26 protein-coding genes are annotated in these 57,671 nt (G+C 48.7%); 16 read left to right on the forward strand and 10 right to left on the reverse strand.

Annotated elements, in window-relative coordinates; translation table 11 throughout:
* Window positions 1-270: 270 nt before the first annotated feature.
* Window positions 271-1,569, forward strand: a complete 1,299-nt coding sequence (gene hemL / locus QUA07_RS04320; RefSeq protein ID WP_333035451.1) for a glutamate-1-semialdehyde 2,1-aminomutase — start codon at window positions 271-273, stop codon at window positions 1,567-1,569.
* Window positions 1,570-1,936: 367 nt separating this feature from the next.
* Here the strand turns inward: hemL and QUA07_RS04325 are convergent, their stop codons facing one another.
* Complete coding sequence (locus QUA07_RS04325) at window positions 1,937-2,338, reverse strand: biopolymer transporter ExbD (protein ID WP_333322881.1); 402 nt, start codon at window positions 2,336-2,338, stop codon at window positions 1,937-1,939.
* Complete coding sequence (locus tag QUA07_RS04330; protein WP_333082117.1) at window positions 2,322-2,981, reverse strand: MotA/TolQ/ExbB proton channel family protein; 660 nt, start codon at window positions 2,979-2,981, stop codon at window positions 2,322-2,324. The genes QUA07_RS04325 and QUA07_RS04330 overlap by 17 nt, the downstream gene beginning before the upstream one ends.
* A gap of 62 nt (window positions 2,982-3,043) precedes the next feature.
* Here QUA07_RS04330 and QUA07_RS04335 point away from each other — a divergent pair, with 62 nt between their 5' ends.
* The 4 genes from QUA07_RS04335 to QUA07_RS04350 all read left to right on the forward strand — a co-directional run bounded on the left by QUA07_RS04335 (window position 3,044) and on the right by QUA07_RS04350 (window position 8,948).
* Window positions 3,044-3,262: a hypothetical protein gene (locus QUA07_RS04335; protein ID WP_333322883.1), complete on the forward strand. Its 219-nt coding sequence runs from the start codon at window positions 3,044-3,046 to the stop codon at window positions 3,260-3,262.
* A gap of 487 nt (window positions 3,263-3,749) precedes the next feature.
* A complete protein-coding gene (locus QUA07_RS04340) occupies window positions 3,750-5,216 on the forward strand; it encodes an energy transducer TonB (protein ID WP_333322885.1) in 1,467 nt (488 codons plus the stop codon).
* A gap of 90 nt (window positions 5,217-5,306) precedes the next feature.
* A complete protein-coding gene (locus QUA07_RS04345) occupies window positions 5,307-6,392 on the forward strand; it encodes a hypothetical protein (RefSeq protein WP_333322886.1) in 1,086 nt (361 codons plus the stop codon).
* 468 nt (window positions 6,393-6,860) lie between these two features.
* Window positions 6,861-8,948 (forward strand): acylase, encoded by a 2,088-nt coding sequence (locus tag QUA07_RS04350; RefSeq protein ID WP_333322888.1) that lies wholly within the window; start codon window positions 6,861-6,863, stop codon window positions 8,946-8,948.
* 227 nt (window positions 8,949-9,175) lie between these two features.
* On the opposite strand, the gene QUA07_RS04355 is transcribed toward QUA07_RS04350, so the two are convergent.
* The 3 genes from QUA07_RS04355 to QUA07_RS04365 all read right to left on the reverse strand — a co-directional run bounded on the left by QUA07_RS04355 (window position 9,176) and on the right by QUA07_RS04365 (window position 14,808).
* Entirely contained in the window at window positions 9,176-10,462 is a 1,287-nt protein-coding gene (locus QUA07_RS04355) for an MFS transporter (protein ID WP_333322889.1), read from the reverse strand.
* Window positions 10,463-10,552: 90 nt separating this feature from the next.
* Entirely contained in the window at window positions 10,553-11,734 is a 1,182-nt protein-coding gene (locus QUA07_RS04360) for a PepSY-associated TM helix domain-containing protein (protein ID WP_333322891.1), read from the reverse strand.
* Between the two features lie 263 nt (window positions 11,735-11,997).
* A complete protein-coding gene (locus QUA07_RS04365; RefSeq protein WP_333322893.1) occupies window positions 11,998-14,808 on the reverse strand; it encodes a TonB-dependent receptor domain-containing protein in 2,811 nt (936 codons plus the stop codon).
* 126 nt (window positions 14,809-14,934) lie between these two features.
* Between QUA07_RS04365 and QUA07_RS04370 the strand changes: the two genes are divergently transcribed.
* From QUA07_RS04370 to QUA07_RS04420, 11 genes are all read left to right on the forward strand, one after another.
* Window positions 14,935-15,075 carry a hypothetical protein gene (locus tag QUA07_RS04370; RefSeq protein WP_333322894.1) on the forward strand — a complete coding sequence of 47 codons (141 nt, stop codon included), beginning with the start codon at window positions 14,935-14,937 and terminating at the stop codon, window positions 15,073-15,075.
* Window positions 15,076-15,613: 538 nt separating this feature from the next.
* Window positions 15,614-24,217, forward strand: coding sequence for an amino acid adenylation domain-containing protein (locus QUA07_RS04375; RefSeq protein ID WP_333322896.1), 8,604 nt, complete (start codon window positions 15,614-15,616; stop codon window positions 24,215-24,217).
* 34 nt (window positions 24,218-24,251) lie between these two features.
* Window positions 24,252-28,991: an amino acid adenylation domain-containing protein gene (locus QUA07_RS04380; RefSeq protein WP_333322897.1), complete on the forward strand. Its 4,740-nt coding sequence runs from the start codon at window positions 24,252-24,254 to the stop codon at window positions 28,989-28,991.
* Between the two features lies 1 nt (window position 28,992).
* Window positions 28,993-32,283 carry an amino acid adenylation domain-containing protein gene (locus tag QUA07_RS04385; RefSeq protein WP_333322898.1) on the forward strand — a complete coding sequence of 1,097 codons (3,291 nt, stop codon included), beginning with the start codon at window positions 28,993-28,995 and terminating at the stop codon, window positions 32,281-32,283.
* Window positions 32,284-32,366: 83 nt separating this feature from the next.
* Window positions 32,367-34,055 carry a pyridoxal-dependent aspartate 1-decarboxylase PanP gene (gene panP, locus QUA07_RS04390; protein ID WP_333322900.1) on the forward strand — a complete coding sequence of 563 codons (1,689 nt, stop codon included), beginning with the start codon at window positions 32,367-32,369 and terminating at the stop codon, window positions 34,053-34,055.
* Window positions 34,045-35,586 (forward strand): condensation domain-containing protein, encoded by a 1,542-nt coding sequence (locus QUA07_RS04395; RefSeq protein ID WP_333322901.1) that lies wholly within the window; start codon window positions 34,045-34,047, stop codon window positions 35,584-35,586. The genes panP and QUA07_RS04395 overlap by 11 nt, the downstream gene beginning before the upstream one ends.
* 296 nt (window positions 35,587-35,882) lie before the next feature.
* The gene (locus QUA07_RS04400) at window positions 35,883-36,932 is read left to right on the forward strand and encodes a TauD/TfdA family dioxygenase (RefSeq protein ID WP_333322903.1); all 1,050 of its coding nucleotides are present in this window, start codon (window positions 35,883-35,885) and stop codon (window positions 36,930-36,932) included.
* Between the two features lie 22 nt (window positions 36,933-36,954).
* Complete coding sequence (locus QUA07_RS04405) at window positions 36,955-40,188, forward strand: amino acid adenylation domain-containing protein (RefSeq protein ID WP_333322905.1); 3,234 nt, start codon at window positions 36,955-36,957, stop codon at window positions 40,186-40,188.
* Window positions 40,185-45,941 (forward strand): amino acid adenylation domain-containing protein, encoded by a 5,757-nt coding sequence (locus tag QUA07_RS04410; protein WP_333322907.1) that lies wholly within the window; start codon window positions 40,185-40,187, stop codon window positions 45,939-45,941. The genes QUA07_RS04405 and QUA07_RS04410 overlap by 4 nt, the downstream gene beginning before the upstream one ends.
* A 177-nt stretch (window positions 45,942-46,118) precedes the next feature.
* A complete protein-coding gene (locus QUA07_RS04415; RefSeq protein WP_333322909.1) occupies window positions 46,119-50,459 on the forward strand; it encodes an amino acid adenylation domain-containing protein in 4,341 nt (1,446 codons plus the stop codon).
* A 59-nt stretch (window positions 50,460-50,518) separates the two neighbouring features.
* Window positions 50,519-51,874, forward strand: a complete 1,356-nt coding sequence (locus tag QUA07_RS04420; RefSeq protein WP_333322911.1) for an aspartate aminotransferase family protein — start codon at window positions 50,519-50,521, stop codon at window positions 51,872-51,874.
* A gap of 287 nt (window positions 51,875-52,161) precedes the next feature.
* Here QUA07_RS04420 and QUA07_RS04425 read toward each other — a convergent pair whose 3' ends face one another.
* The 5 genes from QUA07_RS04425 to QUA07_RS04445 all read right to left on the reverse strand — a co-directional run bounded on the left by QUA07_RS04425 (window position 52,162) and on the right by QUA07_RS04445 (window position 57,660).
* On the reverse strand, window positions 52,162-53,202 hold the full coding sequence (locus tag QUA07_RS04425; RefSeq protein WP_333085237.1) for a tetratricopeptide repeat protein: 1,041 nt from the start codon (window positions 53,200-53,202) through the stop codon (window positions 52,162-52,164).
* A gap of 450 nt (window positions 53,203-53,652) precedes the next feature.
* Window positions 53,653-54,426, reverse strand: coding sequence for a BMC domain-containing protein (locus QUA07_RS04430; protein WP_333147423.1), 774 nt, complete (start codon window positions 54,424-54,426; stop codon window positions 53,653-53,655).
* A 205-nt stretch (window positions 54,427-54,631) separates the two neighbouring features.
* Window positions 54,632-55,309 carry a carbon dioxide concentrating mechanism protein gene (locus QUA07_RS04435; protein ID WP_333085235.1) on the reverse strand — a complete coding sequence of 226 codons (678 nt, stop codon included), beginning with the start codon at window positions 55,307-55,309 and terminating at the stop codon, window positions 54,632-54,634.
* Window positions 55,310-55,598: 289 nt separating this feature from the next.
* Window positions 55,599-57,236, reverse strand: coding sequence for a ribulose bisphosphate carboxylase small subunit (locus QUA07_RS04440; protein WP_333322913.1), 1,638 nt, complete (start codon window positions 57,234-57,236; stop codon window positions 55,599-55,601).
* A gap of 118 nt (window positions 57,237-57,354) precedes the next feature.
* Entirely contained in the window at window positions 57,355-57,660 is a 306-nt protein-coding gene (locus tag QUA07_RS04445; RefSeq protein ID WP_006635057.1) for a EutN/CcmL family microcompartment protein, read from the reverse strand.
* Window positions 57,661-57,671 lie beyond the last annotated feature (11 nt).

The following is a 57,671-nucleotide window of genomic DNA, read 5'->3' on the forward strand; positions in this document are numbered from 1 at the left end:
AGGCAGAGGAAGAGAGAAGATTAACCAAGTGATGGCTAAATTGTCAAGAACTATTTTACAAAAAATTACATTTTAGGGCGATTCCCTACGGGATAGCTTCGCTTCACGGTGCGGGTGCTACAAAGCTTGAAAAACCCAAGCTAGTATTGCTACTCCTTGGTTTGTACCCTAAAATCTACTAGAATAGTTTCCTTGAATCGACCTAACCTTTATGTTGAACTGGCTATAAAATTATTCTACCAACAGCAGACGTTCACTAAGGAGAAAACATTGGTTTCCACAACCTTGAAAACGACCAAATCAGAAGAAATTTTCGCAGCAGCCCAGAAGTTGATGCCAGGTGGCGTCAGTTCCCCCGTGCGCGCCTTCAAATCCGTAGGCGGACAGCCCATCGTCTTTGACAGGGTAAAAGGAGCCTACATTTGGGATGTGGACGAAAACCAATACATTGACTATGTAGGCACTTGGGGCCCAGCCATCTGTGGCCACGCCCACCCGGAAGTCATCAAAGCCCTGCACGAATCTTTAGAAAAAGGTACGAGTTTCGGCGCACCATCGCTGTTGGAAAACGTACTCGCCGAAATGGTCATCGATGCCGTTCCCAGCATTGAAATGGTGCGGTTTGTCAACTCCGGCACCGAAGCCTGTATGGCCGTTTTGCGCCTGATGCGAGCTTTCACCGGACGCGATAAACTGATTAAATTTGAAGGCTGCTATCACGGACACGCCGATATGTTCTTGGTAAAAGCCGGTTCCGGCGTCGCAACTCTGGGCCTTCCCGACTCTCCGGGCGTCCCGAAATCCACTACTGCCAATACCCTCAACGCTCCCTACAATGACTTAGAAGCAGTCAAAGCTTTATTTGCCGAAAATCCCGGCGAGATAGCAGGCGTAATTCTCGAACCAGTGGTGGGGAATGCCGGTTTTATTACCCCGGATGCTGGTTTTCTCGAAGGTTTGCGGGAAATTACTAAGGATAACGGCGCTTTGTTAGTTTTTGATGAAGTAATGACCGGTTTCCGCATCGCCTACGGCGGAGCTCAGGAAAGATTCGGTGTCACCCCGGATTTGACTACTTTGGGTAAAGTTATCGGTGGCGGTTTGCCGGTGGGAGCTTACGGCGGACGGCGTGATATTATGGGGATGGTGGCTCCTGCTGGCCCTATGTATCAAGCGGGTACCCTTTCGGGAAATCCTTTGGCGATGACTGCTGGGATTAAGACTTTGGAATTGCTGCAAAAACCCGGCACTTACGAACAGTTGGATAAGATTACCAAAAAACTCTCTGACGGATTGCTAAAAATTGCTAAGGAAGCCGGACACGCGGTTTGGGGCGGGCAAATTAGCGGGATGTTTGGTTTGTTTTTTGCGGCTGGCCCGGTTCACAATTACGAGGATGCGAAGAAGTCGGATTTGACAAAGTTCAGTCGCTTTCACCGGGGAATGTTGGAGCACGGTATTTATCTTGCTCCTTCCCAGTTTGAGGCGGGATTTACTTCTTTGGCTCATACTGAGGAAGATATCGATCGAACTTTGGCTGCAGCGCGTGAAGTGATGGCAAGTATTTAACGTGTGTAGTAAGGATGTTTGTCCGTAAAACTCAGGAATAAATAATTAAAGTCCTTGCTGTTTGTTGGCAGTAAGGACTTTAATTTTTAAGTGCTTTATCAAATAATATCATTTCCGGTTACACTCATACATGATGTTGACTGTTGACGGTTGACTGTTGACGCCGTGAACAGTGAACCGTCAACAGTCAACAGTGAACTCGAATTTACTATTCCGATGCTAACGGATTTGATATAAAGTCCTGAATCATACAGACTATGCAGGACTAGCTTTTAATTAGGCTTACAGGCTTTTTTCGTAAATTTTCACGGGGTAATTCCTGTTTAAGGGTGTGAGGACAATCAAAATTAGTAATTATAGGAACTCTCTACTTTGCGGTAGCAATCCCTAACTTAGCTCCCTTAATTCGGCGTAATCGATCCATAACTTCCACCACATTTCCGTGATTGACGCTTTTATCCGCATTCAGCACAATTAATGAGTTCTGATTTGACCCCATCGTCTGCCGCACCGTACTCTCAATCTGGTCTAAGTTGACTGACTTTTTATCAACCCTTAATTTTCCATTAGGATCAATGGTGACGGTAATTTTAGAAGGCGAGTCCTGAACTTGAGAGGTTGCTGCTTTCGGTAAATTTACGGGCAGACCTTCGGATTTGGATAAAGACAAAGAGGAAACAATGAAAAACGTCAATATGGCGAAGGTTACATCAATCAGTGGCACGATGTTAATCTGGGCAATACTCTCAGGTTCATCGGGTAGGCGCATAATTAGATTCTCTTGGTAGTTTTTCGTAGTGGTGACGGTACAATAGCTCTAGCTGGCCTCCGGCTTCCTGAATAAAAGCAATCTGCTGTAAGTAAAACCCGCGAAACATATTGGCAAATAAGAGTGTAAAGATTGCCACCACTAACCCCATTGCCGTAGAAACGAGGGCTTCGCTAATCCCCCCGGTAACGCCCGCGGCATTGGTGCCTGCAGCATCTCCCAGTTTGAGGGAGTCAAAGGTGGTAATTAAGCCCAAAACTGTTCCGAGCAACCCAAATAGCGGGGAGAGGGTGATAATGGTGTCAAATATTGTATTGAATCGCTTCAAAACGGGGATTTCTGCCTGAGCTGCACTCTCTAAAACCAAACAAAATTCTTCGATGTTGGGCGAGTCTAATTCTAATGCTTCCAAAAAAATTCGGGCTAAGGGCAAATCAGCGTTTACTTGTAACTTTTTGATGGCGGAATCCGGGTTTTGAGTGTAAAGTTTTAGCACTTCCCGGACGACCCGCCGCTGTCGCCGATTCACTTTAAACCAAAAGACAAGACGCTCTAAAATCAGTGCGACTGCTGCGATTGACGAGGCAAGCAGCGGCCAAGAAACAATGCCCCCAGCGCGAAAAATGTAAATGAAATTATCCATTAGTTTGTATTCTCGTTAGCTGTGTTGAGTGATCGCAAGCTGCCTAATGGTGCAATTAGCCCGTGAGAAGGCTGGTAGAGTTTCTGCGTCAAGTCGGCACAAGTGATTCAGGCTGCGAATTGTTTCACTCAAGCGCGATCGCGATCGCGATCGCACAAACGCACTACCTGTATGTGACTATCTTCGTCTGTACCCAAAATGCTCCTAATGTGATCCCGACCGAGATCGCGACAGATTGTTCTGCCAGTGCTTCTTTGCTAAATATTTGCGTTAGGACTTGACAATAATCTTCAATAATTTAAAAGATTCTCAACTAGGTTTCCACAAAATTCAGGGTTTGTCAAGTCATGACCCACGTTTATACATAAAAATAACCTATCGATAAAGAAAACAAAATCAATTTTAGTTATTTAGAAAATACATGAAAATCTTGAGAATGTGGAAATTTGTTGGTAGATTACGGGCTAGAGTATTGTATTTAAGGCATTTGTGAACCTTCCCCTAGCAGAATCAGAATATTGACAGCGCCCATAAGAGCAAGGTAGACGCCCCCAAAGGAAATGCTGATTGGTAGCGTCTAGTCGCTATCTCAAAATTAAATAATGAAAATTAATTGCAAGAGTCTTGAAGAGGGTGACAGTCTTCTTATAGGATGGGTAGGTTCATCAGTGATAGCAAGCTCAACCCGCAGTTGGTAGCTTGTTTCGGGTTATGTCGGGGAGCCAGCGAGGACGTTGCCAACCCATCCATCAAGGAGAGTCATAAGGCATGAGTTTTTCAAATATTTCGGCGACGCAAAGACAACAACAAGAAGAAGCTCTCAAAAAAGTTCTGGCGATCAGTCTGTTAGCCTCAAGCTTCCTGCACGGTGTCGCGCTGCCGTTGAGCCTCAACTTGGTTAAACCTGCTGAATTTGCAGAGGAACCCATTGAAGTTGTTGTGCTTGATGAGCCCAAAGTAGAGGAAACCCAGCCAGAGCCGACTATTCCAGAAAAGGTATCTCCCCCACCTGAGACGTTCAAACCAGAACCGCCAGCAGAGCCAACTCCCCCAGAGGAGTCACCCGTAGCCGCAACGCCACCGCCGATTCCAGAGGAGTCACCCGTAGCGGTAACGCCACCGCCGATTCCAGAGGAGCCACCCGTAGCGGTAACGCCACCGCCGATTCCAGAGGAGCCACCCGTAGCGGTAACTCCACCGCCGATTCCAGAGGAGCCACCCGTAGCGGTAACGCCACCGCCAACTCCTATCGAGCCTTCCCCCGCACCTCAACAGGATTTAAAGTCCCCAGAAACTCCTAAAACCCCGATCGCCCAGGAACCCGAAACCCCTTCGCCCGATCCTCCAAAAAGCGAACCACCCGTTAGCGACTCCCGCCCCAAGGGTGCTGCGAGTCTCCCAGACTTTACAAAAGATGCTGGAAATCCCAACTCCTCCGACAGCCCTGAAAAAAATAACCCACTCTCGTCATCTGCTTCGGCGGGTAGCGGGGAGCCTTCCTCAGAGCCATTAAATCCTTCTTCCGGGCCCATTCAGCGATCGCCCGGGGCTGGGTCGCCAGTCACAACTACTAGACCAGGAGGCGGTGGCAATTCTGGAAATGCGCTCGGAGGTTTAGGAAACCTTGCCTCTGGTGGCCCCGGAGGCGGAAGCCCTGGAGGCGGAAGCCCTGGAGGAAGTGCGTCGAACTCACCATCTGGCGCCAGCGAAAATGGCGACCTACCTTCCTCAGAGCCATTTGGGGATGGTTCGGGGCGATTGGGAAGATCGGCGACGGCTGGCTTACCAGGCCCTGGAGGCGGAGGCCCTGGAGGCGGAGGCCCTGGAAGCGGAGGCCCTGGAGGCGGAGGCCCTGGAGGCGGAGGTTCTGGAGGCGGAGGTCGTGGAGGCGGAGGCTCTGGAAGCGGTTCGGGGTCAGGGCAAAAACCGACAAATCCAGGAAGAGGGGGGAGTCCTTCGCGCGCTCCCGGCACGCCTGGGGGCACTTGCATTAGTGGCTGCGGTAAACCTAACTATCCGAGCGCAGCCAGAGAAGAAGGGCGCCAAGGCCAAGTGGAACTCATTTGTGACATTGACCCCAACGGTAAGACAGTCAACATCAAGATCTTGACTCCTAGCAAATACAACGACTTGAATCGCGCAGCGATGAAAACAGTAGAAGAAAGGAAATATGCCCCATCAGAGAGTGGCCTTCAAGGAGAAAGAATAGTCATTATCTTCCAGCTCACTGACTAGGGATTTTTTTGAGACTCTAGCAATTTGGCTGGGAATTCTATAGCACCGTCCAAGAAATAGCAAAGTTAAAAATTGAATTTTTTGTGAATTATGAATTTGGGAATGTCGTCAGCAATATTAAGTAAACTTCAGCGAGTGGGACTCGCTCTATTACTTGGTTCCAACTTGGGAATGACTTTGTTGTTTGCCAACCCTCACAGCGCAATGGCAGGAGTAATTACTTTACCCGATGGCGGACGTTGCGAGGGAGAATTGAGTGAGGGAAAACTCAGCGGGCCCGGCAGTTGTCAATATGCCAACGGCGATCGCTACGAAGGCCAATTTCTCAACGGCAAACCTCACGGTCAAGGCATCTATACCTTTAAAGAAGAAGGTCGATACCAAGGAGAATTTGGGGATGGGGAATTCAACGGTAAAGGTGTCCGCGAATTTGCTAACGGCAACCGCTACGAAGGCACTTTTAAAAACGGTGAGTTCGACGGTACAGGCACTTTTACCTCAACTAACGGCATTCGTTACGAAGGCTCATTTACCAATGGTTCTCCCAGCGGTCCCGGGGCTTTTACGTTTAGTAATGGCACTCGTTGCGAAGGAGATATTAAAGAAGGAAAAATTAACGGCAAAGGCGTCTGTCAATATGCTAATAAGAACCGCTACGAAGGAGAGTTGCTGAATAATGTGCCTAACGGGCAGGGAATTTATACCTTTGCTGAAGGAGGTCGTTATGAGGGGCAATTTAGTGAAGGGCAGTTTCACGGTAAAGGGGTTCGCGAATATCAGAACGGCAACCGCTATGAAGGAGAGTTTGTGAAGGGCAACATTCAAGGTCAGGGGCTGTTTACTTTTAAAGAAGGGGGACGTTATCAAGGGCCGTTTGACAATGGAGAATTTAGTGGTGAAGGTGTCCGTGAGTTCGCCAATGGAGATAGCTATAAAGGCACTTTTGTCAAGGGTAAGATGAGCGGGAAAGGAGTTTACGTTTTTAAGAATGGCGATCGCTGCGAAGGCGAATTTACCGATGGTCAGTTCAACGGCAAAGGTACTTGCATTTACGCCAATGGCGATCGCTATCAAGGTGAATTCCTCAACGGTCAGAAACACGGGCAAGGTTCCTACATTTATGCAGATGGAACGAAAGTAGAAGGAAATTGGCAACAAGGTCAAATTAAAAAATAACCTTATAACCTATCTCGCCCTACTTGTTTCCCCCCCTCCTCACCAATGAAATTAATGCGCTTTAGGGCCGACACACAGGCGTTTTATAGCGCTTTTCAATTTGGTGAGGTTAGGGGAGGGCTTTTAATTTCACATCCTATTTACACAGGGTGTTTTTTCGGATTTTATGGAACTCTCGAAGAGGTGGTATTTTTTTAACCGCAGATGGACGCAGAGGGACGCAGATAGGTTACGTTTTTGGGCATCGGATTGGGTATATAGCAATTCTAAATGAGTCGTAAAATTTTGACCCCGCCCCAACCCTCCCCTTATCAAGGGGAGGGAGTAAGAAATTCACAAATGATTTAGGATTTCTATAGTTTTCTCCCTTGTGCTCCATAAAAGGAATTTAAATCCTCGGCGTTTTGTTCATGCAGCTTGTTGAAAAGGCTGCAATGTCTCAGTTTAACCCTAGCCAATTAATTTCCAGTGTTTCTACAACTAAAAAAACAATGCCTGCGGATTGTCTCGTTATTGATGAGTTTTATTTTAGTTTTGCTTCTAAATAATGGGGTTCAATCCTCGCCTCAAACCGGCACTCAAATTCTTTGGGATACCTATGGAATTCCACATATTTACGGAGAAAATAGTAAAAGCCTTTTCTACGCTTTTGGGTGGGCGCAGATGCAAAGTCACGGTAATCTGATTTTGCGTCTTTATGGACAAGCTCGCGGGCAAGCTGCCGAGTTTTGGGGCGAAGATTATCTGGAATCCGATCGCTGGGTGCAAACTATGGGAATTCCTAATCGCGCTAATGCGTGGTATGAATCACAAAATCCCATTTTTCGCAACTATCTCGATGCTTTTGTTGGCGGAATGAATGCCTATGCAAAAGAACACCCAGAGGCGCTCACCCAAGAATTAAAGATAGCATTGCCTCTCAAACCGGTAGATGTATTGGCACACGCGCAACGTGTCATCAATTTTACTTTTATAGTCGAGCCAGAGTACCTTGAAGAACTCGCTGAAAATGACACCCCCAAAGGCTCTAATGGTTGGGCGATCGCTCCTTCGCGCTCTGAAAGTGGCAATGCTATGCTATTGGCAAATCCTCACCTTCCTTGGTCGGATTTATATTTATGGTACGAAGCGCAACTGATTGGCCCAGAAATTAACGCTTACGGAGCGACTCTCGTCGGATTTCCTGTATTAACGATCGCCTTTAATGACAACTTGGGATGGACTCATACTGTCAACACTCACGATGGCTGGGATGCCTATGAATTGCCTCTCGCTAACGATGGTTATCGCTTCGATGGCGAAGTCCGAAAATTTGACAGAGAAGAGAAGGTTTTAAAAGTCAAAGAAAAGAATGGAAATTTGCGATCGGAATCTCTAGTCGTGCGGCGTTCTGTTCACGGGCCGATTATCACAGAAAAACAGGGCAAAGCGATCGCCCTGCGCGTTGTCGGACTCGATAAATCCGCAGCCCTTCAGCAGTGGTGGGATATGGCACGAGCCAAGAATTTTTCTGAATTTGAAGCGGCTTTAAAGCGCTTGGAAATTCCCATGTTTACCGTCATGTATGCCGATCGTCAGGGGCATATCATGCACTTGTTTAACGGTCAAGTCCCTATACGCAAAAAAGGAGATTTTAAATACTGGTCAGGCACGATCGCAGGCAATACCTCAGAGACTTTGTGGAGTAAAAATCATCCCTATGCGGATTTGCCGCGCGTTGTCGATCCGCCCAGCGGTTGGTTGCAAAATACCAACGATCCGCCTTGGACAACGACGTTTCCCAGCGCGATCGCACCGGATAATTATCCCGCCTACATGGCACCGCGCGGCCCGATGGATTTGCGATCGCAGCGATCGGCAAAAATGCTCTTAGAAGATGACAAAATCTCTTTCGATGAATTGATGCAATACAAACATTCTACTCAGGTAGAACTGGCCGATCGCCTCCTCGATGATTTAATTCCCGTCGCACGCCAAGGCAGCGAAAAAGCGCGCCGCGCTGCGGAAGTTCTCGCCACTTGGAATCGCAAAGTCGATGCTGACAGTCGCGGTGCGGTGCTGTTTGCCTTTTGGAAAAAAGCGATGGATGCCGATAAGTTATTCGCTAAACCTTGGAGCGAAGATGCGTCGCTAACGACGCCAGACGGGTTGGCAAATCCTGCGGAGGCGTTGCGGGTGCTGGAAGCGGCAGCAACCAAAGTTGAGGTAACTTATGGCGCGTTAGATGTGGCATGGGGGGAAGTCTTCCGATTGCCTGGGGTGGCGAATCTGCCTGCAAATGGAGCTGACGGTGCTTTGGGTGTATTTCGCTCAGTATGGTTCGCTCCTGGGAAGGACGATCGCTTTCAAGCGGTTGCCGGCGATTCTTTTGTCGCTGCGATTGAGTTCTCCAATCCGGTGAAAGCGATGGCGCTAAACAGTTACGGCAACGCCACTCAACCTGGTTCACCCCACGTCGGCGATCAGTTGCAGCTTTTTGCTCGCAAGGAATTGCGCCCTGTATGGCGATCGCGATCGGAAATTGAAGCTCACCTGAGTTCGCGCCAGAAACTATAGCAGAAGGAAGTTCGGCAACGGATTCTGTAACGGATGTAACGGATGTAATATCAATTCCGGTTGCACCGTCCGTGATTGTTGACTGTTGACTGTTGACTGTTGACGGGCGGGTCGAAAAACTGAATGGTTGAGTGTTAACTGTTGACTCGATTTTATGATTTCGATGCAACCGGAAACGATATAACGGATGTCAGGAAGAAGGAAGAAGACCTCTTTCCGTTTCCCCTTTACGCATCGCGCAGCAGCCGGCAAGCATACCCACCGACTGCAACGAGGAATAAGCCTAGCGCGGAGATAGCGTATAACAAAGCCATGCCAGCACCGGCACCTGTCCCCAGAATTCCGCCAAAAATAGCTGCTAAAAAACCTCCCGGTTGCATGGCGGGTTCAAAGACGCGATCGGCAAGTGGGCCTGCGATCAATAGACCGATCGCTGACGCCAATTGCACAATAACTGCTCTGGTAGCAAAAACACGCCCCTGTAATTCTGATGGGACTTTCGCCAGCCAGATTGCCTCGTTGGAACTGCCGAGGATGGGGAAATTGAAAGACGAACAAAATTGAGCGGGAATCCAGATGGAAAGCGCCTGACCAAAAGCAAAGACTATTTTACTCAAGCCCGCGCCTGCCATGCCGAGCAGAAAGCCCCGGATTCGGCGTTTGGGGCCTCCCCAAATACTGACGATTGATGCTCCTAAAACGCCGCCGGCGCCGGCGGCTGAAAGGATAGTACCGAGGATTCTGGCATTGTTGCCGGTGCGTGCCAGAATCATCGGTGAGTAGAGGGCCGCGCCGATGTCGTGAGCGAACCAGAATAGCGAAACGGACACCAGCAAGGCAAGCAGGCTGGGACGCTGGACGATGTAGCGGAATCCGAAGCTGAGTTCTTGCAACAGGTGGGGGCGAGTCGGCTGAGGATTCGAGGCGATATTGCTCCGCAACGCTGGCGCGATCGCGGGCTGTGGTATTTTGACACATACTAGCGTGCCGATCGCGATTGTAAAAGTTGCCAGGTCGATCGTAAAAATCCCGCTCAACCCGATCGCAGAATAGAGAATCCCCGCCAGCGTCGGAGCAATAATACTTGCGCCGTAATTTGCCAAAAAACTTAAACTGCTAGCGCGGCTGTAATGCTTTTCGGGCATCATTGTGGCGATCGCTGCTGAGTAAGCTAACTGCTGAAGTTGGTCAAAAATTCCGTTAATCGCAGCCGCTACATATATATGCCATATTTGCAGGTTTTGGCTGATATAAAGTAATAGGATAGTGAGCGTTAACAAAGCTGAAACCGCATCACCGATCCCCATCAAAAATTTTCGATTCCAGCGATCGACGAGAATGCCAGCAACCGGAGCAAGCAAGATGCGCGGCAATTGAGTAAAAAACATCAACAAAGCCAAAGCCGTCGCTTGACTGGTGGACTCCCAAATCCAAATAGTCAGCGCAAACGCGGACATAGCGCTGCCAATCATCGAAGCAGTTTGTCCCAGCCAGAGTTGAATAAATTTTTGCATTAAATAGGCGATTGATAGAATTTAAAATTCAGAGAATCGGGGCTTTTAGGCAGGAGAATGACACCCGCATCCAACCGCACGCCGCTCTCCTTAAAACCAAGGCCATTGCTGGCTAACTGGAGATAATTCTTCATATTGCTGTCTCGCCTCCTTGCGGTAAAATTTTGCCAAGTGCCGCTGCCGCCACATTAGTACGCCCGTAACAAACAGTACAATCGCTGCTAATCCTGTGATCGCGTGTACAAGTCGCAAGTAAATTCCGCCATAGCTGCCAATATGTAGCGGATAAAGCGAGTTGAGAATTCGATTTGCTACAGAAGCTGAATTTACACTGTCAGCCTGCAATATTTTGCCACTATATTGGTCGAGATAAATGGTGCTAATCCCGTTTGGGTGCGGCTCATTGGGAAATTTTTTCCGTACTTTAAAAATGGCTTCAGGCTTCAAAGGCAGAGAAATAAAAGTGGTTGTAGCTTCCGGCCAAACGGTATTAACTTGGTGTAAGATTTCGTCAAGGTTTTGCCTCGAACTGCTAGAGTGGGGATGAGAAGTCAATGCTGGCTGTGGCTTTTCATTCGTTAGCCAATACAGAGCCGATTCAACCGGCGTGTAAAAAATTATCGCTGTCCCTGTAGCAGAGATTAGTATGAGAAAAGCAACCGATACAATGCCCGAAACGTTATGTAAATCAAATACAGTCCGCTGCCAGTGAGCTTGCCAATTAATAGAAAATCCGCGAGCCAAATTGCGCCAACCCGTCCACAATACCAAGCCACTAAAAGTTAGTCCTAGCATTACTAGACCGCAAATACCGACCACAAGATGACCGAATTCTCCTCCAGCTAATTCCGCGTGTAACTTAAAAATAAAACCTGTAAAAGTTTCTTCCCAAAGGCGCCCACCCGTAATTTTTCCGCTGTAAGGATTGACATAAACGCTAACTATTTCCTCACTCTTAGACAGCATTGAAACTTGGCAAATATCCTTCGCTGAGCGTGGCAGCAAGATACTAAGAGCTTGATTTTGCGGATAAGCTTTTTCGACAATTTGCAGGACATTTTCCAGCGGTATCCGTTCGCCTTGAGGAATTACTTGCAGGAGTTGGGGATTGAAGAACCGCTCGATTTCGGGCCCGAAAACCAGCAAGCTACCCGTTAAAGCAATTACTGCTAGAAATATTCCTACCACTAACCCCAAATACAAGTGCAGTTTGAATGCGAGTTTGCGGAACTTCATCTCGAAATTTTTCTCAAAGCCGTTAACTGTTCTCATTAAGGTAAAACCGATAGTCCGACAGGGAATGAAATCCCTGTCTCAAAGCTAAAGTCCTCACTATGAGGACTGAGAAAAACACTTCTCAACTCATTAATCCTCTTGAGAGGACTTTAGCTATTAGACAGGGGTTTCAACCCCTGGCGGACTAGCGTGTGGGCGCGAGGACTAGCGGACTAACAGCTTAAATTGACACCAATGGGTTCTTGGAGTGTCCCTACGGGGATATTGAATCTACCTCATAAACCTGCAATCTGCTGTAATTACCAGTTAAGGCGGTAATTAACACTGAGAGTCAAACCTCTGCCTGCATAATTAGAGCTGTCCGATTCAAATCCAGCGGAGTATTGCGAGATCACGGGAAAATATTGATTATTCAATAAATTCTCGACTTTGACTTCTAGCAGCCCAGAGCCAATTTTAACCGCGCTGATGTAATCCAGTGTGAGATAGCTGCTAATCGGGCCGCCATCCGAGCCGTCTTTGAATGCCCGATCACGATTTCCAGAATATAATAACTGTAACCGATTGTTCCATCCCGGCAAAGTTTCGTTTTGAACATAAGCTGTTAGCTTGAGTGGTGGAATTCGGCTGCTATCGAGGGCGAGGTAACTGTTTTCGTCCTCATATTCGCCTTGAATATAAGTAGCAGTCCCGCCGAGCGACCATGCTTGTGCAGGTTGCCAATCCACAGTTCCTTCTAAGCCATAAATGCGTTCTGGGGAGCGCTGTAGTTCCAGGCGGCCTGTGTTACCAACTGGTGTAAAACGGACTCCTAGATCGGAGGTATTGTAAAAAGCGGCAAGCGACATTTGCACGGATTGCCACCCTCCTCGAATGCCAATTTCGTAGCTGTTGACTTTTTGCGGTTGAGTTACTTCTAACGAAGATTCAATTCCGACAAAATCGTCGGGGGGTTGGCGGAGGATGCGGCCGAAATCTGGAACTGAGAAACCTTGAGAAAAGTTGCCAAATATGTTGAAGTTGTCAGTAATTTTATAGACAGCCCCTGTATTAAATAGGGTGGCGTTAAATTTGCGATCGCCTCCTTCGATCTGGCGCTCATTAAAAGTGGTATAATCATTGACGTTTAACCCGAGGCGTTCGTGACGTATCCCACCACTTAGAATGAGGATATCGTCAATATTCCATTCCATTTGACCGAAAAAGCCAAGGCTGTTGAAAGTGTAAGGAGGGACGAAAGGACGCTCGGAGATTTTCCGGTAAACCCGGCCGCCACTTGCGTCAAATCTCTCCGGGTCGTACAGGTCGAAACGCTGTCTGCTATCTTCAGTAACATAGTCAGATCCCCAAGTTAATCGAAGATTTTCGGCACGCGATAAAGGAGTGTTGATCGCAAGCCTTCCTCCTATTTGTTCGGTGTTGGTGCGCGAACGAGTAACGCCGACAAACGGCCCAAAGAAATCGGACGTGCGGTAATCTGAAGGAACACCTACATTGGAATGCGTTCGATAGTAAATTTGACTTTGAAGGCTGCTGCCAAAAAGGTTTTGGTTGGTGTAACTTAAGTTGAGCTGTGTATTCCTATTTCCCGGTGTTACCCCGTCAATATCCAAATTTCCGGTTCGGATGGCGCGGGCTTTTTGCCGTCCTTCCTGTTCGTCAACACTAAAGTCGGGAATTACATTGGGATCTTGAGTTTCCCGATAGTGATTGACAGTTAGTTGCAGCCGCTGTTGGGTGTCCAAATCTACCCCGACTTTGCCCATCACGTTGAAGAGGGTGCTGCTATCTCCGCCGAGTTCAAAAAAGGGAATACGATCGCCTTTGGCATCGTAAAAAGCTCCACTTCTGGCGAGCGACACAGTGCCCGTCATATCGAAATTGCCACTTCGGCCAGAAATTGTCTGCTGAGCGTTAAAGCCTAAAGCATCTCTTGTGTTTGTTAAAGCGCTACTGACGCCCACTTCAGTAACACCAGTTAGCCTTTCCTCAGTTGGCCGACGAGTAATAATATTAACCACGCCACCTGTAGCCTGAGCGCCGTAGATTGCGGTAGACCCCCGCACTACTTCAATACGTTCGATCGCACTGGGATCGATGTTTCTAAAATCCCTGACAAAAGATTGAAGATTGGTCGTTTGCGGCACGCCGTCAATCAGAACGGAAACGTTGCGACCCCGCAAAGTTTGACCATAAGTGCTCGTAGTTTGAGTCGGCGGCGCGAAACCGGGAACCTGATTTGCCAGAGCTTCCCCGACATTTCTCGATGCCCCTGTGTCCCGCTGAAGTTCTTCTGAGTCTATCACCGTTATAGAGCGCGGCACGTTTGACACTCTTTCTGAGGTTCGTGTTGCAGTGACGACGATTTCAATCGGGTCTCTCCCCGGCTGTGGTGTCCCAGGTGGCTGCGCTGTCGGCGGCAAGGGTTCTCCGGGTGTCCCAGGTGGCTGCGCTGTAGGCGGTAAGGGTTCTCCGGGCGTTCCTGGCGGCTGCGCTGTAGGCGGTAAGGGTTCTCCGGGTGTCCCAGGTGGCTGCGCTGTAGGCGGTAAGGGTTCTCCGGGTGTCCCAGGTGGCTGCGCTGTAGGCGGTAAGGGTTCTCCGGGTATCTCTACCTGCTGCCCGGTCGGTGGCAAGGGTTCTCCGGGTGTCCCAGGTGGCTGTGTTGTAGGAGCCGGTGCAGGCGGGCGAGCAGTCATCTGCGAGGTGGGTTTTAAGCTGAGAATCAGACCTGCAGCGTTAGGAATCACCCGTGCCACTGGTTGACCCCTCTCGCCAATGACTCTGATTCGGATGCTGTTGTTATCTAAAGGAGTAACGGTGACAGAAGCAATTCCCGCAGCCGGTTTGTCTTGACGAAACTCATTTCCCCCCGGTAGTCGCAGTTGAGCGGTGATGGCATCAATTTGTAAAGTTTCGCCAAAGGTGGTGGTGAAGACTTGCAGGGGTCTTCCATCTTCAGTGTCTAGGATGATTTCAATGCCTTCTGACGTGGGGTTGAGGCGAACGCCCGTCACTTGCGCGATGTTGGAAGCGCACGCCGACTGAGCGACTACCGCCGACACGACTCCTGCCAGCCCAAGGCTACTTAGTAATTTCTGCGATCTGTTCATTACTCTTAAATCAACAATTAATGGAACTTCGGATATGTGGTTTGCGTTGCTTGCACAACATGATTTGTGGCAGCGTTACTGCTCTTGTGTGCCTCTTGAAACTGACGTGCAGAAGATCCGGCCCAGTTGTCGGGCGCAGTTCGATCCGATTCTCCCGTCGCTAGTGGCATTTGTCTGGGAATACAGCAGGCGCGTGAGGGCGAACTCCTCAGTCCGGTGGCGCTCTGGACGATCGCCCACGGTTGGCACCTTCCTCGGTTAAAGTAAGTAGTCGCTGGACGCTTAATGAGAAAGTGCCTTAATTAGATAACAGAGCACTTGCATCTGTCAAGAGTTAACTAATGAAAAATTATTGCATCTCATGATAGGGGGTCTCACCCCTCTATTTCCTTGGACACCACTTGCGTAGTATGGTTTATTGTCAGGGCTAGACAAACGACCGCCTAAAATGCTATGGCAAAAGTTAAAAAATATTGTCATATAGGCAATGAGAGGAGTCAATAAATTCTCTCAACTACTCTTGACAATAAATATCATCTAGCCTACTATGCTTAAAGTCGATAGCCGTAAAGCCCCTGAAGCTGATATCGAAGCTGGCGCGGACTGAAATCGCCCCGGAGCCATTGCCGAACAGCGCGATCGACAACAAAACGTGAAAACAAGCGCTCATACCCGAATTGAAGACTCAAACGCGCTGATGGGAGACTCGTAACGCCCGACAACTGTTCACAGAACGTCTATGTGGAAAGAATTGGGCGGAACTGGTTGGCGTACTGCAAACAAGATTTATAGGTAAAAAGAATCGATGAGTGACGCAAGCATTAAGGGAAACCAACTCACCGAAAGTTGTACCAATTTAGTAGAACTTCTAAAAAACAGAGCATTACACCAACCAGAGCAGAAATATACTTTTCTGTTAGACGGAAAAACTGAAACCGCCAGTTTGACTTATCGAGAGTTAGATGCGATCGCCCGATCGCACGCCACGCGACTTCAGACATTGGGAGTCACTGGCGAACGAGCGTTACTGCTTTTCCCGCCAGGATTGGACTATCTCGCCGCCTTTTTTGGATGTTTGTACGCCAAAGTGATCGCAGTTCCCCTCTATCCGCCGAAGCTGAAACGGAATTTAGCGAAAATTAGTGCGATCGCCAAAGATGCAGGAGCAACACTTGCGATCGCACCCGCGCGACACTTGGAAAATTTAGAGCAGCTATGCGATCAAGCGCCAGAACTCAAAGCGATGCGCTGGCTGACAGCAGAGGCGCTTGCCGATGACGGCGAAAAGTGGCAGCAGCCACCCATCCATCCCAACGAAGTGGCTTATCTTCAGTACACCTCCGGCTCAACCTCCACCCCCAAAGGCGTAATGGTGAGCCACGCCAACGTTTTGTACAACATCGAATACATTCACCGAGGCTTTGATCACGATGCCGAAAGCGTTGCCGTAACGTGGCTTCCCCCCTTTCACGACATGGGGTTAATAGACGGATTGCTCAAACCTTTGTATCTGGGAATTCCCTCTTACTTCATGCCACCAGCGGCGTTTATTCAGAACCCAATGTGCTGGTTGGAAGCGATTTCGCGCTACAAAGCTACCCACAGCGGCGGGCCAAATTTTGCTTACGACTTGTGTGCTAGCAAAATCAGCAAAATGTTGGGCAATGGCGAAAAAATGCTCGACTTGAGTAGTTGGCGCGTCGCCTATAACGGCGCAGAACCCATCCACAAAGAAACCCTAGAGAGATTTACCCAAGCTTTTGAACCCTGCGGTTTTCACGCGGATGCCTTTTGTCCTGCTTACGGAATGGCAGAAACCACGCTAAAAATTGCCACGGTTTGCAGCGGAATAACACCGACTTTCTTACCTGTTGACGCGGGGGCGCTGGAAAATAATCACATTGTAGAAGTTTTGGAAGGCGATCGTGGCGCGAGAACTTTAGTCGGCTGCGGTTTCCCTGAATTTGGCACTAAAGTTGCGATCGTCAATCCCGAATCTCTGACGCAATGCCAGCCGCAGGAAGTCGGAGAAATTTGGGTAGCTGGCGAAACAGTGACGCGAGGCTATTGGAATCGCCCAGAAGAGACAGAAAAAACCTTTCAAGCATATCTTTCAGATACCAGCGAAGGGCCATTTTTGCGAACTGGAGATTTAGGCTTTTTACGAGACGGAGAACTGTTTATTACAGGGCGACTCAAAGATTTGATTATCATCCGAGGTCGCAATCTTTACCCCCAAGATATAGAAAGAACGGCAGAGCAAAGTTACCCCACTTTACGGTTGGGGGCTAACGCAGCATTTTCCGTAAAAATTGCCGACACTGAACAACTCGTTATTGTCCAAGAAATAGAATCTCGCAAAACACCGACCAATAGCGAGGAAATTATCAGCGCCATCCGCGATCGCATTGCGATCGAATATGAAGTACAAGCCTATGGAGTAGTGCTGATTAAGCCGGGAAGCATTCCGAAAACTACCAGTGGTAAAATTCAACGTCGCGCCGCCTGTGCTGACTTTCTAGCTGACAAATTGGAAGTTGTCGTCAGTAGCATTTTAGAGTTAGCTGATTCGGTGGAAATCGAGAATCGCCTCACGCGAGAAAATCTGCTGACAGCCGAGTTAGCCGAACAGCAGGCACAGTTAGAAACCTATTTGCGACAGCAGGTAGCGAGGGTGCTGAAAGTCAGCATTTCTCAAATCCAATCAGCACAGGGTTTTAGTAACTTGGGTTTGGATTCATTGGCGGTCTTTGAATTTAAAAATCAGATCGAAACCGATCTAAAAATAGCTTTATCAATAGAAGACTTATTCCAGGAATTAAGCCTTGCTCAACTGGCTGAAAAAATTTTAGAAAAATTGGCAGAAGCGCCGAAAATAGCGTCTATTCAGGCAGTTTCTCGCCTACAAAACATCCCCCTGTCTTTTGCTCAAGAGCGCTTATGGTTCTTTGACCAATTGGAACCAGGAAACCCCTTTTATAACCTCTGCGGTGCAGTTCGGATCACAGGACAACTTAATGCAGAAGCACTCAGGCAAAGTATTGAGAAAATTATCGAGCGACACGAGATTTTGAGAACTGCGTTTGCCGCTGTGGAAGGGCAACCGATACAGGTTGTCGCTGCTGCGGGCGATTTCCAAATGCCGCTGATAGATTTGAGCGATCGCTCTCCAGACGATCGCCAGGCCGAGGTGCAAAGGCTGTCTGCGGAAGAAGCGCGAGCTCCCTTTGACTTGGGGCAAAGCTCTCTGCTGCGCGCCAAACTGCTGCGCCTGGGCGAAACAGAACACGTCTTACTTCTAACCGTGTATCATATCATTTTTGATGGTTGGTCCCTAGGCGTATTTCTCCGGGAGTTGGCAGAATTTTATCAAGCTTTTTCTAGCGATCGTTTACCCTTGCTTTCCCCGCTGCCAATTCAATACGCCGACTTTGCCACATGGCAGCGCCAGCAGTTGCAAGGAGAAATATTAGAGACGCAACTGGCTTACTGGAAGCAGCAGTTAAGCGGCAGCTTGCCGATTCTAAATTTACCAACAGACTTTCCTCGCCCCGCCGTTCAAACGTTCCAAGGTGCGAGACAAACTTGGGAGTTGCCCAAAGATTTGAGCTTGGCGCTGGGCCAATTGGGCCAGCAAGAAAAAGCCACCCTATTTATGACATTGCTGGCAGCTTTCAAGACGCTGCTTTATCGCTACACGGGGCAGACAGATATTTTAGTTGGCTCTCCCATCGCCAGCCGCAATCTCCGCGATATTGAATCATTAATTGGATTTTTTGTCAATACTTTAGTGCTGCGGTCTGACTTAAATGGAAATCCGACTTTTCGAGAGTTGCTAAGGAGCGTGCGAGAGGTGGCATTAGGCGCTTACGCGCATCAAGATGTACCGATTGAGAAGCTGGTCGAGGAGTTGCAGCCAGAGCGAGATTTGAGCTACTCGCCACTGTTTCAAGTGGGGTTTGCCTTGCAAAACGGCTTGACGCAGACTCTAGAATTGCCAGGGCTGACATTAAATTCCCATGAAATTGATACCGGAACCGCTAATTTCGACTTGATGCTATTTCTGGAAGAAACTGAGCGGGGGTTGATAGCGACGTGGGAGTACAGCACCAACCTGTTCCAACCCAGCACGATCGCGCGGATGCACGGGCATTTTCAGATTTTGCTGGAAGGAATTATCGGCAATGCCGACACGCGCATTTCAGAGTTGCCATTGTTGAGCGATCGCGATCGGCATCAACTCCTAATCGAGTGGAATAATACGCAAGTCGATTATCCAAAAGATTCCACCATTCACCAATTATTTGAAGCGCAGGTCGATCGAAATTCCGATGCAATTGCAGTCGTATTTGAAGACCAAAAACTTACCTACCGCGAACTGAATGAACGAGGAAATCAAGTCGCGCACTACCTGCAAAAACTCGGTGTAAAACCAGAAGTTTTGGTGGGAATTTGTACGGAGCGATCGCTCGACATGATTGTCGGTTTGCTCGGCATTCTCAAAGCAGGCGGCGCTTACGTTCCCATCGATCCGAGTTATCCCCTAGAGCGCATTGCCTATATTTTGTCAGATGCTCGAGTAAAAATCCTTGTAACTGAGCAAAAAATGCTGGCTTTACTGCCAGAACAGGAAGCGCAATTGGTATGCTTGGATGCAGATTGGGGTAGAATTTCTCAACAGAGCCAAGCGAACCCCGACCAACGCGCTAACTCCGACAACTTAGCCTACACCATTTACACTTCCGGCTCTACAGGAAAACCAAAAGGCGTACAAATCTACCACCAGTCTTTGGTCAACTTCTTAAATTCCATGCGCGAGGCTCCGGGATTAACAGAGTCGGACATTTTACTGGCGGTCACTACCATCTGTTTTGATATTGCGGCTCTAGAAATTTATCTGCCCTTGATGGTAGGGGCAAAGATAGTATTAGCAAGTCGAGAAGTCACCGCCAATGGCGAACTATTGCTCTCTACATTGCAGAACTGTGGTGTCACAGTTTTGCAAGCAACGCCTGCCACATGGCGCTTGTTGCTGGCGGCTGGCTGGGAAAGTAGCCCTCAATTAAAAATGCTCGCCGGCGGCGAAGCCTTGCCACGAGAACTGGCCGATCGGCTATTAGAAAAAGGCGGTTCTCTGTGGAATATGTACGGGCCAACAGAAACGACAGTTTGGTCAACAACTTGCCACGTCAATGCTTTGGAATCTCGGCATCGACGCCAAAATGTTCCTGAGACGATCGGACGCCCGATCGCGAATACTGAAATCTACATTCTCGATGGCAATCTCCAAGCGGTTCCGGTGGGAATTGTTGGCGAACTGCACATCGGCGGTGACGGATTGGCTAGAGGTTATCTGAATCGCCCGGAATTAAACGCCGAAAAATTTATTTCTCACCCATTCCGCGATCGCCCGGGGGCGCGCCTGTACAAAACCGGGGACTTAGCCCGATACCTGAGCGATGGAAATATCGAATATGTCGATCGCATTGACAATCAGGTCAAGGTGCGGGGCTTCCGCATCGAACTCGGCGAGATTGAAGCGGCATTAAGCCAGCACCCGAACGTGCGACAAGCTGTGGTTGTGGTTCGAGAAGATGAACCAGGCAATAAATGTTTAGTGGCTTATGCAGTGCTCAGCCAAGAGGGCGCGATCGCCGCAAGTGAATTGCGTTCTTTCCTGAAGGAGAAGCTGCCGGAATATATGCTGCCTTCGGCTTTTGTGCTGCTAGATGCGCTGCCGCTGACGCCGAATGGAAAAGTAGACCGCAAAGCGCTGAAAGCGCCCGATACAGAAAACTTCCCATTAAACGCCGCTTTGGCACCTCGCACTCCGGAAGAACAGTTACTCGCTGAAATTTGGAGCAATGTACTCGGCGTCAAACAAATAGGAATTGGCGACAATTTCTTCGAGCTCGGAGGACATTCCCTGCTAGCAACGCAACTGATTGCTAAAGTGCGAGAAACGTTTCAGGTAGAGTTGCCGCTGCGGAGTTTGTTTCAGTCTCCGACGGTGGAAAGTTTGGCAGAAGCGATCGCCATCGCTAAAGCGCAGCAGGCGATCGAACCCCGCGCCCTTGTGCAACTGCCTGCAATCGTCCCCGATCCTCAAAATCGCTACGAACCATTTCCGCTCAATGAAATGCAGCAGGCTTACTGGATCGGGAGAAATAGCTTTTTTGAAATGGGGAATGTCGCTATTCACGGCTATGTAGAAATTGAAGGCGACGATATAGATTTAGAGCGGTTTAGCCTGGCGTGGCAGCGAGTGGTGGAACGCCACGATATGCTGCGCGCGATCGTCCATCCAGACGGGCAACAGCAAATTTTAGAAACAGTGCCAGCTTATGCAATTCCAGTATTAGATTTGCGCGGGCAAAGCCCAGAGGCGGTGAATTCCCAACTCCAAGCAATTCGCGAGTCCCTGTCTCACCAAGTGCTGCCGCTCGATCGCTGGCCGCTTTTCGAGATTCGCGCCTCACTGATACGTGATCGCCGCATCCGCTTGCACGTCAGCATTGACGCCTTGTGCATTGACGGTTGGAGCTATCAAATTCTCTTCCGAGATTTGGTGACGTTTTACCGCAATCCCAACGCAGCGATTCCCTACGGGATAGCTCCGCCGCGCGTGCCTTTGCAACTGTCATTCCGCGACTACGTTTTAGCTGCGATCGCGCTCCAAGATTCCTCATTTTTCCAGCAATCTTTAGAGTATTGGAAAAATCGCCTCGCCACTCTGCCACCAGCGCCCGAACTCCCCTTAGCCAAGCATCCGAGTTCCCTGACACAGCCTCGCTTCAAGCGCTGGAGCGCTCAGCTAGAGCCGGAAACCTGGAAAAAACTTAAAGCCAGAGCCGCGCGATCGGCGCTTTCTCCCACAGGCGTTTTCCTGGCTGCTTATGCCGAAGTTCTGGGGCTGTGGAGCAAAAGCCCTCGGTTTACCCTCAACGTGCCGCGTTTCAATCGCCTTTCGCTGCACCCGCAAGTCAACGACATTATCGGCGAGTTTGCCTCGTTTACTTTGCTGGAAGTAGACAACTCGCGCCGAGAAAGTTTTGAAGTTCGGGCAAAACGCCTGACTCAGCAGCTTTGGCTCGATTTAGAGCACCAGTACGTCAGCGGCGTGCGCGTTTTGCGAGAATTGGCGCAACTGCACCGGATGACATCGGCGGCACCCATGCCAGTGGTATTTACGACTAATCCGCAGAATAACCCCGGACAAAGCGATTCTTCCATACTGGGCGCGATCGCAGAAATCGGAGAGGTTGTTTATGTCGTCGGTCAAACTCCCCAAGTTTGGATAGACAATCAGTACAGCGAAGCTGGCGGCACTCTATTCTTGAACTGGGATGCGGTGGAAGAACTCTTCCCGCCAGGGATGATTGACGATATGTTTGACGCCTATTGCCACCTGTTGCAGCGCCTCGCAAGCTCGGAGTCAGCTTGGCAGGGAACGGCGCAGTTGCAGCAGCAACCCGTGGCTAAGGGCATCGAAGCACCCATTCCCGATGTATTGCTGCACGAATTGTTTGCTGAGAAAGTCACGTCGCGATCGCACGAACCCGCCATCATTACGCGCGATCGCACCCTCACCTACGAGGAACTATACCGGCGATCGAATCAAGTAGCTCACCGATTGCGGAAGCTGGGAGCTCGCCCTAACCAGTTGGTTGCCGTCGTCATGGAAAAAGGATGGGAGCAAATCGTCGCTGTGCTGGGCATTCTGGCATCCGGGGCAGCTTATTTGCCCGTAGATGCGGCGCTGCCAAAAGAGCGGCTGTGGTATTTGCTGGAAAATGGCGAAGTTGAGATTGTTTTGACGCAATCTCAGTTAAATCAGCGCCTGGAATGGCCGGAAAATGTGCGGCGAATTTGTCTCGATAACGACGAATTGGCTGCCGAAAGCAGCGAAGCTTTAGAGGCGGTGCAGGAACCGGAAGATTTAGCTTATGTGATTTATACTTCCGGCTCAACAGGCTTGCCGAAAGGCGTGGCGATCGCGCACCGAGGTGCAGTCAATGCGATCGCTCAGACCAACCAAGTGTTTAATGTGGCCGAGTGCGATCGCGCGATCGCAGTCACCGCACTGCACCACGATATGTCGGTTTACGATATCTTCGGCATCCTAGCGGCCGGGGGAGCGATCGTCATTCCCGATGCCGCACAACGGCTAGACCCCGCTCACTGGGCTCAATTGATGGTAAAAGAGCGCGTCACTATTTGGAACTCGGTTCCGCCGATGATGGAAATGCTGCTCGATTACGCTGGCGCACGTTCTGAGGTGTTGCCGGAGTGCTTGCGCTGGGCGTTTCTCGGCGGAGACTGGATACCGATAACGCTGCCTGAGAGGTTAAGGGCGATCGTCAAAGAATGTCGCGTTGTCAGTGTCGGCGGGCCAACCGAAACTACTCTTTGGAATATCTGGTATCCGGTAGAAACTGTTGATTCTTCTTGGAACAGCATTCCCTACGGATCGCCGATCGCCAATACACGCTATTACATTTTGAATCAAAGGCTGGAAGACTGTCCCGTCTGGGTTGCCGGCGAGATGTGCTGTGCCGGAGTGGGACTGACAAAAGGATACTGGCGGAATGAAGAAAAAACTCGCGCCAGCTTCGTCACGCACCCCGTCACGGGCGAACGCTTGTACCGAACGGGAGATTTAGGGCGCTTCCTCCCTGACGGCAACATCGAATTTTTAGGGCGAGAAGACTTCCGCATCAAAATTCGGGGATACCGCATCGAGGCCGGAGAAATTGAAGCCGCTTTGAACCAGCACCAGGCAGTGCGATCGTGTGTAGTAACGGCATTCGGGGAAGATCGCAGTCAGAAACGGTTAATAGCGTATGTGGTTCCCCAACAAAATGCAGCGCCAGAAACTTGCGAATTGCGGCAATTTCTCAGCCAAAAGCTGCCCGAATATATGCTGCCGTCTGCATTTGTCATGCTGGAGGCGCTGCCGCTATCTGCCAATGGAAAAGTAGACCGCAAAGCTCTTCCCGCACCGGATGCTGCCTTCCTTCCGAAAACCTTTGTCGCGCCTAACACCCCGGTTGAAAAAGTTCTCACAGGCATCTGGGCTGAAATACTCGGAGTGGAAAAAATCGGCATTCACGACAACTTTTTTATCGATTTAGGAGGGCACTCCCTACTAGCAACGCAAATCATCTCAGCCGTGCGCGACACCTTCGGGGTAGATGTCCCCATGCGCTCCTTCTTCGAGTCGCCTACGGCATCCGAGCAAGCCGCTGCCCTGGTGGAAAATCCCGCGCAGCGAGAGAACGTTGAAAATACCGCTCAATTGCTGCTGAGTCTTGCGGAACTTTCCGATGAAGAAGTAGAGCGAATGCTAGCCGAGAAAACTTCTGTCGGCGATCGGGAATTGGCGATCGCCTCTCCCTCTACTTATTAATTCCAGCAGTCTAGTCAAAATTAATCAGGGTCAAATGAGCTATTTGAAACTATCTGCAAAAAAACGCGCATTGCTGGAAGTGATGCTACGAGAAAAGGGGGTAGAATCCTCAAGCGATCGCAGAATTCCTAGAAGGAAAGAAGGCGACTCGCTCCCCTTGTCTTTCGCCCAGCAACGGCTGTGGTTTTTCGACCAGTTCGAGGCAGGAAAATCTTTCTACAATCTCCCAGGCGCTATCCGGCTCAAAGGCAAATTAAATGTCGCCGTGTTGCAGCAAACTTTCAACGAAATTGTCAACCGGCACGAAGCTTTGCGATCGACTTTTACTGAGGTTCAGGGACAGCCAATTCAAGTCATTGCTCCTCCTGGAACTCCCCTGCGACTGCCAGTAATAGACCTGCGAGAACTGCCCCAGAGCGATCGAGAGGCAGCCGTAAATCAGCTATCTGCAAAGGAAGCGCAACAGCCCTTTGACTTAGAGCGAGGCCCCTTGCTGCAGACATCTTTGCTACAGCTTAGCGAAGAAGAATACGTCCTGCTGCTGACGATGCACCACATCGTTTCAGATGGCTGGTCGATAGGAGTGCTGGCGCGGGAACTGGCGGCAATTTACGAAGCCTTATCCGCCGGAAACCAACCGCAGCTTCCAGAGCTTCCCGTGCAGTATGCCGACTTTGCGATCTGGCAGCGCAACTGGCTCTGCGGCGAAGTGCTGCAAACTCAGCTTGCGTACTGGAAGCAACAGTTGGAGGGAGCGCCTCCCTTGCTGGAACTGCCTGCCGATCGACCCCGCCCTCCTATTCAAACCTCCGAAGGCGCAACCCAGTCGGTATTGCTGTCTGAGGATCTGACAGCCGCCCTCAAAAACCTCAGCCAGCGGGAGGACGTTACCCTGTTTATGACGCTGCTGGCGGCATTTAAAGCGCTGCTTTACCGCTATACAGGGCGGACAGACTTGGTAGTCGGCTCGCCGATCGCCAACCGCAACCGCGCGGAAATAGAAGGGCTTATTGGCGTATTCGTCAATACGCTGGTGTTGCGGACTGACGTTTCCGGCGATCCTACTTTTCGAGAATTGCTTCAACGCTTGCGCGAGGTGACTTTGGGAGCCTACGCGCACCAAGACTTGCCATTTGAGAAACTGGTTGAGGAACTGCAACCCGAGCGCAGTCTGAGTTATAACCCGGTATTTCAGGTTATGTTCCAGTTGCGGAATAACCCCATGCCGCCCTTGGATCTGCCCGGATTGACTTTAAGTATGCTCGAGGTCGAAACGAATACGACGCAGTGTGATTTGAGCTTGGATTTAGAAGAAGTGGGGGAAAGGCTGCAAGCCTCAGTGCAATACAGCACGGATTTGTTCGATCACGCCACCATTACCCGGATGCTCGGACACCTGCAAACCTTGTTGGAAGGTATCGCCACTAATCCAGAGCAGCACCTCTCCAGCTTGCCCCTGCTGACTGCTGCCGAAAAGCAGCAACTGCTGCAGTGGAATAACACCAATACGGGTTATTTGCCCAACCAGTGCCCGCAGGATCTGTTTGAAAAACAGGTGGAGCAAACCCCCGACGCCCCGGCGGCAGTCTTTGACAACCAGCAGCTAACCTACCAACAGCTCAACGCCAAGGCCAACCAAATCGCGCATTACTTGCAAAAGCTGGGAGCAAGTCCAGAGGTGCTGGTGGGCGTTTGCGCCGATCGCTCTCTAGAGGCGATCGCGGCTTTTCTGGGCGTCCTCAAAGCAGGTGCAGCCTACCTGCCCCTAGACCCCGCTTACCCGCCGAAGCGCTTGGCTTATATGCTCGAAGACGCCGCGGCACCACTGCTGCTGACGCAACAACACCTGTTAAACAAGCTCCCCCCGCACTCCTGCAAAGTCGTTTGTTTGGACGCAGACTGGGAGCAAGTTGCCCTGGAGAGCGAAGAAAACCCCTCTAACACAGCCACGCCTGAAAACCTCGCTTACGTTACCTACACCTCGGGTTCTACTGGACGCTCTAAAGGGGTGGCAGTCAATCGCAGCAGTCTGGTAAATGCCTATTTAGGCTGGGAAACCGCTTATAGACTTCGCTCTGGGGTAACATCTCACCTGCAGATGGCCAGCTTCTCCTTCGACGTTTTTAGCGGCGACTTGATGCGATCGCTGTGTTCTGGCGGCAAACTGGTGCTGTGCGATCGCCAGAAGCTGCTCGCGCCGCAGGAACTCTACGAACTGATGCTGCAGCAAAAGATCGACTTTGCCGAATTCGTTCCCGCCGTCTTGAGGAACCTGATCCAGTACCTAGAAGAGAGCGGACAGCGGCTCGACTTTATGAAAATCCTCGTCTGCGGCTCAGACAGTTGGTATGGCTCGGAATATGAAAAATTCCGGCAATTTTGCGGCAGAGAAACTCGGTTGATTAACTCCTTTGGCATCACTGAAGCCACGATCGACAGTTGCTATTTTGAAAGCGCGGCGGGAAATTTAGCGGGCGAGCAGTTAGTCCCCATCGGACGGCCCTTTCCCAACACCCAGCTTTACATCTTAGACGCTGCCTTGGGGCCCGTGCCGATCGGCGTTCCCGGAGAACTGCACGTCGGCGGTGCAGGCTTGGCGCGGGGCTATCTCAACCGCCCCGAATTAACCGCTGAGAAATTCATTGCCAACCCCTTCTGCGAAGAAATTTCTTCTTTCGGGCCTTCAAATCGCCTTTACAAAACTGGGGATTTAGCTCGCTACTTGCCAGACGGCAATATCGAGCTAATTGGTCGCATTGACAATCAGGTGAAAATTCGCGGCTTCCGCATCGAGCTCGCAGAGATTGAGGCGGCACTCTCCCAGCATCCGGCAGTGCGGGAAAGCGCGGTTTTGGTGTGGGAAAAGGCGAATGCTCGCAAGCGTCTCGTCGCTTACGTCGTCCCCGACGCCCGAGAGCAAAATTCTTCACTCTCTTCTAGCGAGCTGCGCCAGTTCCTGCAAGAACGCTTGCCAGAGTATATGGTGCCGTCTGCCTTCGTCTTGCTGGAGAAACTGCCTCTAACGCCTAACGGCAAGCTCGATCGGGCTGCGCTCCCAGCGCCAGACTTGACGCGATCCGACTTGGAAGAGACTTTCGCGGCTCCTGGCAGCAGCCTCGAGCAGCAGCTAGCCAGTATTTGGATGGAGGTTCTCGGAATCGAGCGAGTGGGCATACACGACAACTTTTTCGAGTTGGGCGGAGATTCGATTCTCAGCATTCAGATTGTCGCCAAAGCCAATCGAGCGGGGATTCAACTGACTCCCAAACTGCTATTCCAGCACCAGACGATCGCGTTTCTGGCAGCCGCTGCTGGCACTGTCGAGGCTGTGCGAGCCGAGCAAAAACCGGTGACGGGCGCGGTGCCGCTGACTCCCGTGCAGCAGTGGTTCTTTGAAGAAAATTTTGCCTTTCGGCATCACTGGAATCAAGCCGTGATGTTAGAAGTGCGGCAACCCCTCGAAGCAGTGCTGCTGGAGCGAGCGTTCGCGCAACTTCTGACGCACCACGACGCCCTGCGCCTGCGCTTTGCCCCCGGCGAATCTGGCTGGCAGCAGTTCAATGCGGAACCGGGGGGAGCCGTGCCGTTTGAAAAATTAGATTTATCTAATGTGTTGACAAATGAGCAAAATTGTGCTATTTTGTCTAAAGCCGATGCACTACAGGCAAGCTTAAACCTGTCAGAAGGACCGATCGGGCGCGCTGTTCTGTTCGATCTGGGGGCGCAGCAACCTTCGCGCCTGCTAATAGTTATCCACCACTTAGCTGTCGATGGCGTATCGTGGCGAATTTTGCTCGAAGACTTGCAGAATGCCTGCGAACAGTTGAGCAGGGGTCTTGCAATCTCGCTGCCGCCGAAGACGACATCTTTCAAACATTGGGCACAGCGGCTGGTTGAATATGCTCAGTCAGAAGCATTGCACCAAGAATTCGATTACTGGCTGGCACACCTGCAAAAGCCGATTTCTCCCCTGCCAGTAGATTTCGCTGGGGGAAGCAATGCGGTAGCGCAGTCGCGCATCGTGTCGGTGGCGATCGCTGCTGAAGACACTAACGTCTTGCTGCACGAAGTTCCCAAAGTCTACCGAACTCAAATTAACGACGTTCTGCTGGCAGCACTGGCGTGGGCGTTTGCCCAGTGGACCCGAGAGCCATCGCTGCTGGTTGATTTAGACGGGCACGGGCGGGAAGATATCTTCCCAGATGCAGACGTTTCGCGGACTGTGGGTTGGTTTACTTCCGTGTTTCCGGTACTGCTGTCGATCGGCGAAGCTTCCACTCCCGCAGATGGCTTAAAGGCTGTGAAAGAACAGTTGCGCGCCATCCCAAATCGCGGTATGGGTTACGGGTTACTGCGATATCTCGGCGGCGAAATTTCCCAGAAACTGATCTCCCTCCCTGCAGCAGAGGTGAGTTTCAATTACTTCGGACAGTTCGACCAAGTTCTCCCTGAATCATCTTTATTTGCCCTGTCTGGGGAATCCGTCGGGCAGCCTTTCAGTCCCGAAGGAAACCGCAGCTATTTGATAGAAATTAACGGATTTGTTGCGGGCGGGCAGTTGCGAATGGATTGGACTTACAGCGAGGAAATTCACCGACGTTCTACGGTGGAGAATTTAGCGCAAAAATTTGCCGAAGCCCTGCGAGCGATCGCCCTGGCTTCCCAGGAACCCGAAGCATTCGGCTGCACTCCCTCTGACTTTGCAGAATTCAAGTGGAGTCAGTGGACGCAAAACGACCTAGAAGACATTCTTTCAGCAATTGGAAAAGTTTGAAATGGGCAAAGCAAACGTTGAAGATTTTTACCCCCTCTCGCCCATGCAGCAGGGGATGCTCTTTCACACCCTCTACTCTCCCAACTCCGGAGTTTATTTCGAGCAATTAACTTGCACGCTTCGCAAACTGGCGAACGCGCAGGCATTCAAGCAGGCGTGGCAGCACGTGACCGATCGACATCCCATCTTGCGTACTTCCTTTGTCTGGGAAGGCCTCAAAGAACCCGTTCAAGTCGTCTACCGACAAGCCCAACTGCCTTGGGAGGAGTGCGACTGGCAAGGACTCGCGCCCGCAGCACAGCAACAGCAGCTAGAAACCTTTCTCAAAAGCGATCGCGAGCGGGGTTTCGATATGCGGCAACCGCCGTTGATGCGGATGACTCTGATCAAACTGGCACAAGATACTTATTATTTCATCTGGAGCCACCACCACCTGCTGCTAGATGGCTGGTCTAACCCCGCCATCCTCACAGAAGTCTTTGATTTTTACCAAGCCGAACTCAACGGCGAGCAATTATCCTTGCCGCGCCCGCGCCCCTATCGCGACTACATTGTTTGGATACAGCAGCAGAATTTGTCTGAGGCTGAGTCGTTTTGGCGGCAGCGCCTCCAAGGCTTTACCGCACCCACGCCGATGCCAATTGAGCGGGATTTTGGGTCCGCGGCGGGAGAAGAAAGCGATCGGGAACAGCAAATCCTGCTGTCTGTAGCGACAACAGCAGCACTGCGATCGTTAGCTCGGCAGCAGCAATTGACGCTAAATACTCTAGTACAAGGAGCCTGGGGGCTGCTTCTGAGCCACTACAGTGGCGAGGAAGACGTTATTTTTGGAACGGTTGTCTCCGGTCGTCCACCAGACTTGGCGGGAGTAGAATCGATGGTGGGGATGTTCGTCAACACCCAGCCCGCGCGCGTCAAGATTCGCCAAAAAGACTCGCTGCTGTCTTGGCTCAAGCAGTTGCAGGATCGACAAATAGAGGCGCGGCAGTACGAATACAGCCCCTTGGTAGAGGTGCAGCGGTGGAGCGAAGTGTCGCGCGGGCTGCCTTTGTTTGACTCGCTGGTAGTTTTTGAGAACTATCCCTTAGAGTCTTCTTTGCAGAAGCGGGTTAAAAACCTGGAAATAGAAAGCGTTCTTTCTTTTGAAAAGACGAACTATGCCCTAACGCTGACGGTGGTGCCGGGTGAGGAGTTGGCGCTCAAAATTGGTTACAACAGCAACCGCTTTGAGGACAGTGCGATCGCGCGGATGCTCGGACACCTGCAAACTTTACTAGAGGGAATGACTGCCAATCCTGAGCGGAAACTGTCAGAATTGCCCCTATTGAGCGCCGCCGAACGCCAGCAATTACTTGTCCAGTGGAACGACACCCAAGCGGATTACCCCAAAAATTCCTCAATTCACGAATTATTTGCAGCGCAAACAGAGCGAACCCCAGATGCAGTAGCTGCAATTTGCGAAAATGAACAATTGACTTACCGCGAATTGAATGCCAAAGCCAACCAAATCGCGCATTACCTGCAATCTCTAGGTGTAAAACGCGAAGTTTTGGTGGGAATTTGCTTAGAGCGATCGCTGGAAATGCTGGTAGCCATTTTGGGCATTTTAAAAGTCGGTGCCGCTTACGTTCCTGTCGATCCTGCTTATCCCCAAGAACGCCGATCCTTCATGCTGGCGGACGCAAAAGTTCCGATGCTTTTGACTCAAAAAAACCTCCTAGAAACCCTCCCCGAACACAGCGCAAAAGTCGTCTGTATCGACGCCGAATGGGAGGAAATTTCCCGCCAGAGCGATCGCAACCCCGCTGTTAAAGTGCCAGCCGAAAACCTCGCTTACGTCCTGTACACTTCCGGCTCCACAGGCACTCCCAAAGGCGTACTCGGCACCCACCGAGGCACAGTCAATCGCTGTTTTTGGAATCCCTACCCTTTTATCGAAGCAGATATTTGCTGTCAAAAAACGTCCTTAAATTTTGTCGATTCGGTTTGGGAAATCTTTGCTCCTTTGCTGCATGGGTTGCCCACTGTGATTATTCCCGATCGAGCCGTCAAAGATATTAACCAATTCCTTCAAACCTTATCAAAGCAAAATGTAACCCGACTGGTGCTGGTTCCTTCTTTGTTGCGCGCTATCTTAGATTCCTTCCCTGATTTAGACAGGCGTTTGCCTCAATTAAAATATTGGATTTGCAGCGGAGAAACTCTGCCGATGGAACTTTGCCAGCAATTTCGAGAGCAGATGCCCCAGCGGATATTAATCAATCTTTATGGCTCTTCGGAAGTAGCTGCGGACGTGACGTGGTACGATGCAACTAACTGTGTCGAGAAAGTTCCAATCGGTCGCCCGATCGCCAACACGCAAATTTATCTGCTCGATCGCAATTTGCAACCCGTTTCGATAGGAATTCCCGGCGAGATTTACGTCGGCGGGGATGGATTGGCACAGGCCTACTTAAACCGCCCCGACTTAACCTCGGAAAAATTCATTTCTAACCCGTTTGGGCAAGAAAAATTAGATTTTCTCGGTAATTCTCATCAAAAAGTTTTGTTCAAAACAGGCGATATCGGTTGTTACCTGCCGGATGGTAATATAGAATTTCTGGGCCGTGGCGATTGCCAAGTAAAAATTCGCGGTTTCCGCATCGAACTCGGAGAAATAGAGGCAGCACTTTCTCAACATTCTTCTGTGTCCACCGCTGCTGTTTTGCTTCAAGAAAATGAACCAGGCAATCAACGCCTAGTCGCTTACCTAGTTCCTGACTCAGGGTTCAGAAATCAGCACCCAGAATTTATTTCCGAACTGCGTTCATTTTTGAAGCACAAACTGCCCGATCACATGGTGCCTTCAGCTTTTGTGCTATTAGATGCGCTGCCACTAACGCCCAACGGAAAAATTGACCGCCTCGCCTTATCTCAAAGGTGCGATTACGTTTCTGATGAAACAGCCTTCACTGAGCCACAAACGCCCACAGAGGAAGAAATTGCTGAAATTTGGACTGCTCTTTTAGGGCTAGAAAAAGTAGGAACTAACCAAAACTTTTTTGATCTCGGCGGTCACTCTCTGATGGCAACACAGTTAATATCGCGAGTGCGATCGTGCTTTGGGATAGAGTTAGCGCTGTGCGATTTTTTTGCCGCTCCCACCATTCAGAATTTAGCTGAACTGGTAGAGGAAGAAATTCTGGCAAACGCCGATGCTAACCAGATAGATAAATTGCTCGATTTCTTAGAAAATAGTGATGTAGAGTCAGCACAAACTGTAATGGTGGCTGAGCAAAAATCGCGTTTGTAAAAAAGCCTAAAAAGCCCTATCCCCTTTATGCTTCGCTAGGGGATAGGAAAGAAAAAAAGCCCATTTAAAAGGAGGAATTCGGGATGACTAAAGTAACAGTAAAAGCCCAATATTTCCAACACGGAATACAGCCATTAAAAGCTTCAGCTACCCCACTTGAAGAAAAGTTAATGGAGCTATTCAGTGCCTCAGAAAATTCCTTTTTGGCAGAAGAAGCAATGGAGGAGCGAATTTCTGCCCTAGTTCAAGACTTTTTGTACGCAAAAACCGCTAGTACAGATATTGACTTAGAGTTAATTATTCAGGAGTTTAGGGAAAACAAAATTCCCGCCCTTCCTACAGATGTTGGGAATTATATCGATGATTTGACCCAAACCCTCGTTGCCCATTCCATTCATACATCTTCCCCCCGATATATCGGTCACATGACGAGCGCACTTCCCTATTTTGTGCGCCCGATCGCGAAGCTTGTAACCGCGATGAATCAAAATTTAGTCAAGATGGAAACTGCCAAAGTTTTAAGCCCCTGTGAGCGCCAGACTTTGGCAATGATGCACCGATTAATTTACGATTTTTCTGAGGATTTTTATAACCAGCACATTCAAAAAAATGAGAGCACGCTCGGTATCATGGTAACGGGCGGCACCCTAGCTAATATCACCGCCCTGTGGTGCGCTCGCAACGCTTCTTTAGGGCCAAAAAATAACTTTGGTGGCATTGAAAAAGAAGGTTTGTACGCAGCTTTAGAGTTTTACGGCTACAAGGGAATGGTGATAATCGGCTCCAATTTGATGCACTATTCTTTTGAAAAGGCTGCCGGTTTATTAGGCATTGGCGATCGCAATCTCCTAAAAATCCCCACCGATTCCAATCACCGCATGGATTTGGCAGCGCTGCGCCAAACTGTAGCCGAATGTCGCGATCGCAACCTGCACATTCTGGCAATTGTCGGTATCGCCGGCAGCACCGATTCGGGAAGTATCGATCCGCTTCCAGAAATAGCCGCGATCGCGCAATCCGCAAACGCTCACTTTCACGTCGATGCCGCTTGGGGCGGCCCCGTGCTTTTTTCCGAACGTCACCGGCACAAATTCGCAGGCATTGAACTAGCAGATTCCGTCACCATAGATGGACACAAACAAATGTATTTGCCAATGGGAATCGGTCTGGTTTTATTCCGCAATCCCCAAACTGCCAAAGTTATTGAAAAACACGCGCCCTACACGGTGCGAAAAGACTCGATCGATCTAGGCAAGCGCTCTCTCGAAGGCTCTCGACCAGGTGCGAGTTTGTTCTTGCAAGCCGCCTTGAATATCATCGGCCATCAAGGCTATGAGTTTTTGATAGATGCAGGCATCCATAAAACGCAGCACTTGGCCAATTTAATTCGGGAAAATCCAGCATTTGAATTGCTGCTAGAACCGGAAATTAATATTCTTTTATACCGCTACATTCCAGAAATATTCAGCGAAAAAGCAGCCCAAAAACAACTAACCGAAGCAGACAACCACTTCATTAATCAATTTAACGAGCGCCTTCAGGAGGCCCAGCGGCGAGCCGGTCACACCTTCGTGTCGCGAACAACCGTGCAAAACACCTGTTATGGCAAAAACATTCCCATTGTTGCTTTTCGAGTCGTCCTTGCCAACCCCCTCACCACTGAAGCAGATATCAACGTTGTTTTAAACGACCAGCTAAAAATAGCAGCAAAGCTTTCCTTAACTATCACAAACAGCGACCACTGCGAGGAGGTGAATCATCATGTCTACTAATCGTTCAGAACGACTAAAAAACCTCTCGCCCCAGAAGCGAGCGATCCTCCTCAAAGCATTGGGCAAAGAGGCAGTACAGGCTGAGCAATCTAAGCGCATTCCCAGGCGATCGCAGCAAAATTATGCTCCCCTTTCTTTTGCCCAGCAACGGCTGTGGTTTCTCGATCGATTGTCTCCCGAAAACCCTGCCTACAACCTTCCTGCTGCTGTGCGTTTGCAAGGACAATTAAATTTGTCGGCACTGCAACAAACACTCAATGAAATTGTCAGGCGTCACGAAGTTTTACGCACTGCTTTTGCAGAAGTGGACGGGGAACCTGTCCAACTGATTTCTCCTTCCTTGGATTTCGCTTTGTCGGTGGTAAACTTGCGACATTTACCAGAAACTGAGCAGCAAGCTGAAATAGAGCAGCGTACTCTTGAAGAAGCCCAACGCCCCTTTGACTTAACGCGATCGCCCTTACTGCGCGGCACTCTGCTGCAACTTAGTTCGGCAGAATATGTGTTGCTGCTGACGATACACCACATTATTTCTGATGGTTGGTCTATGGGGGTATTGGTGCGAGAAGTGGCCGCACTTTATGAAGCTTTTTCCAATAACAAACCCTCTGCCCTGCCTGAACTGGCCATACAGTATGCCGACTTCGCCAGTTGGCAGCGGCAGCATTTCCAGGGAGAGAAATTAGAAAAACAGCTCGCTTATTGGAAACAGCAATTGGGAGGCGGTTTAGCTGTGCTGTCAACAGATCGGCAGCGTTCTCCCGTGCAAACTTTCCGAGGGTCGCAGCAATCTTTTGTGATTTCTGCTTCTTTAACTGAAAGGCTGAAAACCCTCAGTCAGCAACAAGATGTCACGCTATTTATGACGTTGTTGGCAGCATTTCAATCATTGCTATCCTGCCACATAAAGCAGGATAACCTCGCTATTGGCTCTCCTATTGCCAACCGCAACCTCCTTGAATTAGAGGAACTAATTGGATTTTTTGTCAATACTTTAGTGCTACGAATTGACACCGCAGGTAATCCAACTTTCCGCGAACTACTCGGTCGAACACGCGAGGTAGCGTTAGCAGCTTACGCTCACCCGGATGTTCCTTTTGAAAAGCTTGTGGAGGAATTGCACCCGGAGCGAAATCTCAGCTATAACCCGCTGTTTCAAGTGTGGTTTGTACTCCAGAATGCGCCCATGCCACCCCTGGAGTTAGCAGGTTTGACCTTGAGCATTTTGGAATTCGATGTCGGTATGTCGAGACACGACTTAAGCCTCACTCTCTGGGAGGTTTCAGAAGGAATTCAAGGCTTGTTTGACTACAAAACAGACTTATTTGAGGCTGCGACCATTGCCCGAATGGTGAGAGGTTTTCAAATCCTCCTCAACCAGGTAGTAATCCAGCCAGATATCAGGATCGACGACTTGGCAGAAATTCTTGCCGAAGCAGAAAGGCAGCACCAAATCGAGCAGGAAAAACAAATTCATCTTTCGGGAGTTAAAAAATTAAAAATGGCTAAACGCAAAGTAATGAAAAGTTGAAAAGGATGGCTCATATCAAATCTGTTAGCATCGAATTATTCCTATCTCTCTTCTCGACATCTGCGTTAATCTGCGTCAATCCCTTGTTATCTGCGGTAAAGAAGTTCTCTTTTTTTGACCGCAGATACAGGCAGATTAACACAGATTAACGCAGATGAATTAGATAGATTCCGGTTGCACCATCTGTGATTGTTGACTGTTGACTGAATTTTACTATGCCGATGCTACCGGAATTGATCTCCATCTCTCAGGTTTTTTCGGGAAAAAGGGATAAAGAGTTCCCCAAAGCAAAAACTATGACAAATACAAAAACAAAGAATTTCACTTCCCAAAAGTTAGGAACAGTTAGGCGCAAAGCCGTCAGCCTGTCCTCAGAGGAATTAGTCAAAACCGCCTACCTCCAGCCCGAAAACCTTCTACCTCTAGTTGTTCAGCCAACAGTAGAAAAATTAAATCTTGCAGGTTGGGCACAGAACAATCGCTCATCAATTGAAACGCAGTTATGGAAGCACGGAGGAATACTTTTTCGAGGCTTTGAAGTCGGCGGGGTGAATGGTTTCGAGCAGTTTATTCAAACTATTGCTGGCGATTTGTTGGAATATTCTTTTCGCTCGACTCCGCGCAGTCAGGTGAGCGGAAATATCTACACTTCCACCGAGTATCCTGCCGAGCAATTCATCCCACTGCACAATGAAATGGCTTATTCTCGCAATTGGCCGCTGAAAATCGCTTTTTTCTGCGTTAAGAAAGCAGAAGAGGGAGGAGAAACTCCGATCGCTAACAGCCGCAAAGTGTTTGAAAACCTGGATTCAAAGATTAGAGAAAAGTTTGGCCGAAAAAAGGTTATGTATGTGCGAAATTACGGCGGTGGCGTAGATTTACCCTGGCAAAATGTCTTCAATACTGATAGCAAAATAGAGGTAGAAGAGTATTGCAAAAAAGCGGGAATTGACTTAGAATGGAAAAGTGGCGATGGCTTGAGAACTCGGCAAATATGTCAAGCGGTCGCCCAGCACCCAAAAACTCAGGAAATGGTGTGGTTTAATCAAGCTCACCTCTTCCACATTTCCAATCTCGAACCCGTCGTTCGCAAAGAGCTTTTAACTTCTTTTAAACAGGAAGATTTACCCCGCAATGCTTATTACGGCGATGGCTCGCCCATTGAAGATTTTATATTAGACGAAATTCGTCGCTGCTATCAGCAAGAAACGATTGTTTTCCCTTGGGAAGAAGGAGATGTTTTGCTGTTAGATAATATGCTAGCCGCGCACGGACGCACGCCATTTTCGGGTTCGCGTCGGGTTGTTGTCGGTATGGCAGAAGCGTTTAGCTGTCAAGATATTTAGGCTTATTAAAGGAACTTGAGAAATGCAAAACGAAACAATCGAAGGGTTTAGACTTTCTCCACAACAACGACACCTGTGGAGGTTACAGCAAAATAATCCTAAACAGATCTATCGGGTGCGAGGTGGAATTTTAATTTCAGGAAACCTTGATAAAAAGATTCTTAAAAAGGCGCTGCAAAATGTCGTAAATCGGCACGAAATCCTGCGGACTAGCTTTCACTGCTTGTCTGGGATGACACTACCCCTGCAAGCGATCGCCAGCATTGGTGAAGTTCCTATCTCGGAACACAATCTCAGCGGTTTGTCTCCCGAAGAACAAGAATCTAAAATTGAAGCGCTTTTTCAGCAACTAAATCTGCTTGCTTTTGATTTTGAGCGCGGCCCACTTTGGCACATCTCTTTAGTCACTCTCGCCCAAGACAAGCACCTATTGCTGGGGAACTTCTCTGCCTTAATTGCAGATAGCGTCACCCTGAAAAATTTTACCCGCGAACTCAGTCTTTCCTACTCAGCCTATACGTGCCAAGAAGAAGCAGCCTATGAGCCAATGCAATATGCCGATATTGCTGAGTGGCAAAATGAGTTACTAGAATCAGAAGAAACGGCAAGCGGCAAAGAATACTGGCGAAAGCTGAACCTTGAATCTTGGGATTTATTAACACTTCCTTGGGAAAAGAAGAATGGAGAAGCGGAATTTTTGCCGCTAGTAGAAAGGGTGGAAATTCGGGGTAATTTGTTGAACAGCCTGGAAGCGATCGCCCCACAGCACAAAAGCGATATTTCTGCCTTCCTGCTGACTTGCTGGCAAATTCTCATTTGGCGGCTTACCAGAGAGCAAAACCCGATAATCGGCGTAGCCATTGACGGCAGAAAATATGAAGAATTAGAACACTCTCTGGGGCTGCTGTGCAAATACTTACCCCTACGATGCCCAGTGCAAGACGAGTTAAATTTCTCACAAGCGAGGCAGCAAGTTGAGCTTAATCTCAACGAGATGTCCAACTGGCAAGAATATTTTAGCTGGGAAGAAATCCTAGAAAACGAAAAAAGCAGCAGCTTTTGGCCCGTCTGCTTTGAGTTCCAAGCAGAGCCTAAGAACTATGGTAATTCAGACGTTTCATTTTCCCTTGTTCGGCAAGATGCCTGCCTAGAGCCATTCAAACTCAAGCTCTCCTGCCTCCGCCTGTGCAATTCCCTAAGCGCTGAATTTCACTATGATTCCGCTTTATTTGGTGCGGCAGATATAAAGCGCTTGTCACAACACTTTCAGGCGCTCTTAGAAAGCACAGTCAAAAATCCCGAAGTCGCTATCAGTCAGGTAGACATACTGAGCGATCGCGATCGGCTGCAACTTCTCATTGACTTTAACCAAACTCAAAAAGATTACCCGACAAATAAATGCGTTCATCAGCTTTTTGAAGAACAAGCAGAACGCAACCCAGACAGCATTGCCGTCGTCTTTGAAAGTCAACAAATCACCTACCGAGAACTCAACGATCGCGCCAATCAACTCGCCCGTCACCTGCAAAACTTGGGAGTTGAACCAGAAGTCGTTGTTGGCATTTGCCTCGATCGCTCCTTAGAAACAATCGTAGGAATGCTGGGCGTACTCAAAGCCGGTGGTGCCTATTTACCGATCGATCCAACGACCCCAATAGAGCGCAAAGCGCTAATGCTAGAAGACGCTCAGGTGAAGGTTTTGCTCGTACAACAGCGGCTCATCGAAAGCTTGCCGAAAACTCAGGTAAATATTGTTTCCATCGATACAGACATTCCCACTACTTCTGCCTCTTACACGCCTCGCGCCTCTTCTGACAATTTAGCTTACGTCATCTATACTTCCGGTTCCACTGGCACGCCCAAGGGAGTCGCGATCGAACACCGGCAACTGCTCAATTACCTGTACGCTATTCAGGAAAGATTAAACTTGCCATCAGGTGCCAATTTTGCCACCGTTTCAACCTTCGCCGCCGACTTAGGAAACACAGCGATTTTCCCCGCCCTTTGTTTCGGCGGTTGCCTGCATATAGTATCCCAAGAACGCGCAACCGATCCAGAAGCGCTGAGTGAATATTTCGGCCGCAATCCCATCGACTGCCTCAAAATAGTTCCCTCTCACCTAGCCGCCCTTTTAAATTGCTCTCAACCCAAGTCTATTTTGCCTGGTAAACGGCTTGTTTTAGGAGGTGAATCTGCCAACTGGAGCTTAATTAAAACACTTCGCAATCTTGCTCCCAGTTGCTCAGTATTCAATCACTACGGGCCAACAGAAACAACTGTAGGTGTCCTGACTTATCAAGTAGAATTTGATAAAATTGGGTGCGATTTAGACACGGTTCCACTCGGTCTTCCGATTGCCAACACTCAGATTTATATCTTGGATTCTTACTTGCAGCCGGTGCCGATAGGCGTACCTGGTGAACTCTACATCGGCGGTGATAATTTGGCGCGCGGATATCTTAACCGCCCTGAATTAACCGCAGAAAAATTTATTCCCAATCCATTTGACGCGCAGTCACATCTTTATAAAACGGGTGATTTGGCTCGTTATTTGCCAGACGGAAACATCGAATTTATCGGGCGAATTGACGGCCAAGTAAAAATTCGCGGTTTCCGCATTGAATTGGGAGAAATTGAGGCGGTGCTGGGGCAGCATCCAGATATCGCGCAGGCTGTAGTTGTGGCGCGGGAAGACGAGATGGCACAAAAGCGCCTCGTGGCTTATTTGATTTCCGACCAGAAACAAGCACCTACCCACAAGGAAATTCGCAATTTTTTAACGTCAAAATTGCCGGAGTACATGGTGCCTTCTGCTTTTGTGATACTCAAAAGTTTGCCTTTAACTTCTAACGGAAAAGTAGACCGACGAGCACTGCCCGCACCTGACGCAATGCGACCGGAGTTGACAGGAAACTTTGTCGCCCCTCGCACAAATATCGAGGAAGTTTTAGCCGCTATCTGGGCTGAAGTTCTCAAAATTGAAAAAGTCGGCATTTACGACAACTTTTTTGAATTAGGAGGGCATTCCCTATTAGCAACTCAAGTAATTTCCAGAGTGCGCCAAGCATTTCAGGTCGAGTTGCCTTTGCACCGTTTATTTGAGTCGGCCACAGTCGCTGATTTTGCAGTAGCGATCGCGCAAAAGCAAGCCGAACAAACAGACAATGAAATCCTCGCTCAGGTGTTAGCAGACCTCGAGCAACTGTCAGAAGCACAAATTCAGGAAATTCTCGCCCAGCAAGGAGTCAGCAAATGAGTGATTTAATCGAACGCATCGCGGCTCTTTCTCCTGAAAAGCGCGAGTTGCTGTTGCAGCGACTAAACCAGAAAAAAGAAAGCGTTTCGCTAGAAAAAATTCTGCCTCAAAGTCGAGAGTCTAACACTTTTCCTCTGTCGTTTGCTCAACAGCGGTTGTGGTTTTTTGAGCAACTAACTCCAGGCAACTTTACCTATCACATCCTCGCCGGCGTGGGTTTGACGGGAACACTCGACGCGAGAGCCCTCGATCGCAGTCTCAACGAACTTGTCAAGCGTCATGAAGTTTTGCGAACGGCTTTTAAGACAATAAACGGGCAACCCGTTCAGGCGATCGCTTCCAATCTGGAATTGAAAATTTTAGAAATAGATTTGCGATCGCTTCCTGAAACTGAACGATCTCGCGAAGTTGAACGGTTAATCGCCGCAGAAGCAAAGCTTGCTTTCAACCTCTCACAAGCACCCTTATTGCGTGCCAAATTGCTGCACTTGAGCGATTCAAACTGGGTGCTGCTATTGAGTACGCACCACATCATTTCCGATGCCTGGTCAATGGGAATATTCATCCAGGAAGTCGCCACGTTTTATCAAGCATTTTCCACGGGCCAACCCTCTCCCCTTCCCGAACTGTCGGTACAGTACGCAGACTTTGCAAGTTGGCAGCGCCAGTGGTTGCAGGGAGAAGTTTTAGAGACGCAGGTTGCTTACTGGAAAAAACAGCTCGGAGGCAATCTTCCGGTAATAAATTTGCCAACCGATCGCCCCCGCTCGGCAGTACAAACCTTCCGAGGTGCGGTGCATAAATTCACCATTCCCAAGGCAATCGCAGAGGAAATCGCCCAATTAAGCCAGCGGGAAAAAGCTACTTTATTTATGACCCTACTGGCAGCGTTTAAAACGTTGCTATATCGCTACACCGGGCAAGAAGATATTTTAGTCGGCTCCCCCATTGCTAACCGCAACCGACGCGAAATCGAGGAATTAATTGGCTTATTTGCTAACACCTTAGTTTTCCGCACCAATCTGTCGAGCAACCCGACTTTTAAAGAGTTACTGGCTCGCGTGCGAGAAGTAGCTCTCGGCGCGTATAACCACCAGGATTTGCCCTTCGAGAAACTGGTAGAAATCATACACCACGAACGAGATTTAAGTCATAATCCGCTATTTCAGGTATTGTTTTCTCTGCGAAATGTTCGGACGCCGCAGATAAAATTGCCTGGAGTGACGTTGAGCAATTTAGAAATAGAACGGAAAACGGCGAGATTTGATTTAGCGCTTGACCTGGAGGAAGGATTAGAGGGTATTAATGCAACGCTTGAGTATAGCGAAGATTTGTTTGACGCTAGCACTGCACGGCGGATAGCCGGACATTTTATAACCTTACTAGAAAGTATAGCTGCTAATCCCGAACAGCGCCTTTCAAGTTTGCCAATGTTGACGAAACCTGAACAGCAGCAACTACTATTCGAGTGGAACAATACTCAATCCGAAATTCCTAAAAATCAGTGCGTACACGAATTATTTGAAGCGCAGGCAGAGCGGACGCCGGATGCGATTGCTGTCGTATTTAAAAATGAATATCTGACTTACCGGGAACTGAACAAAAAAGCAAATAACCTCGCAAGTTACTTGCAAAAAATCGGTGTCAACCCAGAAGTTTTGGTGGGAATTTATGTCGAGCGTTCCCTAGAAATGGTGGTAGGGCTTCTCGGCATTCTCAAAGCCGGTGGCGCTTATGTTCCCCTAGATCCAGCGTATCCACCAGAGCGCCTTGCCTTCATGCTGGAAGACGCGAAAATTTCCGTGTTACTCACTCAGAAGAAGCTATTAGAAACCCTGCCAAAAAATAGCGCCTCCCTCGTGTTTCTGGATGCAGATTGGGAAGGCATATCGAGCTGCGACGAGCCAGTCGTGGGTTTACAAAATTCTTCCAATTTAGCCTATGTCATCTATACTTCAGGCTCAACAGGTAAACCCAAAGGAGTGCAAATTTCCCACGCCTCTGCCGTTAACTTCTTGAGTTCTATGCGCCAACAACTCGCGATCGCAAACCGAGATGTTTGGCTAGCAGTAACATCCTTATCTTTTGACATTGCAGCGCTGGAACTGTTCCTGCCTATTACAACAGGTTCTCGCGTTGTGGTAGCCAGCCGAGAAGTGGCATCTAACGGGGAAAAGCTTTTAGAAACATTAACAAATTCTGGCGCGACAGTCATGCAAGCTACTCCAGCCAGTTGGAAAATGCTTTTAGCAGCAGGATGGCAGGGAAACAATCAATTAAAAATACTGTGCGGGGGAGAAGCTTTACCGCGACAACTAGCAAATCAGTTGCTTTTGCGCGGCGCTGCTGTGTGGAATTTATACGGCCCTACAGAAACCACTATCTGGTCTACTCTCTATCAGGTCGATCGCAAAGATGAATCAGTTTCCATCGGTCGCCCGATCGCTAACACTCAAATTTTCATCTTAGACCGCTATTTAATGCCGGTTCCCGTTGGCGTATTTGGCGAACTGCACATCGGCGGTGCCGGCTTATCTAGAGGCTACCTCAACCGGCCGGAACTGACAGCAGAGAAGTTTATTCCTAACCCCTTTGCAGAGGACGGAATTCATGCTTCATTCATCCTTCATCCTTCATCGTTTATTCTTTCAGGACGCCTCTATAAAACCGGGGACTTGGCTCGCTATCTCCCAGATGGAAACATTGATTTTATGGGACGAAGCGACCACCAGGTGAAAGTTCGCGGATTTCGCATCGAATTAGGCGAAATTGAAGCGGTACTCAGCCAATACCCAGCCGTGCGAGAAGCGATCGCACTGGTTCGAGAGGACAATCCGGGCGACAAGCGTTTAGTAGCTTATATCGTTGCTAACTCAGAACTCCGGGCCGGACACGGGGACACTACTCCTACGCATTCAGAATTTATTAATCACTTGCGTGTCTTTCTCAAACAAAAACTGCCGCAGTACATGATACCGTCAGCGTTTGTGCTGTTGGAAGCAATGCCTTTAACGCCTAACGGAAAGATCGATCGGCGATCGCTTAAAGCACCTGACACAAACACAGCAGAATTCGAGAGCAATTTTGCCGATCCTCGAACTCCCGACGAGCAATTAATAGCAGAAATTTGGGCCGAAGTTCTCGGTTTAGAGCGAGTTGGAATTCACGATAACTTCTTTGAATTGGGAGGTCATTCATTGCTGGCTACTCAGGCGATTTCTCGCCTGCGAGAAGCTTTTCAAGTTGAAGTACCCTTGCGCTCTCTTTTTGAATCGCCTACCGTCGCAACTGTCACCGAAAGCCTCTTGCAATATCGCGCCGAGCAAAAACAGAAAGCACCCCCCATCAAGCGGGCGTCAAGGCAGGGAGAATTGCCCCTTTCTTTTGCACAACAACGACTGTGGTTTCTCGACCAATTGCAGCCGGGGAATCCTGCCTATAATATCCCAGCAGCCGTGCGCTTGAAGGGGGCGCTAAATGTAGCCGTTCTAGAGCAAACTTTTCAGGAGATTATCAAGCGACACGAAGCATTGCGGACAAGTTTTAATTCGGTGGAAGGACGACCCGCTCAGGTTATTATTTCATCTTTTAATTTCACATTGGCGATCGTCAACTTAAGAGAGTTATCGCAAGCTGAACGAGAAGCCGAGGCAATGCGACTCGCCGCTGAAGAAGCGCGACAGCCTTTTGACCTAACAAAATGGCCGTTACTGCGCGTCACATTGTTACATCTTGACGAGACAGAATACCTGCTGTTACTGACAGTACACCACATCGTAGCTGATGGCTGGTCGATGGGGGTACTCGTGCGGGAAGTCGCGGCGCTTTATGAAGCTTTCAGCAGTGGCAAACCTTCTCCCCTACCCGAACTTTCTGTACAGTACGCAGACTATGCTGTTTGGCAAATAAAGTGGCTGCAAGGCGAAGTTCTCGAAGCAAAACTTGCTGACTGGAAGCAGCAGTTGGGTCAAATTTTGCCCCCGCTGCAATTGCCAGCAAAACAACCGCGTTCTGCTGTTTCTAGCAATCAAGCGGAGATTCAAGAATTCCAGCTTGATTGGCAACTTTCAGAAGCCCTAAACGCACTCAGTCGGCAACAAAATGTCACCTTATTTATGACCTTGTTGGCAGCACTTCAAACGCTGCTTTATCGCTACACAAATCAAGAAGATATTGTCGTCGGTACTGACCTAGCAAACCGCACACAAGTTGAGACTGAAGCTTTAATTGGTTTCTTTGTCAATATCCTCGTCTTGCGAACCGATATGCGCGGCAATCCTACATTTCGCCAACTGCTCGATCGCGTGCGCGAAGTCACCTTAAAAGCCTACGCTCACCAGGATTTACCATTCGACAAATTGGTGGAGGAATTGCGTCCCGATCGCACCCTGAGTCAGACACCGCTCTTTCAAGTTTTATTCGTCATGCAAAATGCGCCTATGCCGACTTTAGAAATGGCGGGTTTAACTTTAATCCCGGTTGCAATTGATAGCGGTACGGCTAAATTTGATTTGGCGCTATTTGTGTCGGAAACAGAGAAAGGAATTGTCGGTAGCTGGAAGTATAATTCCGACCTCTTTGACAGGGAGACAATCGCTCAAATGTCCAATCGCTTTGAAACCCTCCTCGGCAGCATTGTGGCGCAGCCTGACAGTCGTTTGAACACTTTAGAAATTCTCACAGAAGCCCAGAAGCAGAAACAAGCCATGCAAGAATTAAAGCGTGAAAAAAGCAATTTTAGTAAGTTCAAAAGCGTCAAGCCGAAGCCAGTGGCATTGCCGCAAGGCGAATTGATAAAAACCGAGTACCTACACCCCGACGAACTCTTTCCTTTAGTGGCAAAACCCGCAGTAGCCGATGTCGATCTCGCAGACTGGGCGAAAAATAACCGCGAATTTATAGAGGCAAAATTGCTACAGCATGGAGGGATTCTTTTTCGAGGATTCATCGGCCCTGTGGTTGCCGCCTTCGAGCAGTTTGCACTCTCAATTTGTTCGGAATTATTTGGGGAGTACGGGGATTTGCCACGCGAAGGAGTTAGCGGAAAAGTTTACGGTTCAACTCCTTACCCAGCAGATAAAGCTATCTTATTTCACAGCGAGAGTTCGCACCTGCACCGCTGGCCGATGAAAATCTGGTTTTTCTGCGTCCAGCCAGCGCAAGAAGGCGGAGAAACGCCGATTGTTGACTGCCGTAAAATTTACCAGTTGCTAGACCCGAAACTCAGAGAAAAATTTGCTCAAAAGCAAATTATGTACGTCCGTAACTACACAGACGGACTGGATGTAAGCTGGAAAGATTTTTTCCAAACAGAAGACAAATCCGTGGTTGAGGAATACTGCCGGCAAGCTGGGATGGAATTTGAGTGGAAACCAGGAAATAATTTGAGAACTCGCAAAATTCGCCCCGCAATTGCCCAGCACCCAAAAACCAAAGAGATGGTATTTTTCAATCAACTTCCCTTGCACCACATTTCCTGCTTAGATGCGGCAACCCGCGCTTCCTTGCTCTCTGTTTTTGGAGAAGAGAACCTCCCCCGCAATGTCTATTACGGTGACGGCACTCCTATTGAAGACTCGGTAATGGAAGAAATTCAGGCAGTGTACGCGCAAGCTGCTGTTAGTTTTCCCTGGCAAGCAGGAGACATCTTAATGCTAGATAATATGCTTGCCGCTCACAGTCGCAATCCATTTATCGGTTCGCGAAAAATTGTTGTAGCCATGGGCGAAATGATTCCTGAATCAGAAATTTAATTCCCTCTCATATCATTTCCGGTTACACCGGAATGATGTTGACTGTTGACTGTTCACTGTCAACAGTCAACCGTCAACAGTGAACTCGAATTTACTATTCCGATGCTAACGGATTTGATATCATCTCTTCCAGGCAAAGGTAACGAGAATAAAGTAGTGCTTTGATAAATAGGAACAATGCAAACAATTAATGGATTTCGGCTTTCACCCCAGCAAAAATATCTGTGGCTGTTGCAGCAAGACAGCCCTGCTTATCGCGTTCAATCTGCTATTTTGATCGAGGGAAGTCTTCAAACTGATAACCTAAAGAAAGCTTTAGAAAAAGTGAGCGATCGCCACGAAATTATCCGCACAAGCTTTCAGCGAAAGGCCGGGCTAAAAAATCCCATACAAGTTATCTCCGAACATAGCTCGGTTTCGTGGAATTGGGTTAACTTAAGTGAAGTAAATCCCCAGGAGCAAGAAGCCAAAATTGAAAAAATTTTTCAGCAAGAAAAGAGCGCTTTCTTCAACTTCGATCGCAATCCTGTTTGGCACTTGTCTTTAATTACACTTTCATCTGAGAGGCATATTTTGCTGGTCAGTTTGCCCGCACTATGCGCCGATAGTCGCACACTAAAAAATCTGGTTCAAGAAATCAGCCAGTGCTATGCCGCCTGCCTTCACGGCAAAGAAATTACCGATGAAGTTGTGCAATACATTCAATTTTCCGAATGGCACAATGAATTGCTCGAAGATGAGGAAGCGGCGGAGGGCAAAGAATACTGGACTGGGCATAATTTTTCAGCGCTAGCGAGTTTAAGGTTGCCGTTTGAAAATAGATTAATTAACGCGCCAGCTCAATTTACTCCCCAAGCTTTTGAGGTCAAATTAGAGTTAGCTTTGCTGGTTCAAGTGGAAGCCATCGCCCGCCAGTACAACACCTCACTTTCTACATTCTTGCTCGCTTGCTGGAAAATTTTGCTCTGGCGGCTGATTGGCCAATCAGAGCTCACTGTTGGCGTGGCATTCGACGGTCGAAAATACGAAGAACTAGAGCCAGCGCTTGGGCTGTTTGCCAAATTTTTACCGCTGCGGGGCCAACTAACAGAAAACTTTTCCTTCGCGGAAACATTGCAGCAAATTCAGCAGGAAGAACGCGAAGCATACAAGTATCAAGAATATTTCTCCCACGAATATCTAGGTAACTCTTCCGGATTTCCATTTGGTTTCGAGTTTGAGGAACAGCTCGAAAAGCATTCGGCTAGTGGCGTATTTTTTTCGATTTACAAGCAGTATGCGTGCTGCGATCGCTTCAAAGTTAAACTCTCTTGCCACCGCCTAAATGACTCGCTCGCCGCTGAGTTTCACTACGATCCTATCTTCCTTGCAGACAACAGTATCCGGTGCTTGGCAGAGCAATTTTACGCCTTGGTGCAAAGTGTAGCCAGCAACCCACAAACCGCAATCGGCAAGCTCGAAATGCTGAGCGATCGCGCCCGCCATCAATTATTAGTAGAATTCAACAGCACAAAAGCAAATTACCAGCTCGATAAGTGCGTTCACCACCTTTTTGAAGAACAAGCAGAGCGATGGCCGCACCGCATAGCTGCTGTTTGTGAAAATCAGCAAATTACCTACAGCGAACTCAACGCCCGCGCTAACAAAATCGCCCATTACTTGCAGCAATTAGGCATAAAACCAGAGGTGATTGTCGGCATTTGCGCCGATCGCTCTTTAGAGGCGATCGCTGGAATTCTAGGCATCCTCAAAGCAGGTGGCGCGTACCTACCGCTCGACCCAGCCATGCCCAAAGAGCGCCTAGCATTGCTGGTGCAAAATGCTCAGACTCCTGTGTTGTTAACGCAACAGCATCTCATCAAAAATTTGCCGGAAACTCAGGCACATATCGTCTGCTTAGATACAGACCTCCCCTCTTTTTCTCCTACTACTTTCGTCTCTGCTTCTCCTGAAAATTTAGCTTACATTATCTATACCTCCGGTTCCACCGGCACCCCCAAAGGAGTCGCCATTGAACACCGACAACTGCTCAATTACCTGCACGGAATTCAGGAAAAATTAAACCTGCCATCAGGTGCAAATTATGCCACCGTTTCTACCTTCGCCGCCGACTTGGGAAACACCGTTATTTTTCCGGCTTTGTGTTCGGGTGGATGCCTGCACATCATCTCTCAAGAACGCGCAACCGATTCAGAATCAATGGGCGCTTATTTTCAGCAACATTCTATCGATTGTCTGAAAATTGTTCCCTCTCACTTAAAAGCTTTGTTGAGCGCTTCTAACGCCTCGCAAATCTTGCCGAAAAAGCGATTAATTCTCGGCGGTGAGCCTTTGATGTGGAATTTAATTGAAACAATTCAGAAATACAATCCAGACTGTTCGATCTTCAACCATTACGGGCCGACAGAAACAACTGTAGGCGTGCTGACTTATCAGGTAAAAATGCAAGGCGATCGCATTTCCCAGACAGTTCCTTTAGGTCGCCCGCTACCCAACACGCAGATTTATTTGCTCGATTCGCACTTGCAGCCAGTTCCTGTAGGGGTAGCCGGTGAATTATATATTGCTGGGGCGGGATTGGCTCGCGGCTATCTAAACCAACCAGAACTCACTGCAGAAAAATTTATTTGCAATTCATTGACTCAGGAACCGGAAACTCGACTTTACAAAACTGGCGACTTAGCTCGCTATTTGCCAGACGGAAATATAGAATTTATCGGTCGCGTCGATCGCCAAGTAAAGCTGCGAGGTTTCCGCATTGAATTAGGGGAAATTGAGGCGGGGCTGTCTCATCATCCCTCTGTACGCGAGGCAGCCGTTTTACTTCAGGAAAATGAACCGGGAAATCAGCGTTTAGTCGCCTATATCGTTTCTCACTCAAAACTCAGCGTTCAGGAATCACAACTAATTGAAAACCTGCGTTCATTCCTCAAAGAAAAGCTGCCCGAATACATGATACCTTCTGCTTTTGTGGTTCTGAAAGCGCTGCCACTGACTCCCAATGGCAAAATAGACCGTCAAGCGCTTCCTGCACCGTCCATAGCAGCCAATTTTACAGATACGTTTGTAGGCCCTCGCACTCCCGGTGAGGAGATTCTTGCCGGAATTTGGAGCCAGCTTCTCAACCTTAAAAAGGTAGGAATTTACGACAATTTCTTTGACTTGGGGGGACACTCATTACTGATTACTCAGTTGTTAGCCAAAGTGCGAGAATCTTTTCAGGTGGAATTGCCTTTGCGCGTTTTGTTTGAAGCTCCTACTGTAGCTGGTTTAGCTGAAAAAATCGAAATGCAACAAGGGGGCAACACAGCGGGCGATCGCACTGCAAGTTTCGATATTAACGCGGAAGTTGTTTTAGACCCGACAATTCGCCCTGCAACTCCATTGAGCGAGCCAAACACTGAACCAGCTTGCATTTTCTTAACAGGGGCGACGGGCTTTTTGGGAGCTTTTTTACTCCGCGACCTTTTGCAACAAACTCAAGCAGAAATTTATTGCCTAGTCCGTTCTGCCGATGCAGAATCAGCCAAAAAACGGATTCAAAGCAGCCTCAAATCCTATTTAATTTGGGATGAAACCAGCAGCGATCGCATTATCCCAATTGCGGGAGATTTGTCTCAACCGCTTTTGGGACTTTCCGAGGAGCAGTTCCGAGTTTTAGCCAGTAAAATTGATGTCATTTACCACAATGGCGCGTTTGTCAAGTTTACTTATCCCTACTCGGTTCTCAAACCCGCTAACGTTTTGGGGACGCAGGAAGTTCTGAGATTGGCGAGTCAAAGTAAGCTAAAACCAGTCCATTTAATTTCTACCATTTCCGTTTTCTCGGCAAGGGGAGAATCTGGGATTAAAGTCGTGCGAGAAGAGGATGAACTTACTCCGGGAGAAAGTCTCAAGGGCGCTTACACTCAGACTAAATGGGTGGCAGAAAAGTTAGTAGAGGTCGCGCGCGATCGTGGCATTCCTGTGAGCATTTACAGGCCCGGTCGCATTTCTGGGGACAGCCAAACAGGGGCTTGCAATCCGAGTGACTTACTGTACAGGTTAATCGCTGGTTGCGTGCAACTTGGATGTGCGCCCGATGACGATAAGCTGATGAATGTAGCGCCTGTTGACTATGTGAGCCGAGCGATCGTTCATCTTTCGAGCCAAAAAGAATTGCTCGGAAAGACTTTTCATTTAGTCAACACTCAGTCCTTTCAAATGAGTGAATTGCTTGGCTGGATTGGCTCAATGGGTTATCCAATCAAACGAGTTTCTTCTGAGACTTGGCAAGCAGAAATAATCAATCGCGCTGGAAATTCTCCCGATCATGCTTTGTACCCGCTAGTCGGTCTTTTCTCCGAAAAAGTTTCTGAAGCGGAAATGCCACAATCAGGAACGCTACATTTCGATTGCCAAAATACGCTAGATGGACTTGCTACCACTGACATCACCTGTCCCCAAGCGGATGCGAATTTGTTTCGCACTTACTTTTCGTATCTCGCGGATTGTGGCTTGATAGGTAGCCGCAATTAAAACCTGTAAGGGCGCAAAGCATTGCGCCCCTACCTGACTCAATCTCTGGAGAATTCAAAATGAACGAACAATTGCAGCAAAGACACATGAAAGCGCTCATAGATCGCTACACCGATCGCACAAAGACCTCTAAGAATTTCGCGCAAAAATACCGTCCGGTTCTCGCTGACAATCGGGCTTCAGATGGGTTTCGCTTTCCCGTCAAGGAGATGTTTTATCCCATTGTAGCCGATCGCTCGCTTGGCTCTAAAATGTGGGATGTTGATGGCAACGAATACATCGATATCACAATGGGATTTGGCATCAATCTTTTCGGTCATAATCCGCCCTTTATTAAAGAAGCCCTATTAGAGCAACTCGATCGCGGCGTGCAAATTGGCGCACAAGCAGACCTTGCCGGAGAAGTTGCGGAATTAATCTGCGAATTAACGGGAATGGAGCGCGTCGCTTTTTCTAATACCGGCACTGAAGCAGTGATGGCAGCTCTACGATTAGCTAGAGCGGCAACTAAACGCAATAAAATTGCTTTGTTTTCTGGTTCTTATCACGGTCATTTTGACGGAACTCTCGCAGTTGTAAAAAAGATAGATGGCGATTTACGCACCATTCCAAAAGCGCCAGGAATTCCCGCTAATTTTATTGAAGATGTTTTAGTTTTGGATTACGGAAGCCCTCATGCCCTGGAAATTATCAAAGCTCATCAGCACGAATTAGCGGCGGTTCTCGTGGAGCCGGTGCAAAGCCGCCGTCTCGATTTGCAACCCAAAGAATTTCTCCACCAACTCAGGCAATTAACAAAAGAATCAGAAATTGCGCTGATTTTTGATGAAATGGTTACTGGTTTCCGAATTCATCAAGGCGGGGCGCAGGCGTGGTTTGGCATTGAGGCAGATATTGCAACTTACGGTAAAATTGTCGGGGGCGGTATGCCCATTGGAGTTATCGCTGGAAAAGCTGCTTATATGGATAAAATTGACGGCGGTTTGTGGAACTACGGCGATGATTCCTACCCCCAGGTAAAAACAACAATTTTGGCCGGCACTTTTTGCAAGCACCCACTTGCTCTGGCCGCGGCGCGTTCCGTGCTGCGCTATCTTAAAAGTCAAGGCCCAGCTCTTCAGCAGCAGTTGAATCAGCGAACTTCGCAGCTAGTTGAAACCCTGAATGCTTATTTCAAAGAAAATGAAGTCTCTGTCTGGCTTGTAAATTTCGGATCGCAATTTCGCGCTGCTGCATCCGTTGAGATAGATCCGCTACTTTTTCACTTACTCGAAAAGCGTATTTTCATATCGGAAGGTCGTAGCTGCTTTCTCTCCACCGCCCACACTCATGAAGACACAGAGTGCATTATTCAGGCGGTTAAAGAGAGCATTCAAGAAATGCGCGAAGGAGGCTTTTTCCCGACTCAACAATAAACTTGGTTTGTGATCTCGCGCATTTTTAACGGAATCAGATTTAACTCACCTCCGAACCTCAATTTTCAGGAATGGAGAACTGGGTGAGCATTAGGGACAGAAATTATTGAATATTTCTACTTACCATTGTCTCGGATGATTCACTTTGATCTACTCAATCCATGTAGGCTGCCCGTTGGGGGTTGCGGAATTTGGGTTTAAATGTCTGTGCGTTGCATCTGCGGTTTCCTCGCTCAAAGATTGAGGCAATAAGTCTAATGAATAATGGCTAGTGACTACTTACTAAATCAATCATTAATAAATTCACCTTCACAGATAATCGAGTCTCTGTTCTCCAAATCTTCTTGATTCCAGACCGCGTTTAATGCTGCGGAACTTAAGGAAGTTGACATCGTATTTAAGGTTGTATTGTAGTATTCGACAGCATTATTAAGTTCTACCTGCGGCGCTTCCTTAAAGTACGAATTAATATCAGGCGTGCACCGCTGGGCCTGGTAGTATACATAAGCTTCCGCATTAATGCACATTACGTGGTAAAAATCCTTATTTGCTGCCGTCACATCTCCAAGTTTATACAGTGCTAAACCCCGGTTGAGATAAGCTTTAACATAGTTCGGATCGAGTTCTACTGCTTTGTCAAAGTCTTCAATTGCAAGCTGCATTTGTTTTAATTTATAGCGAACGCAACCTCTGTTATAATAGGCATAAACATTTTGTGGATCGATGGCGAGTGCAATGTTGTAATCTGCCATCGCCTGCGTATTGTCTCCTAATTGGTGGTAACAGAGACCTCGATTTATGTAAGCTTTGATATATTTAGGATTCAACCGCAGCGTTTCATTAAAGTTTTCCGTTGCTGCCTCTTTTTCTCCCAAAAGGTAGTAAGCGCGCCCCCGGTTGTAATAGGTTTTATAATTGTTGGAATTGATAGATAGAGCTCGATTGTAGTCTTCTATTGCTTCTTCGTAATTTCCTAAATTAGCAAGTACAAGTCCCCGGTTGTTGTAGATAGCGTGGCTGTTAGGCTTATTTGCTAAAGCGCAGTTGAGATCTTCAATGGCTTTTTCGTGTTCTCCGAGATGACGCCAAGCATTGCCTCGATTCAAGTAAGCCTCGAACAAATTAGGATTGATATCTAGGGCTTGGCTGAGGTCGGCGATCGCTTTTTGGTAGTCTTTCATGTAATAGTAAACCAAGCCGCGATTGTTATAGGCTTTGGCATCGGCGGGATTGAGCTGCAGTATCTGATCGAAATCCTCAAGTGCCGCTTCATAGTTTCCTTTCTTGGCGCTGTGCAAACCGCGCTTGTAAAATTGTTTGAGGTTCATAGGTCAACTTTCAAGAGTGCTTGATTCTGGGGGTTGATTCCTGTGCAGTCAGTTTTGAGTTCGACAGCCGTTCATCTGTTGAAAGAGCATCCACCTGCGGTTAGATTAACTCTTAAATGATTCCCGGCAATCTACCGTAAACAGGATTTTTGGTTTATTTTAACAGTAGTTAAATCCTGTTGAAAGGCTCTGCACGTCGGCTGGATTTACTTATTAGTCAGTTCGATTGTTTACCCGATCGACTTAATCTCAAAAGTCTAGTTTTACTTGGTGCTCTGTGTCTCTTGATGCGGCGGCGATCGGCTCGATCGCCAAATTAAGTTTGAGACCGCTACTCAGTATAAATTGTTACCAGCCGTCCTACCGAGTAAACTCTATATTTTTTTGACAAACTTCGTCTCAGTATTTGCTGCCGTACGTCTGTACAAACTTTTGTTGCCTAATTACCAATTACCGATTGATTTCCTCTTCCACATAAACTCTCAATTTCTCCAAATCGGGAAGTTCAATCAATTCTTGTTCCTTTTCCTTAACCGACACAGGCATCATCACCGGTTTACGGTGTTCGATCCAACAACTCGCCAGGGGCAAAGTTTGTTCCAAATCTTCCAAAGGCCTCGGAATTACCATCACCGCGTTCAACTCGCCAATTCGCTCAGCTTCGTACATCCCGGCTTCTACGGCTACTGCTACATCTGCAACTGCACCGCGAATAATTGCCGTACACAAACCGGCGCCAATTTTCTCGTAGGCTGCCAAGTGTACGTCTGCGGATTTGAGCATAGCATCGCAAGCACCGACCATTGCCGGAAATCCCCGGGTTTCGAGCAAACCGATCGCCTGATTGCTAAGCCGAGAATAATTGCCACTTTCGGAAAGTTCAGTCAGCCGAAAGCCGATCGGCAAAACCACTTCCAAATTAGCCAAAGGTCTAGGAATCACCAACTTAGAAACAAACTGCCCGAACTGTTCGGCAGTTTGAGCTCCAGCTTCCACAGCCAAACGCACATCGGAAATTCTGCCCCGGACGATCGCGGTACAGTGACCGGAACCAATTTTTTCGTATCCTACTAAAATCACTCCTGCCGACTTCAGCATCATGTCAGCAGTCCCCACAATTGCCGGAAAACTCTTGGTGGATACCAAACCCAAAGCAGTGTCTTTGAAGTATTCCTGGCGCTGCGATCGCTCTTCGTGACTGTTACGATCTGTTTGTCCGTCCATCTTCTATTACCCTTAGAAACTTCCCAAAATAAAAATTTGTTGATAGTTTATAGTTTCTCAGATGAGAAGACAGACTGCACGAGCTACAAGACACAGATTGCTACGGCAAGGCCTGACAAATTGCTGAGCTACCAATAATATGAGATTACCTATTTATATTTGATCTTTCTGCCTTCAGCATAGCTGCCTTTTGCCGAAATGACGGCTACCCGGAACCGCCCGATAGAGTTTGGCCGTTTTCCTCCGATCGATTAAAAGCTTGTCGGTGCGGAAACAGTGTCCCCAACAGCCGATTGATGTGAGCTTGACCGTAGAGAATAGTCGGCGTTTCCCCTGGTTGGGGCGGATCTGCGGCGGTGGATTCCGGCGGGTCTGGGGCCGTCTCCGGCGCAGTTTGAGGCGGTGTTTCGGGGGGTTGTGGCGGCTCGATCGGCTCGATCGGTCGATCGACTGGTGGCGTAGTGGCTTCGGGGGTTTCTGGTGATGTTGGCGCTGTTTTTGGCGCTGTTGCGGTTGCTTCTGGGGCGACTTGGCGGCTGGTATCTCCCATTAGAGAACCTGCTGGCATAATTTGCATTTTGTCAATACAAGGATTGATTAGGGTGGTCGCGGCGCCAATACAGGCATTTTCCCCGATCGTTCCCGCACCTACCACCAGCACTCCTGCACCAAGAATAACGCCCGCCGCGATTTCCAGAGTACCTTCACGGGCGTGAAGGATAACTCCCATACCGATACAGGCACCGGCGGCGATCGAGATCCGGCTTCCGGGATCTGCTTGCAGGATTGCTCCAGGGGCGATCGCCGCACCCTCATTCACAACTACATCGCCACTCATCAAAATCTGAGAGTTGCTACTTAATTGCAGTGGCGATAAATACATTCAACTTCACCATGAAAGGAGCGATTTTTTTAGATCAAAGGACTTTAAATTATGGGTTTTTTCGACTAATAAATTTAACCATGTCAATCTAAGAAACGATAATTTACTAATACTGAGAAGATTGATGCTTTAACGTTTTCTAGAAAGTTCCAGAAGATTCTAGATTTTGACCAACCCTTCTCAATCGAGCTTTTTAACTATCTCAAATCCAACTTTAATCCGCTTGGATTTCTCCCGTGGGCACCTGTGCGAGGGCTTAACGGGAGAAACAAGCTAATTACCAGGCAAATTAAGGTCGTTGGATAATTTCTTCGAGTACCCGGCGCTTCGCCTTGGAGTCGATACCCAGCAAACGGACGTACTCGCCACTGTGTTCTTTGAGACAGCTTTCGAGGGCAGAAATCACTTCGGATTCGCGGTTGGATGCGATCGGGGCGCAACTGCTCCAAGAACCGGTGCGGAAGCGGCGCGCGTCGGCGTGTTCCGTGCCAATTTTGTAGCCTTGGGAAAGCAGGTTGCGGATTTGGTCGATCGTCTTGCCTGTCAAACTGCCGCTACTGGCCGAACCAGTCGAAGCTGCTTTGTATCCCGAGGTTGCTGCCGGCTTAGCCGATTGAGCAACTGGGCCGTCGGGACGCTGAATAATTTCTTCAACCACGCGCCGCTTAGCTTTCGGGTCAATCCCGATCAAGCGCACGTATTCGCCCGGGTACTCGTTCATCACAGCTTCCAAAGCGGCGATCGCCTCAGATTCGTTTCTGACTTGCAGCGAAGCCCCGCTTTGCCAAGAACTGGTGCGGAAGCGGCGCGCGTCGGCGTGTTCCGTGCCAATTTTGTAGCCTTGAGCTAGCAAGCCGCGAACCTGAGTCACTGTTTCGGCACTCAATTTTCCGCTTGACACGGAACCGCTATTGTGGTATGAAGCTTGTTGTGCAACTTTACCGTTAGATTGGTGAGTTTTCGCACCGTTAGAACCGTTAGAGCCGTTGTCTCCCGGTCTTTGGACGATTTCTTCTAGTACGCGGCGCTTGGCTTTGGTGTCAATCCCAATCAAGCGGACGTATTCTCCTTGGTGTTCAGCCATGCAAGCTGACAAAGCCGCGATCACTTCTGAGTCACGGGTTGAGGAAATCGGGCCGCAAGTACGCCAAGAACCGGTCCGGAAGCGGCGTGCGTCGGCGTGTTCGGCTCCCACGCTGTATCCTTGAGCTAGTAAATTACGAATGCTATCGGCAAGAGTTGAACTCAATTGGGTGCCGGCATGGGTAGAATATTTGGTTTGAGTCATATTTGGGTTTTTAGTTTGCTCGTTGCGAATTGGTGCTAGACAGGCGATGTTCTCAGCGCAGCGATAACCCGTTCTCAGAGCGTCATTGATGCCGATGACATGGGTCGCAAATTGAATGTCAGAATCTTGAACGTCAGGCAAGCGATCGGCTTGCTTCTGATTAGTGATGATGGCTCCCGAAGGTACGTACTTACCGGGGGGAATCTCCACATCTTTAATTAGTACGTGCATCATGACAATGCAGCCGTTGCCCACTCTGGCATTGAACACCGTGGAGCGAAAGCCGATAAAGCAGTTGTCGCCCACGTAGGCCGGGCCGTGAATTAAACTCATGTGGGTGAGGGAAGTATTTTTCCCCACCCACACAGAATAAGATTTGTCGTCGTCTCCTGTGACTCGGCCTTGTTCTAGGCCGTGAATCACTACTCCGTCTTGAATGTTGCTTCCTTGTCCGATATAAAAAGGAGTACCTTCATCGGCGCGGATAGATGTCCCGGGGGCAATCATCACATTAGAACCGATCTGCACATCCCCAATAATGTTAGAAAAGGAATGTACGAAGGCGGTGTCGTGAATTTTAGGCTCAGCCAAGTTTTTCGACCAAGGCGTCGGGGGAGCCGCAACGTTGCGGACTGCCATAAATTAAGTTCTCCTAAACTGAAAAATCTTTTTGTTAGTTGTTAGTTGTTAGTTGTTAGTTGTTAGTTGTTAGTTGTTAGTTATTTTTCCACTAACTGCTAACTGCTAACGCTTGCAACTAGCCGTACGGGTCGTCTTTTTTACTGTAAATGAGGCGGTTTTCTACATTGACAGTATCTATAATGCCTACTACTAGAGCATCGATCGGACGGTTTTCGCTTCCGGGCGCGATCCGGGCTGCGCTGCCTCGGGTCACTAAAACCCATTCATCTATACCAGCGCCCACACAGTCAGCGGCTACCTCATAGCCGGGAACTGGCGAACCTTCCTCATCGATGAATTGCAGCAGTAGAAATTTCGATCCTCTCAGCGTCGGCTCTTTTTGGGTACTGACAACTGTGCCGAGAACTTTGGCCATTTGCATTTTAGGTAATA

The sequence above is a fragment of the Microcoleus sp. T3_A4 genome, assembly GCF_036700465.1.
Taxonomy (GTDB): domain Bacteria; phylum Cyanobacteriota; class Cyanobacteriia; order Cyanobacteriales; family Microcoleaceae; genus Microcoleus.

What these genes read in the sequence shown, in the direction of transcription:
- QUA07_RS04385 (WP_333322898.1), top strand. Translation starts at nt 28,993, where the DNA reads ATGGGCAAAGCAAACGTTGAAGATTTTTACCCCCTCTCGCCCATGCAG.
- QUA07_RS04325 (WP_333322881.1), bottom strand. Translation starts at nt 2,338, where the DNA reads ATGCGCCTACCCGATGAACCTGAGAGTATTGCCCAGATTAACATCGTG.
- QUA07_RS04375 (WP_333322896.1), top strand. Translation starts at nt 15,614, where the DNA reads ATGAGTGACGCAAGCATTAAGGGAAACCAACTCACCGAAAGTTGTACC.
- QUA07_RS04365 (WP_333322893.1), bottom strand. Translation starts at nt 14,808, where the DNA reads ATGAACAGATCGCAGAAATTACTAAGTAGCCTTGGGCTGGCAGGAGTC.
- QUA07_RS04445 (WP_006635057.1), bottom strand. Translation starts at nt 57,660, where the DNA reads ATGCAAATGGCCAAAGTTCTCGGCACAGTTGTCAGTACCCAAAAAGAG.
- QUA07_RS04380 (WP_333322897.1), top strand. Translation starts at nt 24,252, where the DNA reads ATGAGCTATTTGAAACTATCTGCAAAAAAACGCGCATTGCTGGAAGTG.
- QUA07_RS04420 (WP_333322911.1), top strand. Translation starts at nt 50,519, where the DNA reads ATGAACGAACAATTGCAGCAAAGACACATGAAAGCGCTCATAGATCGC.
- QUA07_RS04400 (WP_333322903.1), top strand. Translation starts at nt 35,883, where the DNA reads ATGACAAATACAAAAACAAAGAATTTCACTTCCCAAAAGTTAGGAACA.
- QUA07_RS04405 (WP_333322905.1), top strand. Translation starts at nt 36,955, where the DNA reads ATGCAAAACGAAACAATCGAAGGGTTTAGACTTTCTCCACAACAACGA.
- QUA07_RS04395 (WP_333322901.1), top strand. Translation starts at nt 34,045, where the DNA reads ATGTCTACTAATCGTTCAGAACGACTAAAAAACCTCTCGCCCCAGAAG.
- QUA07_RS04415 (WP_333322909.1), top strand. Translation starts at nt 46,119, where the DNA reads ATGCAAACAATTAATGGATTTCGGCTTTCACCCCAGCAAAAATATCTG.
- panP (WP_333322900.1), top strand. Translation starts at nt 32,367, where the DNA reads ATGACTAAAGTAACAGTAAAAGCCCAATATTTCCAACACGGAATACAG.
- QUA07_RS04360 (WP_333322891.1), bottom strand. Translation starts at nt 11,734, where the DNA reads ATGAGAACAGTTAACGGCTTTGAGAAAAATTTCGAGATGAAGTTCCGC.
- QUA07_RS04345 (WP_333322886.1), top strand. Translation starts at nt 5,307, where the DNA reads ATGAATTTGGGAATGTCGTCAGCAATATTAAGTAAACTTCAGCGAGTG.
- QUA07_RS04425 (WP_333085237.1), bottom strand. Translation starts at nt 53,202, where the DNA reads ATGAACCTCAAACAATTTTACAAGCGCGGTTTGCACAGCGCCAAGAAA.
- QUA07_RS04440 (WP_333322913.1), bottom strand. Translation starts at nt 57,236, where the DNA reads ATGGCAGTCCGCAACGTTGCGGCTCCCCCGACGCCTTGGTCGAAAAAC.
- QUA07_RS04355 (WP_333322889.1), bottom strand. Translation starts at nt 10,462, where the DNA reads ATGCAAAAATTTATTCAACTCTGGCTGGGACAAACTGCTTCGATGATT.
- QUA07_RS04430 (WP_333147423.1), bottom strand. Translation starts at nt 54,426, where the DNA reads ATGGACGGACAAACAGATCGTAACAGTCACGAAGAGCGATCGCAGCGC.
- QUA07_RS04410 (WP_333322907.1), top strand. Translation starts at nt 40,185, where the DNA reads ATGAGTGATTTAATCGAACGCATCGCGGCTCTTTCTCCTGAAAAGCGC.
- QUA07_RS04330 (WP_333082117.1), bottom strand. Translation starts at nt 2,981, where the DNA reads ATGGATAATTTCATTTACATTTTTCGCGCTGGGGGCATTGTTTCTTGG.
- QUA07_RS04435 (WP_333085235.1), bottom strand. Translation starts at nt 55,309, where the DNA reads ATGTATTTATCGCCACTGCAATTAAGTAGCAACTCTCAGATTTTGATG.
- QUA07_RS04340 (WP_333322885.1), top strand. Translation starts at nt 3,750, where the DNA reads ATGAGTTTTTCAAATATTTCGGCGACGCAAAGACAACAACAAGAAGAA.